We start from the raw sequence: 56,476 nt of genomic DNA, 5'->3' as shown, positions 1-56,476 counted from the left end.
ACATTCCCGCCAACCGCTCGATCCTCGACGTGTTGCGCGACGCGAACGTTCGCGTGCCGAGTTCGTGCGAAAGCGGCACCTGCGGTTCTTGCAAGACTGGTCTGTGCTCAGGCGAGGCCGATCATCGGGATCTCGTGTTGCGCGATGACGAGAAGGAAGCGCACATCATGGTCTGTGTATCGCGCGCGAAATCAGCAGAGTTGGTGCTCGATCTCTGAGCCGGAAGCGAAACCCATCTCTTGCGCCTCATCGCCGGCCGCGATGAGGCGTACCGCTTCGGGCGCGGTCATGTCGATCCAGATCGGGCGCGCGACCGAGCTTTTAGCGTCCCAAAAGCGCACCTCGATAAATCCGAAGGGGCTTGGGATAGACATGGTCAGCTCACCTCGTTCAGGTATGGGGTGACATTGCGCAGCATGCGCTCGATGTATTCTTCCTTTTCGCCCACTGGTGCGACATAGTGCATCGCGCTCCGAGCGGCTTCGAGACCTTCCAGACGGGCGATGACCCAGCAGGCGAGATACTGCGACGCAAGGCAACCACCTGCCGTTGCAATGTTCCCTTTGGCGAAGAAAGGCTGGTTGAGCACATCCACACCCGCCTCCTGCACCCAGGGCTTGGTTATCAGGTCGGTGCAAGCTGGAATGGCCGCAAGCAGTCCTTGCTTGGCCAGCACCAAGGTGCCTGAACACTGAGCCCCCAGCAACTGTCGATGGGGGTCGAGCTTCAGTTGTGCCATCAGCGACGCATCTGCGACCACCTCCCGAGTCTTCATACCACTGCCAACCAGGACTGCATCGGCTTCGACGGCCTCACCAAGAGATATCTGGCTTTGGAGCACGACCCCGTTCATCGACGTTACGCTGGCTGTCGGACAGGCAATGGAGACACGCCAGTCGGGCTTCTTGATGCGATTGAGGATACCCAGCGCAATCAAGGAGTCGAGTTCGTTGAAACCATCAAAGGTCAGGATGGCAATATGCATGTGTCGGTACTCCATCGGGTTGATGCGGTGGGGGCATCGTAGGCAGAATATCCAGCACAATCAAATTTTTGTCATGGATACATTCACGTACGGCCCGAAGTAGCCAAGCAGATCACCGGCAGCCGATACCCAAGCCACGCTCCGAAGATTTCATCCTTGGGGTGATGGGCTTAATTTGGATGCCCTGCTAGCATGCATGGAAAGCAAAACGTGGGAGGGGAATTTGGACGACGATATCGGAAATGGCCGTTCAGTGGCGATCTACTGGGACTTTGAGAATCTCCACGCTGGACTCGTCGAGGCCAAGTATGGGGAAGGTGCCTACGCCAAGCAGGACAACCGTTTCAAGCCACAGGAGCCATTAGTAGATATCCAGGCGCTGGTAGAGCTTGGCTCTTCGTTTGGCCCCGTTGCGATCAATCGGGCGTACTGTAACTGGCAGTTCTTCGGCCGATACCGAGATGCGCTGCTGCAAAGCGCTGTAGAGCTCATCCAGCTCTTCCCTCCTGGCGCCTCTGCCAAGAACGGTGCTGACATTAAGCTCTGTTTGGATGCCACGGAGGACATTAGTCGCTTCAACCATATCGGCACGGTCATCATCGTCGGTGGCGACAGCGATTTCATGCCTGTAGCCCAGAAAATCAAGGCCGCCGGCCGTACCCTCATTGGTATTGGCAATCGCAAGAACACCAATAAGCACTGGGCAAAGAGTTGCCACGAGTTCCGGTACTACGACAGCCTGGTGGAGCCGGTCTCCAGTGAGGAAGCAAGACCCGCGGCAGAGGATGCGTCCTCGCCGCCGAAAGATCCTGCGGCAGACATGCTCCGGCGCGCGATTCGCTTGTTAGCAGAATCGAAGGGTGACGCCTGGGTCCACAAGGCTAACGTCCTACCGATGATCAAGCGTCTGGACCCCACCTTTGATCCCAAGGATCATGGCTATGCGAGCTTCAGCGAGATGCTCAAGGCATTGGATGCCGTCGTCGAAGTCAAGAAGGGAGAGAAGGATCACCTTCTGCGGCTGCACTAATTCACTAACTCGGACCTTGGCCTAACCGCCAAACGCCCCCCTTTAAAAACCCACACGCGCGACAATCGTGCGTCGACACAGAAATAACTCATGCCCCCGTCGACGCCACGGCATTTATAGGCGCAGGAACGGACTAGTAGGTGGGATCACCTCTCAGCTTTCGTCCGGCGTGACCATGCGCATGGGACGAGTGCCGATCTTCGCCCCGGTGACCTCGTCCACGGCGACCGCTCTAATTTCCGTGCCCGTTTCCACGTCGAAGAAACGGATCAGTTGGCCGCCGCCCCGGTGTTGGCGCCCCCACTCGCCAATCATGAACAGCACGGGCAGAAAGTCGCGACCGGCAGCGGTCAACAAATACTCCTCGCGTGGCGGGTGCTCCGAGTAGCGCCGCTTCTCCAGCAGCCCCTCCTCAGTCAGTGCCGCCAGCCGGCGAGTCAGCATCGTCGGCGCAATGCCCAGACTTTTCCGAAATTGGTCAAAGCGGGTAAGGCCGGCATGGGCGTCCCGCAGGATCAATATGCTCCACGCGTCTCCCGCGACGGTCAGGCTGCGCGCAATCGGGCAGGAGTTATTGCAACAATTTTCATCGTCCATACTATTTTAATAGTGACTTAGTCTCAAATTGGTAGTATTGTTACTATCAGTTCGATACTAACACTTTAGGGACTAGCAATCCACCCGGCACGGAGATTTCATTGATGAGCAGGAACAATTCCGGCATCGCTCCGGTAACCGGCGCTTCTCCTGGCATCGGCGCAACCGCGACGGCATGGCACGGCCGATGGGCAACGTGAAATGGAAAGATGTCCCGACCCGCACGATTCACGTTGGCCGGGTGGCTTTCGCCTACCGGGAACTCGGCCCCGTTCCGGGCACGGAAGCGTCTTCCAGCACTACCGGGCTGATGTGCCCACGGTGCTGGGCTTCCTCGCCGGCTGATCTGAACAGATAAAAATGAAATGCCAAGGATGAAGAATCAAACCATGAAAGCACTCACTTTCCAGCGCTATGGCAAATCGCCCGAGATCGGGCTCACCGAGGTACCCCGCCCCACGCTAAAGAGCGATGAACTGCTGGTCCAGGTTCGCGCCGCCGGTCTGAACCCGATCGACAACATGATTCCGACCGGGACGTTCAAACCGGTTCTGCATTTTCAGCTTCCGGCCACACTGGGTAGCGACCTGGCCGGCGTGGTGACTGAGGTTGGCAGCAACGTGACCCGCTTCAAGCCAGGCGACGCCGTCTTCGCCAGCATCTTCGACCTCGGTACAGGGTCGATTGCCGAACTCGCGGTCGTGCCGGAGAGCGCTGCCGCGCCGAAACCGACCAATCTGGACTTCGTGCAAGCCGCGTCGATCCCGATGGTCGGCCTCACCTCGTGGCAAGCGTTGAAGGAACGCGCCAATCTTCAGACCGGCCAGCAGGTATTCATACCTGCTGGATCCGGCGGGATCGGCACATTTGCGATCCAGTTGGCAAAGCACCTTGGCGCCAAGGTGGGCACCACCGTCAGCACGGGCAACATCGAACTGGTGCGTAGCCTGGGCGCAGACGAGGTGGTCGACTACAAGAAACAGGAATTCGAGAACGTGCTGCGCGGCTATGACGCGGTGCTTGGCACCGTCAGGGGTGACGCGATTGAAAAATCCATCTCCATCCTTAAACCGGGAAGCAGGATCGTCTCGCTCATCGGCCCGCTGGACGCTGCATTCGCTCGTGCCAAGCGCTTGAACTTCGTTCTACGGTTCGTATTCGGAATGATGAGCCGCAAAATCATGCGTCTCACGAAAAAGCGGGACGTCACCTACTCGTTTCTCTTCATGCACCCCGACGGCGCTCAACTCACAGAAATCGGCAAGCTTCTCGAAGCTCATCGCATCAAGCCGGTGATCGACAAGGTGTTTCCGTTCGAGCAGGCCAAGCAGGCACTTGAGTACCTCGCCCAAGGACGATCCAAGGGCAAGGTCGTGGTCAAGATGTGACGGCAACTGTGTTTCCCCCCCACCACCAGCACAACTAATGCAAAGGAAGAATCCATGACCACACGTCCGACTGTCTTCATCACCGGTGCCTCCAGCGGCATCGGCGCCACCTACGCCGAGCGCTTCGCCCGCCGTGGCCACGACCTTGTCCTTGTTGCGCGTGACAAGTCGCGCCTGGATGCGCTGGCAATACGCTTGCATGAGGAAAGCAATGTGGCGGTCGAAGTGCTGCAAGCCGACCTTACAAACCGCGCGGAATTGTCTGTGCTTGAAACTCGGCTGCGGAATGACGCGCGTATCGGCGTCTTGATCAACAACGCGGGCATGGCTCAATCGGGGGGCTTCCTGGAGCAATCCGCTGAGGCCATCGAACGCCAGATCACGCTCAACACCACCGCTTTGACGCGGCTCGCTGCTGCGATCGCACCGCGCCTCGCGCAGTCCGGTACGGGTTCAATCGTCAACATTGGCTCGGTGGTTGGTTTCGCGCCCGAGTTCGGCATGTCGATCTACGGAGCGACCAAAGCCTTCGTTCTATTTTTGTCACAGGGTCTGCACCTGGAGCTGTCCCCGAAGGGCGTTTACGTGCAAGCGGTCCTGCCGGCATCGACGCGCACCGAGATTTGGGAGCGTGCCGGCATTGATGTCAACACCCTCCCCGAGGTGATGGAAGTCGGCGAACTGGTCGATGCTGCACTGGTCGGTTTCGACCGTCGCGAGTTGGTCACGATACCTCCGCTTCATGTCGCCGAGCGCTGGGATGCGCTGGATGGTGCGCGTCAAGGGCTGGTGTCGGATATTCGACAGGCCCATGCGGCTGAACGATATCAGCCACAAGCCTGAGCGCCTCATCCAGATAGACTGAACGTGAACCCCACGCCAAGGAAATTTCAATGAACAACATGTTATTCACGCCTACCCAGCTCGGCAGCCTGCCGCTGAAGAACCGAATCGTCATGGCGCCGCTGACGCGCAGCCGGGCAATCGGCAACCTGCCCAATGAACTGATGGCGGAGTACTACCGCCTACGAGCGGACGCCGGACTGATCATTACCGAAGGCACCTCGCCATCGCCCAACGGCCTGGGTTACCCACGCATCCCCGGACTGTTCAACGAAGCGCAGGTACAGGGCTGGCGACCGGTGACTGATGGCGTCCACCAAGCCGGCGGCAGGATTTTTGTTCAATTGATGCACACCGGGCGTGTCAGCCACCCCGCGAACATGCCGGCCGGCGCCGGCGTTTTGGCTCCGTCGCCAATCGCCGTTCCCGGCGAGATGTGGACCGACACCGACGGAATGCAGCCGCATCCCGTACCCCGCGAAATGAGCGAAGCGGATATTGCACAAAGCATCGCCGAATATGCGTCGTCGGCCAAACTGGCCATACAGGCAGGCTTCGATGGCGTCGAGCTGCATGCAGCCAACGGCTACCTGATCGATCAATTCCTCAATACGGCGTCCAATCAGCGCCACGATCGCTGGGGTGGTTCGGTGGAGAACCGCATCCGCTTCGCGGTCGAAGTCGCCAAGGCGACCGTCGCTGCCATTGGTGCCGAGCGCGTTGGCATCCGCATCTCGCCGTACGGTGTCTTCAATGCCCAGACGCCGGATGCCGAGATGGATGACGTGTACCTGCGTCTGATCGACGAGCTGAATGCGCTCGGCCTGCTCTATATCCACATCGTGGATCACAGCGCCATGGGGGCGCCTGAAGTCAGCCCTGAGTTGAAAGCCAGGCTCCGTGCCGCGTTCAACGGGCAATACATTCTCTCCGGTGGCTACGATGCTGCCCGGGCCGATACGGATCTCGACGCAGAGCGTGGCGATCTGGTGGCTTTCGGTCGCCCGTTTATCTCGAATCCGGATCTGGTAGCCAAGCTGAAGTCGGGGCAGGAATGGGTTGCACCTGATTTCGCTACCTTCTACACACCGGGAGAAAAGGGTTACACCGACTATTGAAAATCCGATTCCGGATAAGTTGACCGCTCTGGCCAACCTGCAGCCCATGGAAAGGGGCAATGACAGACGATTGGGCTGAACGTGACGGCAGGGCGGCTTTGGCACTGGTGATCAATCGCCACACGCGAGAACGGCTGGGCGGGCACCTGTCGCGCAGCGGCAGGGCCGCTACGGCTTCGAATGCACTAGAGCAAGCGGTGATCGCTCGTTTCGGCCCTGGTTCGAAGCTACGGCCTGCGCCAGGCGTTCATCATGTCGCATTGCCCTCAGCAAACGATATGGTCGAACGAGTGATTCGCACGCTGAAAAAGCAATGCGTGCACCAGCATCGGTTCGAGACCCTGCAGCACGCATGCCGCGCGATTGCCGACTGGATTCAGTTCCACAACCATCGACGGCCCCACCAGGCGCTGAAGATGAAAACCCCAACTGAGGCGCTCGCGTTAGCCGCCTAACCTGAGCAGGTTCCGCTGGGTCATTACAGGACAGCGTTAACTGCTGCCACGGCCAGCGGCTGTTCCCGACCCAGAGCCGGTCAATTGCTCCCCCGCGACCTGTGTGGCCACTTTTGAAGCTGGAGCGGTCGGTCTCACCCTAAAGTTGATTGATCAAAACCCGTCGACCAGATTCAAAACGATCCATCCCGTTGCGTGAGACCATCTGCCCCCTCAGGCGTGAGCACTTCAACCATCGCTTTATGCCTGCCAGGAATGACTGTTATCGACGGTGCCTGCCTTCTTCGACAAAGCGCTGGCCTTCATCATTTGCTCACCGTCAACCAGCAGGAGCAAAACGATGAGCAACTTCCAAACCTACACGATCGATAACGCACCGGCCGCCTCGAAGGCCAGCCTTGAAGACACGAAGCGCGCGTTTGGTTTCGTCCCCAACCTTCAGGCGCATATGGCGGAATCGCCCGCGCTGCTGGCCGGTTACTCGGCGCTGTGGGATCTGTTCTCAAAGAGCACGCTGACGCCGCACGAACAGCAGGTCGTCTACCTGACCTCGAACTTCGAGAACAACTGCCACTACTGCATGGCCGGTCACAGCACGCTGGCGAAGATGATCAAGATGGACGCAGGCGTGATCGCCGCGCTGCGCGCCGGCACGCCGCTGCCGGATGCAAAGCTCGAAGCGCTGCATCGTTTCACGACGCTCGTGGTGCGTGAGCGTGGCTTTGTTCCCGACTCTGATGTCGACGCCTTTCTCACCGCAGGCTACACCCGTCAGAACGTCCTCGAAGTGATTCTGGGCGTGGCAACCAAGGTGATGAGCAACTACACGAACCACATCGTCCACACCGAACTCGACGGCTTCATGGCCGGTAACGAGTGGACCAAACCGGTCGCTGCCTAAGCCGTCTCGGGGAGCCGCCTCGCGGCTCTCGTCCAACGCCATATCGAAGCTCACCGAGGAAGCGAAATGTCCACGTTCGACCGCTATAAAGACGCATACGCCAACGCCAAACTGACCCGTACGCCAGACGGTGTGCTCGAAGTCCGCTTCCATACCGACGGCGCGAAGCTCGTCTTCAATGGCCATACGCATGAACAGTTCACCGACATGTTCCATCAGATCGGCGAAGACCCGGATAACCGCGTGGTCATCCTGACCGGTAGCGGTGACGCTTTCATGGACGCGATTTCGCCGGAAGGTTTCGATTTCTTTACTCCGCGCGGCTACGACAAGATCTTCCGCGAAGGCCGCAAGATATTGATGAACGTCCTGGACGTCGAAGTCCCGATGATCGCCGCGCTGAACGGCCCGGTCCTGCTGCATTCGGAATACGTCCTGCTGTGCGACATCGTGGTGGCCACACCCGAGACGGTGTTCCAGGACATGCCGCACGCGGCGTTCGGCATCGCCCCCAACGATGGCGTCCATCTGCTGTGGCCGGAAATGATCGGCAGCATTCGCGGCCGGTACTTCGTGCTCACGCAGCAAAAACTCGACGCTGCGGAGGCCAAGTCGCTGGGCGTCGTCAACGAGATCGTACCTGCGGATCAACTGCTCAGTCGTGCGCATGCCATCGCCGCGACTATCGCAAAGCAGCCCCCGCTCACCACCAAATACACCCGCATCGGCCTGACCCAGCGGCTGCGTCGCGTGATCGACGAAGGCATCGGCTACGGCCTGGCGCTCGAAGGTATCACTGCGGCCGAAGTGGCGCGCATTGCGGCAGCGCAGAACGTAGCCTGAATCCACCGGCGCGTTGGTTTCCTCAATTCCTCTATTTCTCTCGACGGAGAACACTCATGTCACTGCAAGACAAACTCGATGCATTCAGGGCCGACTTCAAGGCGGGCAAGCCGCCGTTCAACGCGCCGCCGGAGATTCATCCGGTGATGGAACGCGCCACGGCAGAACTGATTGCGAGCGGTCAGGCGGCCCGAGCCATTAAGGCCGGCGATCGCGCGCCGCACTTCAACCTGAAAGATCAGGATGGCAACGACGTGTCTTCCGCAGCGCTGCTCGTGAAGGGGCCACTGGTCGTGACGTTCTATCGCGGCGTCTGGTGCCCGTACTGCAATATCGAATTGCAGGCGATCAACGAAGTGCTGCCGCAGATTCAGACATATGGCGCGAACGTCGTGGCGATCTCACCGCAGACGCCGGTCAATAGCCGCAAGTCGGTGCGCACCAACGAACTGGGTTTTCCGGTGCTGAGCGACGTGAACGGTCAGACGGGCGCCGACTTCGGATTGCGTTTCGCGCTGCCCCACTATCTGGTCGAGCTTTACAAGAATCTGAAGAACGATCTGCCGACGTTCAACAACGATCCCAGTTGGACCTTGCCGATGCCGGCGCGCTATGTCATCGGACAGGACGGCATCGTGCTGTATTCCGAGGTCAATCCGGACTACACGCGTCGTCCCGACCCGTCTCATATATTCCCGGTTCTGGAAAAGGCGACCGCCAACGCCTGAGCCACACTGCTCAGCGCTTAAGGCTAAACGGTCACTACGCCGCGCCGGAGAACCCGCCGCGGCCTTTCGATTCCTTCCTGTTCTTAAAGGACATTTGATGACACAGCGTACTTTTCTCGTTACCGGCGCGACCAAAGGTATCGGTCTCGCGCTGACAGAGCGCCTGATTGGCGACGGCCACCGTGTCGTTGGCCTCGCGCGTGAAGCAAGCGATTTTCCGGGTGAATTGGTCCGTGTCGATCTCGCCGACCGTGATGCAACCAACGCCGTGCTCCAGGAGCTGGTGCGCCGGCATTCGTTTGACGGCGTGGTGAACAATGTTGCGCTGGTCAGGCCACAACGTCTGGGTGAAGTCGCGCTCGACGATCTCGACGACGTCCTCGCGCTGAACCTCCATCCGGCGGTCCAGACCGTTCAGGCGTTGCTTCCCGGTATGCGGGCCCGGGGCTGGGGACGGGTCGTGAACATTTCCAGCCTGACGATTCTCGGCATGACGCAGCGCACTGCCTATGCAGCGGCGAAGGCGGCGCTGGTGAGTTTTGCACGTTCCTGGGCGCTGGAACTAGCCGGCACGGGCATTACAGTGAATGCCGTCGCGCCCGGTCCGACCGAGACCGAGCTGTTCCGCGCGAACAACCCACCGGGAAGCGAGGGCGAGCAGCGCTATCTGTCCGCAGTGCCCATGGGCCGCTTCGGCAAGCCCGATGAAATTGCCGGGACGATCGCGTTTCTGCTTTCCGACGTAGCCGCCTTCATGACCGGTCAGACGCTGTACGTCGACGGCGGCGCGTCGATCGGCAAGCTAGGGTTCTGAGGGCGTGCCGGCATTGCCGGCAGACGCGACGCCCAGTACCTCCTCCACGAAGGCGACGAAGGCGCGCGCCTTCGCACTCACCAGGCGTCCCGCAGGGAATACCGCCCAAAGGTCGATCGGGGGCAATTCCCAGTCGGTCAGCACCGCCTTGACCGTACCATCGGCAAGTTCCGGAGAAAACATCCATTCCGATGCGATCGCGAGGCCTATGCCGCCGAGCACCGTCGTGCGGATGCCCTCGGCGGCGCTGACACTGACGCGACCTGACACGACCACTGCTACTTCCTTGCCGTGCTGGCTGAACGCCCAGGATTCGCCCCCACCGCGCAACGAATAAACCACGGCCTGGTGCTGGCTCAAATCCGCGGGCGATTTCGGCACACCTGCTTCGGCGAAGTAGCCGGGTGTGCCGACGACCAGCCTCCGGCTCCGCCCAATGCGACGCGCGGTCATGGCCGAATCGTCGAGCGAGCCCATGCGCAATGCAACGTCCACGCCTTTCTCGAGCAGGTCAATGGTATGGTCGTCCAGCACGATGTCAATCTGCAGATTCGGGTGGCGGTTCATAAAGGTCTTGAGCGCCGGCAGGATGTGCAGGCGTGCAAAGGTCACTGCGGCGCTGATGCGTAGCACGCCCGACAGTCCGGTAGACGCGTCGCGCACCACCTGTTCAGCAAGATCCACTTCTTCGATTGCGCGCCGCGCGTGCTCGTAGAACCGCTGACCCGCGTCGGTGGGTGTCAGGCCGCGTGTCGAGCGCAGCAGGAGTCGCACGCCGAGCCGCTCTTCGAGCTGCGCGATCGACTTCGAGACGGCCGGCTGCCCGAGCTTAAGCCGTTTTGCGGCCGCCGAGAATGAACCCGCCTCCACGACACTGACATACGTTTCCATTGCTGCCATCCGGTCCATGCTGGTGCTTTTCCTTGAAGGATCGTGAAGTCCGTATAGTGGCTGAGATGCTTTCAGTCGGAAGTCTATCGCGCCAGAGCCCGGTCGATGAAATTGCCGTTGCCGATCGGTCTCTGTCAACGCAATCCGCAGGAATAACTCGGCCCCGCGGCAGGCGATCCTGCGGCGGGGCCGGTTACGATGCTCGCTCCCGCCTTAGATAACCGGCGCTGCACTATGGAAGGAATAATCGGTGTAACCGCGCGCATCGCCGCCATAGAACGTCGAGCGGTCGTAATGGTTCAATGGCGCCCCGACGCGCAGTCGCTCGGGCAGATCCGGATTGGAGATAAACAGGCGCCCGAACGCGACGAGATCGGCGTCACCTGCTTCAATGATGCGATGCGCGCTATCCGCAGTAAAGCCACCCGCCGCGATGAGTGTGCCTTTGAAGACGCGACGCAAGTCTCTAGCCGAGACCGCCGAGGCCGCCGCGGCGACGTCATCGTTACCGCGCACTCGCGGCTCGACTACATGCAGATACGCGAGCCCATAGGCATCCAGACGACGCGCAACATAGCCGAACGTGGCATGCGGATTGCTATCGGACATCGTGCCGTACGAACTTCCCGGCGAAAGACGCACCGCGATGTGACCGGCATCCCAAACCGAACCGATGGCATCGAGCACCGCGAACAGGAAGCGCGCGCGGTTCTCCAGCGAGCCGCCGTATACATCCGTACGGTAATTCGTGCCGTCCTGCAGAAACTGGTCGGGCAGATAACCATTGGCAGCGTGCAGTTCGACACCATCGAAGCCGGCCTGTTTCGCAAGCGCCGCCGCGCGACGGAATTCTTCGATCACGCCGGGAATTTCTTCGAGCGTGAGGGCGCGCGGAAGTACCTGTTCGACCTCGATAACCTCGCCATTTTCATCGTGGATTGCCGAGTGTTCATAGGCACGCGCGGCGGAAGGCGCGACCGGCACTTCTCCACCGATGTTGGCCGGGTGCGCCTGTCGTCCCGCATGCCACAACTGCAAAAAGATACGTCCACTTTTTGCGTGGACGGCCTCGGTGACACGCCGCCAGCCGTGCGCGTGCGCTTCGGTGTAGATGCCCGGTGCGCCCACATAGGCGAAGCCGAGCGGAGACACCGACGTCGCGTCGGAAATCAGCAAGCCGCCCGACGAGGCGCGTTGCGCATAGTAATCAACCATCAGATCGCCGGGGACGTTGTTTGCATCGGTTCGCATCCGTGTGAGCGGCGCCATGACGACGCGGTGGTTGATCGCATAAGGGCCGACCTGGGTCTGGGTAAAGAGAGTGTTCATTGCACGTTACCTGAGAAAGAGGAGAAGACCTCGGGATCTTCAGGGCAAGCGCAAATCCGCAGAAGACAGCGCCGGGCGATAGCTGTCATTCCTGGGCGGAATAGTCGAAGGGACGCGTCGTCGAGAGTCATTGGTCATTCCTTGCGGGAATAGCGGTTATCACTCCGGCCGGACTTCACCGGATGTCGAATGCCGCGCAAAGTTCGTCTCACGTCAAGCCGATACCCTCTTAAAGGATTACGCGCCATGTACCACGTTTATGCATTCGCTACCCCCAATTCCGTTAAGGTTCCGATCGCGCTTGAAGAACTCGGAATCGACTACACACTGCACCCAGTCAACGTTCGGAAGGGCGAGCAGAAGAGCGATGGATTTCTCGCATTGAATGCCAACGGGAAGGTGCCTGTACTGACCACTGACGACCGCGATTTCACGCTGACTGAGTCTGCGGCAATCCTTGTTTATCTGGCCGAAAAGCACGGCAAGCTTCTCTCGCAAGACCCCGTGCGCCGGGCTCGCACGTTTGAGCAACTCTTTGTACATGCTTCGGGGCTGAGCCCGGCCTTCGGGCAGGCGGGTTATTTCCTTAAATTTGCACCCGAGGTGATGCCGCACGCCATCGAGCGCTTTTCCGCAGAGGCGACCCGCCAACTGAAACTGCTCGACGCTATCCTTGCCGGGCAGTCGTTTGTCGCGGGCGATGAGTATTCCATCGCGGATATCGCGCACTTCGGATGGATATGGCGGCGCGCCTTCCCAGACCTGACGCTGGACGACACGCCGCATGTGCGACGCTGGTACGAAGCGATACTCGAGCGTGCGCCGGTAAGACGGGCCATTGAAAAAGTCGAACACCTGGCCAATGCAATCACGTAGCCCGATTGCGGTCCCTTCGATTCGTGGCCGCAGATACACAGATGTGTTTGCGAGTAATCTGGAGAATTGCCTCTTTCAGCGGACCGCTATCCAGACTGAAGGGGACATTCGGTCTGGGCTCGCAACAGGGATGCGAATGTCGCGTCACGGCCGGTAGTCGCCGCGCGCGATTCGAGCCGCGCCGATCCTCACTTCCGGAAAGCAAGTCGCGTCCAGGTGACTCCCATGTTCCTGTTTGCTTGCTGGGCGGAGCCACTGCAAACGTTGAGCAGAGGATGCAGATGATGACCTTCGGCAAGCCTGATCGTGTCTGCCGCGGAGACGTCAAACATGCGCCGCCCCCTCGGAAACGGCCCATGGCGCAACGACATAATGACCACGCCACCTTCGTCTAACAAAGCAGAGATGGTGTTCATCCCTCGGCGACGCTCGACTTCGTCGAGGTGCATCCATACCGCAGTAACCATGACAACGTTGAAAGTGTTCGCGCTTTCCCGGACGAGGCAGAGTTCCGGAAGGCTGTCGTCGAGCCACACTACGCTTGAAGCCGGATAGAAGTTGATCGCAGCAGCCCGCAGTTCGTCGACGGGCTCAACCGCTACCACCGAGTGCCCCATCGCTGCCAATGCGGCAGCGTCGCGGCCCATGCCGGCTCCCACGTCGAGGATGCGTGAAGGTGTTGTCGGTATCAGGTGTAGAACTGGCTGGTGGTGGTCTCGGAACGAAATCTTGCGCCAATCGTTAGCCAATGCCTCGGCATACTCCGCGTAACCTTCGGTTCCCGGAACAATCGACATCGATGAAAATAGGATCGTCAGATCGGCCGATTGTCGACGATTCAGGCTGAAGTGTCGAATGACTGATTCTGGCTGTGGAGCGGCCCTCGGTGATACTTGAGATGAGCGTCGGTCAGTTCGCGTCCCCAAAAACACCGTCCATCAGAGAATCGCCGAACAAGAAAAAGGCCTTGAATATCAATGACTTTTCTCGTTTCCACCTCGCTACAGCGCTACCATTTTGGCGCGGCTGTAGGTCAGTCGCATCAACTTTGTTGCACGGCAGCAAAACTGTGGCGCCAATCGCACTTACTCTGGCGTAGGGCGCCAGAGTTGATAAGACGCCGCACACGAAAAATCAAAGACTTACGCCGAGTACCGCCACACATTTCTTGTTGAACCCGACGGAGTTGGCGCGACTGGCCTACTTCGGCGCAGAAGTAGTAGCGTTCGGGTAGCCACGCTCGCCAGTTCATGGTGTTGGGGTATGCCACGATAAGGTCCTGAGGCGAAACACCCCAAACACCTCCCGCACCGGCGACGACATCCTCGGACGCCATCGCCGGTCGCCACTCATGCTCACGTCTGAGAGTCGAACACTTCACGTGCGACACGGAAGCTGTCGATCGCCGCAGGCACACCGGCGTAGATCGCGGCTTGTAGGAACACCTCCGTGATTTCCTCCTTCGTCACGCCGTTGGTCAGCGCGCCGCGCACATGCAGCTTCAGTTCGTGCGGACGGTTCATGACCGCGAGCATGCCCAGATTCAGCAAGCTCCGGGTGCGCCGGTCGATACCCGGGCGATTCCAGATCTCGCCCCAGCAGTACTCCGTCACCAGTTCCTGCATCGGGCGGTTGAAAGCATCGGCCGACGCAATCGACTTGTCCACATACTCGCTGCCCAGCACCTCGCGGCGTGTCTTTAGCCCCTTCTCGAACAATTCCGGATTCATTGAACGCCCTCCCTCTTTTTCCCTTGCGGCAATTACTTCGCCTTGGCCGCGGTCGCCACCCACTGATCCATCTGCGCCTTGTTGGCGGCGATCCACTCGTCGGAGAGTTTCGCTATCAGCGCCGGCGAGCCGCCTTCCTTGCTGATGGTGGCCTCCCACTGCGACCACGTCTTGCCTGGGAAACGAATCTGCTCGATGAGCGCCTTCACGGCCGGGTTCGCGGCAATGAACTGCTTGTTTGCGACCGAGCCCCAGTTCCACGACGCCATCGCCATGCGGCACGGATTCGCGCCGCCCGCACACCCTTCTACGTTGTTCACGAGCGCCGAGCCCTTGTTCGGGACGTTCGGCGGCAGCGCGTCCGCCGGCGTCGGCAGCCACACGACATCCACGCCCGGCACGAGCGCGTTCGTCACCCACGACGGGCTCCACGCATAGAAGAATGCCGGCTTGCCCTGTTTGATCTTCGTCACCGCCTCGACCATCAGCGCTTCATACTTGCCGCGCACCGCCTTGACCGTCGGCTTCAGGCCGAACTTGTCGATCTGATAATCGACGACATCGCCACAGCTCCAGCCCGGGTCGCAACTGATCAACTCGGCCTTGCCGTCCCTGCCGAAGAGTCCGGCGATCTTAGGGTCCTTCATCTGCTCAAGACTGGTGATGTGATATTGCAGCGCCGTCTTCTTGTCGATGAGATAGCCGTTGATGCCATCGCCCGAAATCAGGCCGGAGCCAACCACCATGGCCTGCGCCGCCACGGCGCGAAAGCCCGGTTCGCGCTGCGGGAAGTTCACGTCGGTCGCGATATCGATATCGCCCTGTGCTACCGCCTGGAAGAACAGCGTGGTGTTCATCGTGCTGAGCTTGACGTCGTAGCCCAGCCCCTTGAATGCCTTCGAGACGATCTGGGCGACGACGTAATTCCCGCCGAAGCTATCGCTCTGCGCGTAGCGAATCGTCTTTCCCGTGCCCGGAAGCGTCTGCGCGTGCAACGCGCCCGCCGCGACAAGCGAAAGCGTGAACGAGGCAAATGCCTTTACCAATCCTTTCATTGCTGCTCTCCAAGACGTGTTCGATCCGTCGGATCGTCGAGTTATCGGCCCGCCTGACGTGCGCATGCGGGCACGGGTGCCGGTCCCTGACGTCAACACCCCGTCGTCAGGGCCAGCCTTCCATTCGTTGCGAAACCGGGTTTCAGCGGTTCAAAGGGTCAGTGCTCGTGCTCAGAGGGCTTCGCGCGCGTCTGCCTGCGTCGTCGGCCCCACACCGGCGCCGCCTTGCCGCTTCGGCTCCCCGCGAAACAAGCGCCAGATGACGGCACGGAATGTCTGTTGGTCGCGTGGCCGGGTTCTCGCGAGCTTCTGCGTGAAGCGATCGAGCATCATGGCGAGGAGCACGATGGCGATGCCGCCAACGGCCGCACGTCCCACATCGAGACGCCCCAATCCCTGCAGCACCACCAGCCCGAGGCCTTCCGCGCCGATCATCGCCACCACGACCGACATCACCATCGCGGTCAGCACAGTCTGGTTCAGACCGCCGAGAATGGTCGGAATCGCCAGGGGAAATTGCACTTCCCACAGCAGCTGACGCTTGTCCGCACCGAATGCGAGCCCCGCCTCCACGATCTCGTGCTCGACCATGCGAATCCCCAGATGCGTGAAACGGATAAGCGGCGGCATCGCAGCGGTAACCACAGCGACTTCACCCGGCACATTGCCCACGCCGAAGAGCATCACCACCGGCACGAGATACACGAACGTCGGTGTCGTCTGCATGATGTCGAGCACCGGCCGCACCACCAACCAAACGCGTTCGCTACGCGCGCTCCAGATGCCGATCGGAATGCCGATGAGCGCACAGAAAAAAATCGCTGTCATGATGAGCGAGAGCGTCGTCATCGCCTCGTTCCAGACGCCGAGCACGGCGATCGCCACGAACACCACCGCGCTGAACACCGCCACGCTCAGGCTGGCCAATCGCCAGCAAATCAGGAAGGCGATCACGACCAGCACCGGAAACGGTGCGGCGTGGATCACACTGTCGTTGAAGGTCAGCAACTGCTCGACAGGCCATTTGATCAGCAGGAACAGCGGACGCATGTGCATCGCCATCCACTGCACCCCTTCCTGAATCCATTGATCGATAGGGAATACCGCGAGTCGATCGGCATTAAGCATGGTGGTCTCCTGCGCCCGCAGCGGTGCCAATCCGGGCAAGTAGCTGATTTACATCCAGAACGCCGATCAACTTGCCATCGTCGTCGGTAACGCCTACCGGCTCGTCAAACCGCACGCGTGCGGCGACGTCCACCAGACGCATGTCCGATGGCACGCAAACGATTCGCTGATTGGGGTCGCGCGCGGCATCGAGCGGCTTCATGACCGAGCGGGCGTCGAACAGCCGCGCACGGTCGACGTCGCGTGTGAATGCCGCCACGTAGTCGCTCCCCGGCTCCAGCACGATCTGCTGCGGTGTGCCTTCGCGTACGAGGCGGCCGTCGGCCATGATCGCGATGCGCGTGCCGAGCTTGAGCGCTTCCTGAAAGTCGTGGGTGATGAAAAGAATGGTCTTGTTGAGCGCGTGTTGGAGTCGCAGCAACTCGTCCTGCATCTCGGTGCGGATCAGCGGATCAAGCGCGCTGAATGCCTCGTCCATGATCAGCACGTCGGCTTCGGTCGCGAGTGCGCGGGCGAGGCCCACCCGCTGACGCATGCCGCCGCTCAGTTCGTGCGGCATGTGATATGCCCAACGCGCCAGCCCCACCACGCTCAGCACTTCCTCGGCCCGGCGGCGACGCTCGGCCGCCGGCATGCCGCGCAGCTTGAGGCCAAACTCGACGTTTTCGATCACACGACGATTCGGCAGCAGCGCGAAGTGCTGGAACACCATCGAGATGCGACTGCGGCGCACCTCGCGCAGTCCGCGTTCGTCGAGTGCGCAGATGTCTTCACCGTCGAGCAGAATCCGGCCATCGGACGGCTCGTTAAGCCGGTTGATGCAGCGCGCAAGCGTCGATTTCCCCGAGCCCGACAGCCCCATGACCATGTAGATGGCGCCGGACGGCACGGTCAGCGACACGTCGTCCAGGCCAACGACCTGGCCCAGCGTTTCGAGCACGTCGGACTTGCGTTTGCCGTCGCGCAACATGGCCAGCGCACGCGCCGGCTTGTCGGCGAAGACCTTGTACAGGTTTTCGATTCTCAGTCGGTCAGTCACGGCTTGTCTCCCATGATTCCTTTACATCAGTTGCCTGGGGTGCCTGCGGCGTGAACGCCGTGAGCGGGGAAAAATCGGTCGGTATCAGAATGCGGTTCTCTGCCTGTTCAATCAATTCGGACAGACGCGGAATGAACGCCTGCCAGCGCTTGTCCTGCGCGAGCGACGCGCGGCGGCGTGCCCGCTCGTCCAGACTGGGATACGCCCAGAGATGCGTCACCTGACTCAACGGCCCGATATCGGTCGTGAAGTACCCGACGAGATGCCCCAGAATGGGCTGCTGGATGGCCAGCCCCTCAGTACGCACGAGATTCAGGTACTGACTCATGCAGCCGTTCCGGATGCGGTAAATGCGCTCTTCGACAATCATGCTCCGCTCCCGGCTCCTTCGCTGGCGCCCGCGTTCTCGCTGTCACCGGCAAGGAAATCCCGCATCAGATCCGCCACCTGCCCCGACGCCTCGACCAAAATCGAGTGCCGCATGCCGGGCAGGATGGCCAACTGCGAGCCGACGATGCACTCATGCATGAATTGGGCCATGCGCGGGTTCGACCCCTGATCGTCTTCGCCGGTGACGATGAGCGTCGGTATGCGAATCTGATCGATGAACCCGCCGAAATCCGTCTCCGCCAGCACGCGATACGCCGACGCGTAGCAATCCGGGTCGTTCTGGGCGTTGCGCTCTCGCAAGTAGGCGATCCGCGCCGGGTGCTTCACCTGAAAGTCCTCGGTCAGCCAGCGTGAGAGCGATGCGTCGTAATGCGCGCCGCGCTCCCCGCTTTGCAGTGCGGCAAGACGTGCCAGCACACGCTCACGCTCCTCGCGGGTGCGCCCCGACACCGTCGCGAGCAACGCCAGACGGCGCAGCCGTGACGGATGCGACAGCGCAAGCCGCTGGGCAATCAACCCACCCAGCGAGAAGCCCGCCAGATCGAACGTGGTGAAGCCCACGTGATCGGCCAGCGCCAGCGCGTCCGTCAAGAAGTCGTCGATCTCGTAGCGCCCCTTCACCCGCGACGACCGGCCGTGGCCGCGCAGGTCGAAGGTCAGGATGCGGAAATCGTCGGCCAGTGCGGCAGCCACGTCGTCCCACGCTTCCTGATACGAGCCCACGCCGTGAATGCAAACGAGCGCACGAGAGCCACGCCCGAGCAGACGGTAGGCGAGCGTGACGTCGCCCACTTGCAATGTCTGCTCACGCGGGGCGTCGGTAGCTTCAGACGATTCGGAACGTTCAGGACGCTCGGGAGGTTGAGTCATAGCACGCGCGCCCATGGTCAGCGGCCTGCCGAGGCCAACGCCGCCGGGCGCTCGGCGGCGTGCGAATGCGCTGCCTGCGAGGCCTGCGCTTCCTGCGCCTCTTTGGCGCGGCGAGCTTCGCGCGCCGCAAAGTGCGGCATCACCTCATCGATGAACAGGCGCAGCGTCTTCACTTGCAGCTCGAACGGCAGGTTGAACGACAGGCCAAGACAGAACTGGTCGACGCCCTGCGCTTCGTAGACTTCGAGCTTGCGCACGATCTCGTCGGGCGTGCCGAACATCAGGTTTTCGCGGATCGACGCCGGATCGTAGTTGGCACGTCCGACAACGGCCTCATACGGCACCGCCTCCGGGAATCCGTTGGTCACCGAGCCGATGTTCTGCATCAGGTTCTCGAACGTGCGTCCGAAGTCCACGCTGTGACGCACCGCGACTTCCCAGTCCTGCGGACGGTCGTACACACAGGTGCGGCGCAGCATCATGAAGCGCGGACGCGGGCGCTCCGGATGATCGGCCACCGCCTTGCGGAACTTCTCGCCCAGCACGGCGACTTCGGAGACAGGGGCGGCGAGCGGCGTCGACAGAATGTTCGCGCCCACCCCCACGGCCCAGTCGAAGCTGCCCGGGTCACGTGTCGCGACCCAGATCGGCGGATGCGGCTGTTGCAGCGGCTTCGGCACCGACGTCGCCAGCGGGAATTTCCAGTAGTGCCCCTCGTGCGCGTAATCGCCCTCCCACAGCTTCTTCACCGCAGGTACCAGCTCCTTCATATACGCCACGCCCTCTTGCTGCGGAATGCCGCCGGCCATGCGATCGAACTCGTACTGATAGGCCCCACGGGCGATACCGAATTCGAGGCGCCCGCCGGTCAGGTGATCGCACATCGCCGCTTCGCCCGCGAGGCGGATCGGCGACCAGTACGGCGCGACGATGGTGGCCGTGCCCAGACGAATCTGCTCGGTATGCTGCGACAGCCACGTCAGCGTGATGAACGGATTCGGCGAGATGGTGCATTCGATGGTGTGGTGCTCGGCGGTCCACAGCGTCTCGAAGCCGCCTTCGTCGGCGATGCGCGCAAGGTGCAGCATGTTGCGCACGGCGTCGCTCATCGTGTCCTGCGGCGAGAAGCGCTCCATGCTGAGCGAAACGGAGAATTTCATGGGGTGTGTCTCCAGTGAGTGTGGCGTGTAGTGAGATCAGCGCAGACGGATCACGAACGGGTCTTGCATCGCCCCGGAGTAATCGATCACGACGTTCTTCAGGCGCGAGAACTCGCGCATCACTTCGAAGCCGCCGCGACGTCCATAGCCGCTGTGTTTGGTGCCGCCGTTGGCCGACATATAGGCGGCCGAGCGATAGGTGTTGATCCAGACGGTGCCTGCTTCCACGTCGCGCGCGAAGCGCAGCGCACGGTCGATGTCGCGGGTCCAGATACCCGCCGCCAGGCCATATTCCGTGGCGTTGGCGAGCTCGATCAGTTCGGCCTCGTCGGAGAACGGCATCACACCGACGACCGGGCCGAAGATCTCTTCCTGCATGAAGCGCATTTCGTTGCGCGCCTGCGTCATGACGGTCGGCTCGTAGTACCAGCCGCCCGCGAGGTCGTCACGTGCCGGACGCTGACCGCCCGCCGCCACGCGCGCGCCTTCCTGCACGCCGGATGCGACGTATGTCTCCACCTTGTCGAGTTGCGACGCCAACGCCAGCGGGCCGATGTCCGTGTTTTCATGCGTCGGATGCCCCACCCGCACACGGCGCGTGCGCTCGACCAGCGCCTCGACGAAACGGTCGTACACCGACGCCTCGACGAAGCAGCGCGAGCCGGCCACACACGTCTGGCCCGCCGCGGCGAACACGCCGGACACCACGCCGTTGACGGCGCGCTCGATATCCACGTCCCCGAACACCACGTGCGGCGACTTGCCCCCCAGCTCCATCTGGCACGGCACGAGGTTTTGTGCGGCATTGCCCGCGATCTTGCGGCCCGTCACCGTGCTGCCTGTGAAGACGTATTTGGCGATGCCCGGATGACGCGTCAGCGCATCGCCCGTGGTCACACCATCGCCCGTCACTACATTCACCACACCAGGCGGAATCCCGGCTTCGATCACCAGTTCCGCGAGCGCGAGCGTGGACGCCGTCGCGTGTTCGGAGGGCTTGACCACGATGGTGTTGCCGATCGCCAGACAAGGGGCGAGCGTGCCGGTCAGCATCATCAGCGGCGAATTCCACGGGATGATCATGCCCACCACGCCGATCGGCTCACGCGTGTTGAAATTCAACGTGTCGAGCTTGTTGACGGGAATGGTGTCGCCTTGCAGCTTGTCGGCCATGCCCGCGAAATACAGATACGAGTCGGGAATTGCGCGCATCTGTGCACGCATTTCCTTGAGCAGCTTGCCGTTGTCGCGGCATTCGATGGCGGCGAGCGCATCGGCGTTAGCCAGCACCAGTTCGCCGAGCTTGCGCACCAGCTTGCCGCGCTCGGTCTGCGTCATGCGACGCCATGCGGGATTGACGAGCGCGGCCCGCGCGGAGCGCACGGCGCGGTCCACATCGACGGCGTCGGCCTGCGCGAATTCGTACCATTGGCGGCCGGTCGTCGGGTCATAGCTCGGCACGTACTCGGCGCTATGCGGCGCGGTGAACTGCCCGTCAATAAACAACTGCTGGCGAGAGCCCTCCAGCGTTTGAATCGTCGTATGCATCGATAGACTCCAGGGTCAGACTTGGGAGAGTTGGGTCCACGGCTGCGCGTCGCTCACCATCGCGATGCGCCCGCCGTCGTGTGAATCCATGTAGATGCCGAAGTGGCCGCCTGCGGTCTCGCGCACGTACCGGCGCACCATGGAGCGAATCTCGCGCGAAGCGATGTCGTCGAAGGGCAATTGGTCGAACGGGAAGAAACGAAACTGCGGCGGCAACTCGGCCTGCGAGAGCGGCTGCGCGAGACGTGCCCGGTACATCAGGTAGCCGGGATCGTTCTCGGCGGTGTCGAACACCGAGTAGAGGAAGGTGTCGTGCGGCACCAGCGCCAGTTCGCCCCCGCCGGCCAGCGGCAGACGCCCGTTGGTCAGGCGCCGTGGTGCGCTGGGCAGCACCCAGCCGCCCTTGCCGTCCTGCGCGAGGAGCAAGCTGCCGTCGGCATCGATCAGATAGCCGACGATCATGTCGTGTGACGAAAGCCATCCCGGCGGCAGCGGGTCCTTCACGTGGGCATAGCGACCACGGCAGAAGCCGAGCGGTGCGGCCGGGCTCGTGCCGAACGCCTGAATCCGGCCGATCAGGATCGCGTGATCGCCCGCGTCGACGCGGTCATGCACGGTGCAGTCGAACCACGTCAGGCAGTCGGTGAGCACGGGGGCGCCGGTGTGAACCACATCGTGCCCCACGGCGGCAAACTTTTCCGCCGACTTCGATGCGAACAGGTTCGACACGTCGGTCTGCCTGTCATGCAGCAGATTGACCGCAAAGTGCTCAGTGCCCTGAAACACCGGATAGCTCGCCGCCCCTTTGCCGACACACACCAGCAACAACGGCGGATCGAGCGAGACGGACGTGAAGGAGTTCGCCGTCATGCCACGCGGGCGACCCTCGTCGTCGCGCGTCGTGACGATGGTGACACCGGTCACGAACGTGCCAAGTGCGCGGCGCAGCGCGACCGGATCGATCGCGGAAATCGCGCTCGCGGATTGTGCGGACTGAGCGCCCGGGTTGGCCGGAGCGGTAGCGCCGGCGGCGTCTGCCGTCTGGCACTGTTTGGCGACAGCTTGCATGTCGTTCACCTCGAAACGTCATTACGTTGAGGTCAACGATATGCGAGGACTTTTCTGTCAGCTTCCGTCGATTCGCAGGAGAAGTGAAATCATTTACTCTCGATTGCGCGGCAGGGTTTTCATGGATGCCGTGCCGCGCGAGCGCCAGCGCGCGGGGCAGACGCCGAGTCCTTCGATGCCACGGATGCCATCGGTGACGCCCCCCGTGTGAGCGTATGCAAGTGAATCGCAAGCTCCACCGCGAATCGCCGCTCCGGTGTTTCGACGTCGATGTCGAAGAGTTCCTGAATACGTGTGAGCCGATAACGCAGTGTCGTCACGTGAAGCCCCATCGCGTCGGCGCAAGGCTGACTGCGGCAGCCGGAGCGCACATAGGCGGCCAGCGTCTCCAGATAAGGGGATCCGGACTGCTTGTCGTGCTCCACCAGCTTGCCGATGGTGCCATCGACGAAGCCGTGAACGTCGGACGAATCCGCCGCGCCCATGAGCATGGGCAACGGTCCCAGCCCCGGCATATCGAGCGGCCCGCTGCGGCCAAACTTGCGCGCCACGCGAATCATGCGCCAGCAGCGCTCCCACTCGCGCGCCAACGGCTCAAGCCCGTCGCACACGTCGCTCATCACCACGATGGGCTCACGCCCCAGCGAGCGCGCCAATGCCTCGCTCATGCGTCGGGCGAAACGCGTGAGCGCCGCATCGTCCGACGCGCTGTCCTGCGGCACCAGACACACCAGCCCGCCCCCCACCGTCACGACATGCAGGAACACATTCAACTGACGCGCCAGCAATTCCACCGTGCTATGGCTTTCCAGCGACAAATGACCTGCTGCCCGCCCCACCTCGGCTTGCCCGAATTGATCGGGATAGTCGACGACCATCATGCGCAGCGGTGCATCCAGCGCCACGCCGAGACGGCGTGCGCGACCCAGCGCATCGTCCTCGTCGCGCCAGCGGCGCTCGACGATTTCGAAGAACAATTCGGTCAGCGTGCGCGTCTCGAAGCGGAACCGCACGACGCTGCGCATCAATTGGACGCTCAATGCAAAGCGCGCGCTTTCCAACAGCAATTGCTGAAGGTCGCCCGGTGCTTCGTCGCCGAAGGTGAGCAGTGCGCCGACGAGATCGTCGTCGACGCTCAGGGGCTCGATGGCCGCGCTGACGGTGGGTTGGCCTGACTGCCGCCCGAGCGGCACGTCGAGACGCGACTGTCGGTAGCGCTGGAGTGCATCGCGCACGGCGCCGCCGAGTTCTCGTCCCTGCGCGCCGGCAAGCCATCGTGCCCAGGCGGCATCGTCCATTTGCGACGGTACCGGCGAGGCCGAGGCGTGCCATTGATTCGCAAGGAAATCGATCACGAGTACGGGCCGACCGAGCAACTCCCCCAGCGACGACGTCAACTGCTCCAGCGACCCGCCGGCGAGCACGTCGCCAAGGAGCGTGCGTTGCGCTTCGAGCGTGCATTGCAACCGCTCGTGCGCCATGACCTGCGCGCGCTGACGGTGCGCCCGTTCGACAGCGATCGCCCCCAGATGCACGACCGTCGACATGAACGCCAGATCGTCGTCGCCGACGTCGCGCACCTTGCGCGAGGCAACGGTCAGCACCATCGGGCGCCCTTCCGTATCGCGCGACGCCATTGGCAGCACGAGCACCGTGCGATAGCCGCGCTCGTGCGCCTCACGCCGATAGCCGGGGAATTGCGTGCTCTCGAGCGCGTCGCGAATGTAGACCGGCTCGTTCGTCTGCAACGCGATGAGCGACGGACTGGTCGCAAGCTCCCAGCGGTCTTCGACGTGCTGCGGCAGCATGCTCGTCTCGTAGCGCGTAATCACGAGTCCGTGGCCATGCGCGAGATCGATGCTCATGACCGAGCCGAGATCCCAACCGCCTTGTTGCACCGCGCAACGCACGAGATCGCGAAACAGTGCCTCGATGTCTTCGTCGCTGCTGATCTGACTGGCGACGTGGCGCAACGCCATGAGCCGTTGGTGTTGTTCCGGCATTGTCTGTCTCCTTGCCTGCGGAAAATCTACACCAAAGCGTCGGAAGAAAAAAAAGATCTTCCGACGATCCGGGGGAAGACCCCACCCCCGCCGCGCAATAGCATGGGTCTCATCGGCAAGCCTTCGATGTTTGCCGCACGCGCCCCGATCCGTCAGCGCACCTCCCCCGGCACCGCCACGCCGCACTCGTGGCGGGTTTTTGCACCGCACAACAGGAGACACCCGTGAAACAAGAGCTGCGCAAGATCGCCACCTTTGTCGAGACGACCTACCGTGAAGGCGGCAAGGCGGCCGCCGCACCCGTCACGACCGTCGTCGTCGCCGCCGTGATTCGCAATCCGTGGGCAGGTCACGGCTTCGTGGAGAACCTGCGTCCCGAGATCCTTCGTCTGGCGCCCGAGCTTGGCGCACTCATGACGCAACGTCTCGTCGACGTGATGCCCGGCGATCTTGTCCAGGCCTACGGCAAGGCCGCCGTCGTCGGCACCAACGGCGAGATCGAACACGCCTCCGCCATCATCCACACGCTGCGCTTCGGCAATCTGTTCCGCAGCGCGGTGAGCGGCACGGCATTCCTGCCCTTCACCAACACGCGCGTCGGCCCCGGCGCGCTGGTGTCGGTGCCGATGATCCACAAGTCGGAAACCGGCAAACGCTCGCACTTCATCACCGCCACGTTCCAGATGACGGACGCACCGGCCGCCGACGAAATTCTGCTGGCCATCGGTGCGGCAGACGGCGGTCGTGTACACCCGCGCATCGCCGACCGCTTCCAGGACATGGAAGAGATGGCGAACGACGCAGCCGCCACCGCCTGAGCGAGCGCACGATGCCGCCCGTCATTGCCTTCCTGAGCCGGATGTCCGCCGACTATCAGCGTCCCTATCTGGACGCCTTGCGTGCGGCACTGCCGGGCGACATCGTCGCGCCGCTCGCCGAGCTTTCGACCGTCCAGCGCGAACAGGTGTCGGTTGCCATCGTCGCGAATCCGGACCCGGCCGACGTCGCCGATCTCCCCGGCCTTCTGTGGATCCAGAGTCTCTGGGCCGGTGTCGAATCGCTCGTCAGCACGCTACCGGTGGGCAGCCCGCCGATCATGCGGTTAATCGATCCGGAAATGTCTCGCACGATGGCCGAGGCCGTGCTTGCCTGGACCTACTACCTGCAACGCGACATGCCGCGTTACGCGAAGCAGCAGGCACGGCACGAATGGCGGCAGCAAGCGTATCGCAAGCCCTCACAAACGGGCGTCGGCTTACTTGGGCTCGGTGAACTCGGTCAGGCTTCTGCCGCTAGGCTGCGCGATGCCGGGTTTAGCGTTCGCGGCTGGAGCCGCTCGCCCAAGGCGCTCGACGGCATCGAAACCCTTGCTGGGGACGCCGGACTAGAGGCGATGCTCGCCGCGAGCGACATCGTCGTGAGCCTGATCCCGCTGACGGCCCAGACGCGTGGCATGCTCGACGTCCGGCGTCTGAATCTGATGAAGCCGGGTGCCGCGCTCATCAACTTCTCGCGAGGTCCTGTCGTTGTGACCGACGCCCTGATCGCGGCGCTCGACCGGGGGCATCTCTCGCATGCCGTGCTCGATGTCTTCGACGCAGAGCCGCTGCCAGTGACGTCGACGCTATGGGACCACCCGTCGGTCACCGTGTTGCCGCACATCTCCGCCCCGACCGATCACGAAACTGCGGCGGCCGTCATTGCCGCCAATCTCCGGAATTTCCGCGCGACGGGTCGCATTCCCGGCAACGTCGATCTGGCGCGGGGGTACTGAGCGTGCACCGCAATCACGATGCGCACACGCAGCCGCCGCGCGTTTATCCCACCGTCGACTTCCATCGGGACGGCGTTCAGCATGGCTTCCTGAAGGTGCCTCACTCGACCGATGCCAGTGCCTGGGGCACAGTCATGATTCCGATCACCGTGATCCGTCGCGGCGACGGCCCGGTCGCGCTATTCACCGGCGGGAATCATGGCGACGAATACGAAGGTCCGATTGCCTTGTCACGACTGGCAAATGCATTAAAGGCGCCTGACGTGAACGGGACCGTCATCGTCGTGCCGTTCATGAATGCGCCCGCCGTGCTTGCGGGAAAGCGCACGTCGCCGCTCGACGGCGGCAATCTCAATCGTGCGTTCCCGGGGCGCGCCGACGGCACCGTCACCGAACGCATCGCCGATTATTTTTCGCGCTGCCTGCTACCGTTGGCGGACATCGTGGTCGATATTCATTCTGGCGGCCGCACGCTCGATTTCCTGCCGTTCGCGGCGATCCACGAATTGGCCGATGTGGCACAACAGGCACGCGCCGACGCCGCAATGCAGGCATTCGGCGCCCCATACTCCCTGCGCATGCGCGACCCCGATCCGCACGGGCTCTATGACACGGCCGCCGAAGCACAGGGCAAAGTGTTCGTGACGACAGAACTCGGCGGCGGTGGGACGGCCAGCGCGCAAAGTGTTGCGATTGCGCGTCGCGGCGTGTACGGCGTGCTCGTGCAGGCGGGTATCGTGGCTGCCGATGTCGCACGGCGAGACGGCGCTGTCCTAGCCCCCAACACGCCGATCGTCCAGCTATCGATGCCGGACGACGACTGCAATGTGACGTGTGAGCATGGCGGCTTGCTGGAGATGCGTCACGATCTCGGTGCGATGGTGCGGCGAGGCGATGTCGTCGCACACGTTCACGACGTGACACGCACAGGCACCGCCCCGGTCGAGTACCGCGCGGCGCGCGATGGTATGCTGATCGGCCGACATTTCCCGGGTCGCGTCGGCATGGGCGACATGCTTTGTGTTCTGGCCGACGTGCAGGTCTGACGCGTCGCAGGACCCGAAGGTTTGCCTGACCATCCGTCCCTTCCAGCGCTGCGCCTATGGTGAAACTCGACCGCTTTGACATCGCAATTCTTCAGGTGCTGGCCCGTGAGGGTCGCATTACCAAGTCACGTCTGGCCGAACTGATTCACTTGTCGGTATCGCCCACGTGGGAGCGCGTGCAACGACTCGAAGCGGCAGGCGTCATTCGCGGCTATCGCGCCGACGTCGACTGGAGCGGCGTGGTGCGGGTTAGCCGCATCATCGTGGAAATCACGCTCGCGCGACACACCGCGCACGACATGAATCGCTTCGAAGCACACCTTCGCGAAGCCCCCGAAGTCGTGCAATGTCATGCAACGGGCGGCGGCGTCGACTACATCGTGCACGTACTCGCGCGCGACATCGACCATTACCAGCGCTTCATCGACGATCTGCTGATGGCCGACTTCGGCATCGAGCGCTACTTCACGTACATCGTCACGAAGGTCGTCAAGGACGACGGCAACGCCGTTCCCGGCTGGGTCGATCCGGACTGATCCGCTTGCGCCACCGGGTGCGCAAAAATTTTTCTACGTGATGCCGTCAACTCAGAAAAAAGCCGCAGTCCGCACCCACCGATCAGAAAAAACATCGGCCGCGCACCCCCGACAATCTCTGCATGACGAACGAATGCCATGCCAAGAGATTGCCGATGCTGCTAGACCACCCGGTGCTGTTCAAATCGCTGTGCTACATCGACGGCCGTTGGACGCATAGCGAGGACGCCGCGTCCATCGCCGTTGTCGATCCTGCCGATCAAACCACGCTCGGTCACGTGCCGATGCTCACGCGCGACCAGATTCGCGTTGCCGTCGATGCGGCCCAGCAGGCCTTCGCCACGTGGCGCTGGACACCTGCCGCACAACGCTGCGCCGCCCTGCTCCGCTGGCATGCGCTGATCGAACAACATGCCGGCGACCTTGCCATCCTTCTCTCGCGCGAGCAGGGCAAGCCATTGCGCGAGGCGCGCGGCGAAATCGGTTATGGCGCGTCCTTCATCGCGTGGTACGCCCACGAAGCCTGCCGCCTCGATGGCCGCACCATCACCTCGCATGTCGACGGCGCCCAACTGGGCACCGTCCGCGAACCGGTCGGCGTCGCCGCACTCATCACGCCCTGGAATTTCCCCTTCGCGATGATTACGCGCAAGGCGGCAGCGGCATTGGCCGCCGGTTGCGCCGTCGTCGTGAAGCCCGCGCATGAAACGCCATTCAGCGCGCTGGCGCTCGCGCAATTGGCCGATGAAGCCGGGCTGCCGCCGGGCCTGTTCAATGTGGTGCTGGGCGAGCCCGATATGGCCATGCGAACCCTCGTGGGCGACGCCCGCGTGCGCGCCGTGAGCTTTACCGGCTCGACGCGCGTCGGTCAGTTGGTCGCACAGGCTGCCGCTGCCAGTGGCGTGAAGAAGCTCGCGCTCGAACTCGGCGGCAATGCCCCGTTCATCGTGCTCGACGACGTGGATCTCGACGAGGCCGTGCGTATCGCCGTCGCCGCAAAGTTTCAAACGTCCGGACAGGATTGCTGCGCCGCCAACCGCATCTTCGTCGCTCGCGCGCGTTACGGTGCGTTCGTGGATCGCTACACGCAGGCCGTGGCAAACTTGCGCGTCGGCCCCGCCTTCGCGGAAAACGTCGACGTGGGTCCGCTCATGCATCAGGCGGCATTGGACGCGACCGCCAAGCGTGTGGAAGACGCTCGGCGCAAGGGCGCGCAGATCACCGTTGGCGGCGAACCCCATGTGCTGGGTGGCTGGTTCTACAGCCCCACCGTGGTGGCCGATGCCGCCCCCGGTATGCGCATTTACGACGAAGAGAACTTCGGCCCGATTTCGGCCGTATGCGCGTTCGACTCACTCGACGATGTCATCGCGAAGGCCAACAACACCGAGTACGGCCTCGCCGCCTATGTGTGCGGGCGTCGCATCGACGAGATCTTCACGCTGATCCGGCGGCTCGACTTCGCCATGGTCAGCGTGAACGGCGTGAAATTCACCGGCGCGCCGGTGCCGTTCGGCGGGATGAAGGCGTCCGGGCTCGGGCGCGAGGGCGGCGCCGACGGCTTCGAGCCGTTCACCGAGACCAAGTACTTCTGCCTCGGGAATCTCGGCATCCCCGTGCATCACGCGTGACGCCAAGTTCGCTGCCCTCGACGCATTCACGCCCCATCCACCTCATTGCTTCACTTCATCGACATCAAGGATGACGTCCCATGGCCGCTTCGACCGACCAATTGTTTGCGCAGGATCGCGCGCACTTCATGCACCCGTCCACCCACGCGGCCGATCATGCGAGCGGCACGCTGCCGGGCAAGATCATCCGCACCGCACAAGGCATGCACATTGAAGATCACGAGGGCCGCCGCTATCTGGACGCCTTCGCCGGCCTTTACTGCGTGAACATCGGCTACGGCCGCACCGAAGTGGCCGACGCCATCCACAAGCAGGCCACCTCGCTCGCCTACTATCACACGTACGTCGCGCATTCTACCGACGCCATCATCGAGCTGTCCAAACGCATCATCGACTGGTCGCCCGCGGGCATGAAGAAGGTGTATTACGGGCTCTCCGGGTCAGACGCCAACGAGACGCAGATCAAGATCGTCTGGTACTACAACAACGTGCTGGGCCGACCGCAAAAGAAGAAGATCATCTCGCGCGAGCGCGGCTATCACGGCTCCGGCATCGTGACCGGCAGCCTGACGGGTTTGCCGAGTTTCCATCAGCATTTCGATCTGCCGGTCGAGCGCGTGCATCACACCGTGTGCCCTCATTGGTACCGCAAGGCGCCTCAGGGAATGAGCGAGCAGGCATTCGTTGCGCATTGCGTCGAGGAACTCGAAAAACTCATCGCCCGCGAAGGGGCCGACACGATTGCGGCCTTCATCGGCGAGCCGGTGATGGGCACCGGCGGCATCATCACGCCGCCTGCCGGATATTGGGACGCCATCCAGGCCGTGCTGCGCCGTCACGATATTCTGCTCATTGCCGACGAAGTGGTTTGCGGCTTCGGCCGTCTCGGCTCGCCGATGGGCTCGCAACACTACGGCATGACGCCCGATCTCATCACTATTGCCAAGGGTCTCACCAGCGCCTACGCCCCGCTCTCGGGCGTGATCGTCGGTGAACGCGTCTGGGACGTGATCGAGCGCGGTGCCCGCGAACACGGCCCGATGGGACACGGCTGGACCTACTCGGGTCATCCGATCTGCGCTGCCGCCGCACTCGCCAATCTCGATATTCTGACGCGCGAGAACCTTACGCAAAACGCCGCCGACGTCGGCCGATACTTCGGTGAGAAGCTGCACGCCGCGTTCGACGCGCATCCGCTCGTCGGGGAAGTGCGCAACGTCGGCATGCTTGCCGCCGTCGAATTCATGGCCGATGGTGCAGCGCGTCAGCCGTTCGATGCTGCCATGAAGATCGGCCCACGCATCTCGGCCGCCGCGCTCGCACGCGGCATGATCGCGCGTGCCATGCCGCACGGCGACATCCTGGGCTTCGCGCCGCCGCTGATCGCCACGCGGGCGGACGTCGACGAGATGGTGAGTATCGCGCGCGCTGCGGTCGACGATGTGGCAGAGCAGGTGCTGCGCTGAGCACAATCGGCGGGTCGTGTGGATGATTGCCGCCATGGATCATGGATGACGTGCTGCGCGGACAACCGGAACGCTCCGCCGCACGTCGCAATACCGTGCACATCGCAGGACACATCGCGCGCCCTCTCCATCGGTTCGTAGGATGACCTCCCTTTTCGGCACAGCTTTAATGGGATGACACGGTGGCCTGTTCTGGGGGGACTCAGGGGCCACTTCTCCACTCCCATCCTCCCGAGGTGCCGCGCATGTCCATCGAATCGCTGATTGAGGCCGATCGCCAGTTCCTGATCCATCCTGTAGCCGACTACCGCGCGCATGAGGCGCGGGGGGCGACGGTGCTTACCAGCGGCAACGGGGCCTGGCTGCACGATGCCAATGGACACGCGCTGCTCGACGGTTTTGCCGGGCTGTGGTGCGTGAATACCGGCTACGGGCAGGCGTCTATCGTCAAGGCCGCCACCGAGCAGTTGAACCGGCTGCCCTATGCCACGGGCTATTTCGGCTTCGCTTCGGCACCCGCCATCACGCTGGCGCAGAAGCTCGTGGAATTCGCGCCGCCGTCGTTGCAGCACGTGTATTTCACGCTTGGCGGGTCGGACGCCGTCGACGCCGCCGTTCGCTTCATCACCCATTACTACAATGCCATCGGCAAGCCGTCGAAGAAGCATTTCATCGCGCTGGAGCGTGGATATCATGGCTCGTCGTCGACTGGCGCAGGACTCACCGCCCTGCCTGCGTTTCACCACAACTTCGATCTGCCGTTGCCGACACAGCATCACATCGCATCGCCCTATCCCTATCGCAGCGCCACGCCCAACGATCCGCAGGCCATCATTGCCGCGTCGGTCGCCGCGCTCGAAGCCAAGGTCGGCGAGTTGGGGGCCGAGCATGTCGCCGCGTTTTTCTGCGAACCTGTGCAAGGCTCCGGGGGCGTGATCGTGCCGCCCAAGGGCTGGCTGCGCGCCATGCGAGACGCCTGCAAAAAGCTCGACGTTCTGTTCGTCGCCGACGAAGTCATCACCGGATTCGGTCGCACCGGGCCGATGTTCGCCTGCGAAGCGGAAGACGTCTCGCCCGATCTGATGACGCTGGCCAAGGGGCTGACCGCCGGTTATGCGCCGATGGGCGCCGTGCTGATGTCCGACGCCATCTATCAGGCCATAGCCGATGCCGCGCGCGGCACGCCCGTCGGTCATGGACAGACGTACTCGGCTCATCCAGTAAGTGCGGCCATCGGTCTGGCTTGCCTGAAGCTCTATGACGAAGGCGGCTTGCTCGCGAACGGTCAGGCACAGGCAAAGGCATTCGCCGACGGTCTGGATGCCTTCCTCGACCACCCGCTGGTCGGCGACTCCCGTCATCGCGGTCTGCTCGGTGCGCTCGAACTCGTGGCCGACAAGTCGACACGCCAGCGCTTCGACGCGTCGCTAAAGCTCCCCGAGCGGATCGGCGCTGCCGCGTATCGGAACGGTGTGATCTTCCGCGCGTTCGGCGACAACATTCTCGGCTTTGCTCCCGCCCTTTGCTACACGGCGGACGACGTCGCCGAACTCTTCGCCCGCGTGCGCACGACACTCGACGAAGTACTCGACGCCGCCGATGTGCGCGCCGCGTTGCGCGGTTGACGTCCGCTGATGGATCTGCTGATGCGCCACGGCTCCGCCCGATAACTTCTGCCCCGCTTTCCCGGAGATTCGTTCGAATGTCGCTTTCCCTGTCACGCCCCGATTTGATGCGCCGTCAGAACCTGATCAACGGCGAATGGATCGACGCCCGCGATGCCGGTCGCTACGCCGTGCACGAGCCCGCCAGCGATGCGTTGCTGGCAGACGTTGCCGACAGTACGGCCACCGATGCCCGCGCCGCCACTGACGCCGCCTGCCGCGCGTTGCCCACGTGGCGTGACAAGCTGCCGCGCGAACGCGCCGAAGTGCTCAAGCGCTGGCACGCACTCATTCTTGCGAACGCCGACGATCTGGCTCGGATCATCTCGCTCGAACAAGGCAAGCCGCTGGCGGAGGGGCGTGGGGAAGTGGCGTATGGGGCGTCGTACGTCGACTGGTTCGCGGGGGAAGCGACGCGTGTCTATGGCGACCTGATTCCGCAACAACAGCCCGGCAAGCGCATGTCGGCGGTGAAGGAGCCCATTGGCGTCGTCGCCGCCATCACGCCGTGGAATTTCCCGCTCGCGATGATTGCCCGCAAGATTGCCCCGGCGCTGGCCGTGGGCTGCACCGTGGTTGCAAAGCCCGCCGAAGACACGCCACTCACGGCGCTCGCCCTCGCGGCGCTGGCGCTCGAAGCCGGAGTGCCGCCGGGCGTGCTGAACATGATCACGGCGTCGCGCACGCGAGGCATTGACGCCGTGGCGGATTGGCTCGCCGACGAACGCGTGCGCAAGGTGACGTTCACCGGATCGACTGCGGTTGGGGTGCATCTCGCGCGCGAATCGGCGGGCACGCTCAAGAAGCTGTCGCTCGAACTTGGCGGGAATGCGCCGTTCATCGTGTTCGACGATGCCGATCTCGGTGCGGCGGTCACCGGCTTGATGGCGTCGAAGTTCCGCAATGGCGGACAAACGTGCGTGTGCCCGAATCGGGTGTATGTGCAAGCGGGTGTCTACGACCGGTTCGCTGAGTTGCTGTCGCAGCGCGTGAGTGCGCTGCATGTGGCACCGGCCAGCGATGCACAGGCGCAGATCGGCCCGATGATCAATCGTCGGGCAGTGGAGAAGATCAGTCGTCACGTCGAAGATGCGCTCTCGCATGGCGCCCGCACGCTGACCGGTGGCACGACGCTGCCGTCGCTCGGGCCGCACTACTTCGCACCGACCGTGCTGGCCGATGTGAACGACGAGATGCTCGTCAGCCGTGAGGAAACCTTTGGGCCGGTGGTCTCGCTGTTCCGTTTCGACACCGAGGATGAAGTGATTCAACGCGCCAACGACACGCCGTTCGGGTTGGCCGCGTACTTCTACACGCAGAACATGCGCCGTGCCGAGCGAGTGGCACGGCGTCTCGAAGCCGGTGTCATCGGTATGAACGAAGGCGCTGTCTCGAGCGAAGCCGCGCCGTTCGGTGGCGTGAAGTCCTCCGGCTATGGACGTGAGGGCTCGAAGTATGGGCTCGACGACTATCTGTCGATCAAGTACGTCTGCCAGGGCGAGCTGGATTGATGATCGAAGGAGGCCTCGTACCGTGAGGCCTCCGACGCGCTTGCACTCGGCTTGCGTTAGGGATGAATTGCGCCTTCATTGCTGAGTGAAGATTTTACTTTTGCACTGATAGCGCGCCACACGTTGCAATTCCGACGGTCAGTCAGTGCGTCTGCCCGGCGATTCATCGGCAGGATGTCGAGGCTGAGTACAAGGGCATCCATCACTCGTTGCTTCCGGCTCCCTTTGAAGAACCGTCCGCTGACGTCAGTGACGAATTGCGACCACGCGTCGGACTGACTCCCCGCCTTTGCCGCCGCGCCCCAATTCTCGATCAGCGCGACCGTGCGACAGCCGCATCGAACGACCGAAACTGGCCGCTTTGCGACGATCGCGATCGGCCGTAGTCGACCCGAAGCGGACTTCCCGTTACGTGAAAGTACTCAGTGATCCTTGCACGCGTCACTTGCCCCATTTCGTATGCACGAAGTGGGTGAAGGATTTACTGGCCCCGGTTGCCCTTCTCCATTCCTGAGGATGGATATCTGATATCGCCGTCCAGAAGTGGTCGATCCAGAGTTCGGAAACGTTCGGCGCTTCATCCCCTGTTTGGATTGAGTAATAACAGCGTGAGAGCGTTTCTCTAGAGTAAGGCTCATCGGTGAGCAGCGCGATTGCGAACATCCTTGCCAATTCAAGGTTTGTATTCTCACATGCGTCGTTCAGCCAACTGGGTATCCCCATATTTTTCCTCCGCGCTGGTTTGGCCACAGGGGCCTCTCGGATAGGAACGGCCGCCTCTTGAATTCCGACTGCAAACGACCGCTTCTGGCCGATTGCGACCGGTCGTGGGTATCTAGGCCATTGAAGCTATGTCAAAAAGCGAGGACCGTCCGGGAGTCTCGTGGACATCTCTCTCTGCCGCTGCCAGTGTGTATGGAAGTCGAACCGGTAGCGCTGCTGAAACGATATGGTTTCATAGTTCATATGTTCGCTGTACGTTTGCATGAGCGTTAACGCCGTGACGATGTGACCGCGCGCAGCGTAAATATCGATGGCTTCAGCAAGTATCGGATACGCCGCGCTTTCCTTCGTTCCTCCGCTCGGGATCGAGGCCAGAGAAGCTCGGCTTTGCCAGATGGGATCTTGTACAAGGTCAGCAGGTCCTTCGTCCAAATTCGAGAGCCAACTGCAAATGCGCTGTACTTGCTCACCAGAACCAAAACTTGGGGGCGAAATAATTGTCCGAGCCGCCATTCGACAGGCTTCGTCCTTTCTTTTCTGACGCAGGTACTGGGCGGCAAGTAGCGCAAGAGCGCTTGTGTACTCAGGAAGCTTCGCAACAGCTGCTTCAAGCAATGGGACCGCCGCGTCGAAGTTGCGGTTGCGCAACATACGTCGTGCCTCTTCGTAGCACGCGAGTGGCGACAAACAATCGGCTTCGTATGAGGGGAATTCGGGGTGACCGCTTTCGCGCTGTTCGTCAACCTGGGACAGAAATACTTCGAGGCTTGAGAACGCTGGCATCACCGCGCCCTCATCATGGAAAGTTTCTGCCACGATTGGTGGCTGTCCTTCCTGGCCTATGGGCCAATAGAGGCCAAACTGATCGCCGTTACCAAGTTGCTCTTCCGCAAATGCAATGAAGCCGAATGGCATGAATGCGACAGGTCGATCATCCGTGTTCAGCGAGATCGAATTTACGTACTCTGGTAACCGCAATCCCATACCCCCCCCTGTTTGGCGTCCTATTTGTCGATTATTAGTATTACATGGCCGAGAACGGTGCTGGCTTCTGCGCTCACCGACGAACGATGACGACCCAGATGGGACCTTCCACTTTCTCGTTAGCGGACAGTCATGAGGATCAATTCGCGCATTGATTCCGCAGCCTCACGGAGGCGAGTTCAAACCGCCGATAAAGCTGGGGGAGTTGTCAAAAATTTTTCCAGTCCTTAGAGCCATTGAACGCACACCCTTCTTGTTCGTCCATCGTATCTAGAATCGAGGGCCATTCGATGCGGGGGTGGTAGATGTATCGCGGCAGAACTAGGTATCTCGAATGTCTCACGTCTATAACTGCCGTCAGCCTTTGGAATTTCTTTTCCATCCAACTGAAGGCAATGAAGTTCGAGCATTCGGACATTGCGAACATGCAGCCCCACGCATACGAGCGAGGCTCGACGTCCCTTGTTGGCCGAGAGCGGTCCTCGGTAATGCTGGACATACACGTCGGTGAATTCGTGCCCCCCCAACATCTTCCATGAGATAGTCGCCGAAAAAGAAAAAGGCCTTGAATATCAAGGCCTTTCCTCGTTTCCATCCCGCTACAACGCTACTACTTCGGCGCGACGGTAGGTCAGTCGCATTAACTTAGTCGTCCAGTCGCAAAACTGTGGCGCCAGTCGCACATACTCTGTCACCCTACGACCGACAACACCATCAAACATCAATATTCCCAGCCCGCAACGCGTTCGACTCGATAAACGCGCGACGCGGTTCGACATCATCACCCATCAACGTGGTGAAGATCCCATCCGCCGCGATCGCGTCTTCGATCTGCACGCGCAGCAGGCGGCGGACCGTCGGATCCATCGTGGTGTCCCACAGTTGCTCCGCGTTCATCTCGCCCAGCCCCTTATAGCGCTGCTTCGAGACATTGCGCTCCGCATCCGCCATCAGCCACTTCATCGCCGCCTTGAAGTTCGACACCGACTGTGACTTCTCGCCACGTCGAATCGTCGCCCCTTCACCGATCAAGCCCTTGAACGTCTCCGCCGTCGTCTGCAACTGCGCATAGTCCGCCGTTTGCAGGAAGTCCTGGTTGATCACGGTCAGCTTCACGTTGCCATGGTGACGACGCTCCACGCGCAATGCCGCCGCCGGCTCCGCATTCTCGACGTCTTCCATCACCGCCGTAATCGTGATCTCCGGTGCCAACGGGTCGTCGCTCAGCGCCGCCTGCAACGCCTCGGCCGTGCGCTTCGCCGCTTCCTCACTGTCCAGATGAATCTCCACGCCCTCGGTCACCGCCGTCAGCACCGACGCCTCGTAAATCCGGCTAAGACGCTCGATCACCCCATCGGCCAACTGGTAGCTGCGCGTCAACTCGCCCAGCGCATCGCCAGCAATCGGTGCAGCCCCCGTCGACGGCATCAGCTCGGCATTGTTCATCGCCAGCTTCAACATGTACTGCGCCAGCTCGCCTTCGTCCTTGATGTAACGCTCGTCCTTGTTGTGCTTGACCTTGTACAGCGGCGGCTGCGCGATATACACGTAACCCCGCTCGATCAGCTCCGGCACCTGACGGTAAAAGAACGTCAGCAGCAGCGTCCGGATGTGCGCGCCGTCCACGTCAGCATCAGTCATGATGATGATGCGGTGATAACGCAGCTTGTCGATGTTGTAGTCGTCCTTGCCAATGCCGCAACCCAACGCGGTAATCAGCGTCACGATCTGCTCGCTCGAAATCAGCTTGTCGAAACGCGCCTTCTCAACGTTCAACACCTTGCCGCGCAACGGCAAAATCGCCTGGAACTTGCGGTCACGCCCCTGCTTCGCCGATCCGCCTGCCGAGTCGCCCTCGACCACGTAGATCTCGCACAGCGCCGGATCCTTCTCCTGGCAGTCCGCCAGCTTGCCCGGCAGACCCACCCCGTCAAGCACGCCCTTGCGTCGCGTCATCTCCCGTGCCTTGCGCGCCGCATCGCGCGCACGCGCCGCTTCCACGATCTTCGAGCAAATGATCTTCGCGTCGTTCGGCGTCTCCTGCAGGAACTCGTCAAGCGCCTTCGCCACGTACTCTTCCACCGGCGCACGCACTTCCGACGACACCAGCTTGTCCTTCGTCTGCGACGAGAACTTCGGCTCCGGCACCTTCACCGACAATACGCACGTCAACCCCTCGCGCATGTCGTCGCCAGTCGTCTCGACCTTGGCCTTCTTCGCCAGCTCGTTCTCGTCAATGTACTTGTTGATCACGCGCGTCATCGCCGCACGCAAACCCGTCAAGTGCGCGCCGCCGTCACGCTGCGGAATGTTGTTCGTGAAGCACAACACCGTCTCGTTGTAGCTGTCGTTCCACTGCATCGCGACTTCCACGCCAATACCGTCGCGCTCGCCCGTGACGTGGAAGATCGTCGGGTGCAGCACCGACTTCGACTTGTTGATGTACTCGACGAAACCCTTCACACCGCCGCCAAACGCGAAATCGTCTTCCTTGCCCGTGCGCAGATCCGTCAGGCGAATGCGCACACCATTGTTCAGGAAGGACAGCTCACGCATCCGCTTGGCCAGAATGTCGTAGTGGAATTCCACCTTGCCGAAGATCGTTTCGTCCGCGAGGAAGTGCACCTCCGTACCGCGCTTGTCGGTATCCCCCAGAAACTTCAGCGGCGACGTCTCGACGCCGTCGACCACCTCAAGCTCGCGGTTCTGCGGCACGCCCCGATGGAACTCCATGAAGTGCTTCTTGCCATCACGACGCACCGTGAGCTTCAGGTACGTGGACAGTGCGTTCACGCACGACACGCCCACACCGTGCAAACCGCCCGACACCTTGTAGCTGTTCTGGTCGAACTTGCCGCCCGCGTGCAGTTCCGTCATCACGATTTCCGCCGCGCTACGCTTCGGCTCGTGCTTGTCGTCGAACTTGATCCCCGTGGGAATGCCGCGACCGTTGTCCGTCACGGAAATCGAATTGTCCGCGTGAATGATCACGTGAATGTCGTCGCAGTAACCGGCAAGCGCCTCGTCGATCGAGTTGTCCAACACCTCGAAGACCAGGTGATGCAGGCCCGTGCCGTCCGACGTGTCACCAATGTACATGCCGGGACGCTTGCGCACAGCCTCCAGACCTTCAAGGATCTGGATGGAGGCTGCACCATAGCCGCTATCGGCCTGCTTTTGCTGTTCGCTCATGACAATCTTCCGGTTACTGCGTCATTAACTGACGAATTACTGCTTCATGACCTGCCCACTCCGTGCGCCGTTGGCGCCGCGAAGGCGGCTTATCCCGCAAAAGGATAATTCTCTAGAAACGCCAAAGGGGCGCTCGGCCCCTTCGCGCATGTGACGGCGCGTACGGCGGAATATCCGCTCAAATGCGCATCGGCATCACGACATACTTGAATTCGTCGTTGTCCGGCAACGTGATCAGCGCGCTCGAATTGGCATCGCCCAGACTTACCTTCACCTGTTCGACCTTGAGGTTCGACAACACATCGAGCAGGTACGTCACGTTAAAACCGATATCCACCGACTCGCCCGTGAAATCGATCTCGATTTCTTCCTGCGCTTCTTCGTTTTCCGTATTGTTCGCGCTGATCTTCAACAGGTTTTCGCTCACCAGGAAGCGCACACCCTTGAACTTGTCCGATGTCACGATCGCCGCACGCTGCAACGAACGATGCAGCGCTTCACGGCTGATGACGAAGCTCTTGTTATACCCCTTCGGAATCACCCGATTGAAATCGGGGAACTTGCCCTCGACCAACTTCGAGACCAGCTCGACGTTCGCAAAACAGAACTTGACCTGGCTCGGCGCCACGTCGATCTTCACCGGATCGTCGATGTCCTCGAGCAGACGCTGCAACTCGAGAATCGTCTTGCGCGGAATGATCACTTCCTGACGCGCAAACGTTTCGCCCGCAATCGTCGTGTTGCAGTACGCCAGACGGTGACCGTCCGTCGCGACCGCTTCGATCTTCTCACCCTCGACCACGAGCAGCATGCCGTTCAGGTAGTAACGGATGTCCTGCTGCGCCATCGCAAAGTGCACCATGCCCAACAATTGGCGGAACGCACGCTGCGGCAGCGAAAAGCTCGCGGCGTAGTCCTTGGCCTCAGCCACCGTCGGGAAATCTTCCGCCGCCAGCGTCTGCAACTGGAAACGGCTCTTGCCCGCCTGCACCGTCAGACGCTTGTCCGACAGCGACAGCGCCACTTCAGCGTCGGGCATGTTGCGCAAAATGTCGAGCAGCTTGCGTGCCGCCACGGTCGTCGCCACATCCTCGGCGCCGGCACCGCAGTCGGCGGTAGTCGTGATCTGCAACTCAAGGTCGGTCGACAGGAAGGAAATGTCCTGTCCGTGCTTGCGAATGAGCAAATTGGCCAGGATCGGCAACGTATGGCGACGCTCGACGATGCCGCTCACAATTTGCAGCGGCCGCAGCAGATTGTCTCGTTGAGTTTTGACCAATTGCATATTTATCCTTCGTAGTAACTGTTAACGGGTGCCAGTTTCTGCTGAAAACCCGACGATTCCCTTATCGATCAAGTGCTTGCGTAAGGGATAACAGGGCGGAAAACGCTGTGGACGATCAGGGGACGCTTTGTGCGCCGACCCGCTATTGTGCCCGAAAACGCCAGTTCCCCCCAAACCGCCCACCGCTTATCCACAGGGACGCCGGCTACCCCGCCCGCCGCCCCGCACATCCGCCCGGCTTCACCCCTTGAGCGTCTGCTCCAGCACATGCAACTCATGGTTGAGCTGTGCATCCTTGCTGCGCTCTTCCGCAATCTTGCGTACCGCGTGCAGCACCGTCGTATGGTCGCGTCCGCCGAACAGTTCGCCGATTTCCGGCAGACTTTTCTGCGTCAGCTCCTTCGCCAGATACATGGCGATCTGCCGCGGCCGCGCAATATTGGCCGGCCGCTTCTTCGAATACATGTCCGCAACCTTGATATTGTAGAAATCGGCCACGGTCTTTTGAATGTTTTCGACAGAAATCTGACGATTCTGAACCGTCAGCAGATCTTTCAGCGCTTCTTTCGTCAGTTCGATGGTGATCTCGCGACCATGGAACTTCGAGTAGGCGAGGATTTTGCGCAGCGCGCCTTCCAGCTCACGCACGTTCGAGCGCAGATGCTTGCCGACGAAGAACGCCACGTCCTCCGACAACCCCACGCCCTCGACCTGCGCCTTCTTGATCAAAATGGCCACGCGCATTTCCAGCTCGGGCGGCTCGATGGCCACCGTCAAGCCGGAATCGAAGCGCGAAATCAACCGATCGTCAATGCCAGTGATCTCCTTCGGATACGTGTCGCTCGTGATGATCACCTGCGCACGGTTCGCGATGAGCGCCTCGAACGCGTAGAAGAATTCTTCCTGCGTACGGCTCTTGCCCGAGAAGAATTGAATATCGTCGATCAGCAGCAGGTCGAGCGAGTGGTAATAGCGCTTGAACTCATCGAACGCCTTGCGCTGGTAAGCCTTGACTACGTCGGACACATATTGCTCGGCGTGGATGTAGCGGATGCGCGGATTCTGCTTCTCGGCCAGCAACTGGTTCCCGATGGCGTGAATCAAGTGCGTTTTGCCCAGGCCGACGCCGCCGTAGAGAAACAACGGGTTGTACGACGTGCCAGGATTGTTCGCGACCTGGATCGCCGCAGCGCGCGCGAGCTGGTTCGACTTACCCGTGACGAAATTGTCGAAGGTCAGCACGGGATTGAGCTTCGAGCGCTCGTAGATCGACTCGACTTCTCCCAGTTGCACCGGCTCTTGCGGCGTCACCCGCCAATTGCGGCGCACCGCGTCCGCTTCGCTGGCTTCCAGATTGGGCCGTTCGCCATCGAGCGACATGGCGTCGGCACCATGGGCGCCGTTGGTGGCAGCCTGTGTCGCAGCGACGGCCGCATTCGCGCGCGCGCCACCAGCGGCGGGCGCCTGAGCAGGCGCCACGCTCGGCGCAGGCGTTGGGGCCGGGGTGGACGAGGGCACACGCATGCCGGCCTTGGGATCGAGCACGAACGTCACTTCGATCGGCGCATTCCAGAAGTCCGCCGCCATGCTCTGGATTCGCCCGGAGAACTGGCTCTTCACCCAATCCAGCTTGAACCGATTGGGCGCGCCGATCTTGAGCGTGCGCGCCTGTTCGTCGAAGTCGAGCGGCGCCAGCGGTTTGATCCAGGTGCGGAATTGCTGGGGCGTCAGCTCTTGTTCGAGACGTGTCGCGCAGTGTTGCCAGAAGTCGTTCATGCAGGGTGTATCCAAGTGGCGCGGGGCTCGTCCGACACGTTTAGCCGTCGCTCTTGCCGCCCACTATCGGATACCTCAAAGATGGGGGCAGAACGGCATAAACCAAGCCAGTGCGACCGTTCCCGAGCAGCGCTCGGACGGGGACAACCGGCCGGGATCGAGTCAGATCGGCGGCGCATTGCAGGCGCCCGGGAACGCACGAACCATGGCGCTGCGTTCGGGCTTTGCCTCGCGCGTTCGGCCGGTTTCGGCGCGCGCAGACGACAAAACCCGGCGCGCTGTCCACATGGCGGCGTCACCGGTGCTCTGCTGGGAAAAAAAATGATGGGGGATTTTACCGCCAAAGCGTTGGCAAAGCGAGTTATCCACAGGAATGCCCACAGCACCGGGATCTCCGGGCGGACGTACCGCGTTAACCCGCCTGACTTCGCACGAAGCCTGCGCAAATCCCTGGCAACGACGATGATTTGCCGCGACCGCCTGAATATCTTCCTCGTCAGGTGTTTCCCTATTGGCAGAAATCGATGTTTGCGGCGATGGCTGCCATCCCCCGCCGCCGGAAGGCCGCAGACTGGCGGATCCACGCCAATGGCAGCACCGGTCACGCAGCGACGCGTTGCGGGTGATGGCTAACCTATTGACACACAACGGAAAAGCCGATTAAATAGCGGGTTCGTTAGAAAGATAACCGGATTCCTATCCAACTCCCGACGGCTGGACCGAGCGTGAAAGTCCTTGAATTCGCAGGTTTTCACGGTGTCCATGTGGCGTTTCACGATGCTGCTGCGCGGGAATTTTTTCACACAGTGAGTGCATCATGAAACGTACTTTTCAGCCTTCCGTGACGCGCCGCAAGCGCACCCATGGCTTCCTGGTTCGCATGAAGACCCGTGGCGGCCGCAAGGTCATCGCGGCTCGTCGCGCCAAGGGCCGCAAGCGCCTGGCCGTCTAATCGCGGTTCTCGGTCGTACCGCGGTTTGCGCGTCAAATCCGCAAGGCGCGAAGTCCCGGCAATGGGGTTTCCCAAAGCTGCGCGACTTCTCAAAACGGATGAGTTTTCATCCGTTTTTAGTTTGCGTCCTTTGCGTCGCAGCGCGCATTTCGTCTTGTACATGCGCTGGCGCGAAACTGCGCCGGCCGCCCCTGTCGATGCCATGCCTCATGAGGGCCGCATCGGCATTGTTGTCGGTAAGAAGCACGCGCCCCGCGCGGTCACGCGCAACCTGATCAAGCGTCAGGCGCGCGAGATGTTCCGTCAGCGCCGCGCCGCGCTGGCCGGCTGGGACTTCGTGCTCCGGCTGACGCGTCGCTTCGACAAGGGAACGTACACGGCAGCGGCCGCGCCAGTGTTGAACACACTGTGCCAGGCGGAATTCGCGCAGCTCTTCGACGCGGCAGAAAAAGCCGCCCGCAAGCGCCGCACGGCCGACGCCAAGACGGAAGGTAGTGAGTCCTACACGGTAGCGCCCGACCCCGGGCATGCGCCGCCCACCCGGCCACCTCGGCCGGACTGACAGGCGGAATCGAGATGCGAAGCGTGCTGTTGTTGCTCCTGCGCGGTTATAAGCTGGTGATCAGTCCCTGGCTGGGGAACCGTTGCCGCTTCCATCCGAGCTGCTCCGACTACGCGCGCGAGGCCATCGTCGAACACGGTGCCGGTTACGGCACTTATCTCGCGGCCCGGCGTCTATGTCGCTGTCATCCGTTTCACCCCGGCGGTTTCGATCCCGTACCGCCGGCTCGACACGTCTGTCACGCTCCCGATAACACCGTCCAAGGCACCGATACGGCCGCCGGAAACGATGCGTCGCGAGCCAAGCAGACGGTCTCGTCCGGGCCTGCGGCCGCTTCGGCAGTCACGCGCCGCGCGCCGGGCCATTCCTGAGTTTCGTCCACCACGAGTTACCGCATGGACATCAAACGCACCGTACTCTGGGTCATTTTCGCGCTGTCTGTCGTGATGCTTTTCGACAACTGGCAACGCGCCAATGGCCATTCGTCGCTGTTCTTCCCGACGCCCGAGGTCTCCACCCCGGCCGCCAAGGGCGGAAGTCCGACGCCGGCCAACGACCTGCCGCAAGGTGCCAACGCGGCCGCCGCGGCGGGTAGTGCCCCGGGCAACGCACCGGCCGCTGCCGCAGCGCAGAATGTCCGCATCACGACCGACGTCTATGAGGCCGACATCAGCGCGCAAGGCGGCACCGTGTCGTTCCTGGCGCTCAAGCAATGGCCCGACGCCACGGAAGCCGACAAGCATGTGGTGTTGTTCGACAATACGCCGAGCCAGCAGTATTACGCTCGCACGGGTTTGATCGGCGGCGACTTCCCGAACCACAACGACATCTTCACGCAGGTGCCGGGCCCGACCACGATGACGGGCGACACACTGACCGTGAAGTTCGAATCGCCGGTCAAGGGCGGCCTGCAGTTGGTGCGTGCTTACACGTTCCATCGCGGCAGCTACGTGATCGACGTGTCGAACACGATCGTCAACAAGTCCGACGCCGCCATCCAGCCGACGCTGTACATGGAACTGGTGCGCGACGGCCGTGAGATCAGCGGCGCGAAGTTCTCGCACACGTTCACGGGCCCGACGGTCTACAGCAGCGACGAGAAGTTCCAGAAGATCACGTTCAGCGACATCGACAAGGACAAGGCGAAGTACGTCAAGCAGTCGAGCGATGGCTGGATCGGCATGGTGCAGCATTACTTCGCCACGGCCTGGATTCCGAAGGAAGGCGCCAAGCGCGACAACTACATCGGCAAGCTGGACAACGGTCTGTATCGCGTGGGTGTGAAAGAACCGCTCGCGAGCATTCCGGCCGGTGGCAGCGAGACGGTCGATGCGCGTTTGTTCGCCGGTCCGCAGGAAGAGCACATGCTCGAGCAGATTGCGCCCGGCCTGGAGCTGACGAAGGACTACGGTTACTTCACGATCCTCGCCAAGCCGCTGTTCTGGCTGCTCTCGAAGCTGCATGGGCTGATCGGCAACTGGGGTTGGGCGATCATTGCCGTGACCGTGATCATCAAGCTGGTGTTCTTCCCACTGTCGGCCGCGAGCTACAAGTCGATGGCGCGCATGAAGGAAATCACGCCGCGGATGCAGGCACTGCGCGAACGCTACAAGAGCGATCCGCAGAAGATGAACGCGGCCCTGATGGAGCTGTACAAGACCGAGAAGGTCAATCCGTTCGGCGGCTGTATTCCGATCGTGATCCAGATTCCCGTGTTCATCGCCCTGTACTGGGTGCTGCTCTCGTCGGTGGAAATGCGCGGCGCGCCTTGGCTGGGCTGGATTCATGACCTCTCGACGCAGGATCCGTATTACATCCTGCCGGTGCTGATGGCCGTGTCGATGTTCATCCAGACGCGTTTGAACCCGACGCCGCCGGATCCGATGCAGGCCAAGATGATGATGTTCATGCCGCTCATCTTCTCGTTCATGTTCCTCTTCCTGCCCTCGGGCCTGGTGCTGTACTACGTGGTCAACAATTCGTTGTCGATTGCGCAGCAATGGTCGATCAATCGAATGCTCGGCACCAAGAAGGAAAAGAAGGCGGCCTGACGTTTTCGGGTCTGACCGTCTGACTGACACAGCCGCCCGCGAGTCTCTCGCGGGCGGTTTTGTTTGGTGCATGTCAAAATAAGCCTCTGTTTTTCAAAGAAACCGTGCCATGAGCGCCACTGTCTCCGCCGTCCCGATTGCCGCCATTGCCACCGCCCCAGGACGCGGCGGGATCGGCGTGGTGCGGGTGTCCTTCGGCAAGCATCGCGGCGACGCCGTGCAGCGTGTGATCGCGCGTCTGGTCGGGCAGCCGCTCAAGCCGCGTCATGCGTCGTACCTGCCGTTTCTCGATGCCACCGGCGAGGTGCTGGATCGCGGCATCGCGCTGTACTTCCCCGGTCCAAATTCGTACACGGGGGAGGACGTGCTGGAGTTGCAGGGCCACGGCGGACCGATCGTGTTGCAACTGCTGTTGCAGCGATGTCTCGACGAAGGGGGGACGCTGGGCGTGCGCCTGGCGACGCCAGGCGAATTTACGCATCGCGCGTTTCTGAACGACAAGCTCGATCTCGCGCAAGCGGAAGCGGTGGCCGATCTGATCGAAGCGAGTACCGAGGCCGCTGCCCGCTCGGCAAGCCGATCGCTCGACGGGGCGTTTTCGCGCGAAATTCATTCGCTGGTGGATCTGGTGATTCATCTGCGCATGCTGGTCGAGGCGACGCTGGACTTCCCGGAAGAGGAAATCGATTTTCTGGAGGCGGCCGACGCCTTCGGCCAACTCGAGCGGATTCGCACGCAACTGGCGCGCGTGCTGTCGCAAGCGCGACAGGGCGCGTTGCTGCGCGAGGGGATCAATGTGGTGCTGGCGGGGCAGCCGAACGTCGGCAAGTCGTCGTTGCTCAACGCCCTGGCCGGCGCGGAGCTGGCCATTGTCACGCCGATCGCCGGAACCACGCGCGACAAGGTGCAGCAGACGATTCAGATCGACGGCATTCCCCTGCACATCATCGACACGGCGGGCTTGCGCGAAACGGAGGATGAAGTGGAGCGCATCGGCGTTGCGCGTAGCTGGAGCGAGATCGCGAAGGCGGACGCCGTGCTGCATCTGCTCGACACGCGCACCGGCATGACACCGGAAGACGAGGTCATCGCGAAACAGTTGCCAAAGCACGTGCCCATCGTGCGTGTGTACAACAAGACGGATCTGGCGGGTGAGCCGGCGACGGTGTTACCGAAAGAGGGCGCGGCGCCGCTTGGTGTACGCTTATCGGCAAAGGGCGGGCAGGGGGTCGATCTGCTGCGCGCGGAGCTGCTCAAGATTGCCGGTTGGCAGGCGGGCAACGAAGGGGTGTTCCTGGCACGCGAACGACATCTGTCGGCACTGCGCGCCGCACGCGAACATATTGAGATGGCAGACGCGCATGCGCGCCGGAACGCGAGTGCGCTCGATCTCTTTGCCGAGGAGTTGCGCCTCGCGCAGGAGCAACTCAGCACGATCACCGGTGAGTTCACGTCGGACGATCTGCTCGGGGTGATTTTCAGTCGGTTTTGTATTGGGAAGTGATGGACACTGCGCGTTGCGAGAACCGCCAATCTTCGTGCCGTTCCTCAGAAAGCGTAATGCTTTGAAACACTTCTCACAGGCGCTGTAATTGCTCCGCCAGGGGGACAGGCCTAGACTCGAAATCATCGACTCCAGGGCAGCGTTGCGTCTCATCGGGTCACATTTCCCTCGTTGACGACGCGCCTACGCAAGGCGGAATCCACCGCGCCCGGCGTTCGTACTTCGAGGTCAGTGTCGTGAAACGTCTTCCTGTTGTCCTCAGTTTCGTCGCCGTGGCCGCTGTCATGGCCAGCGGCAGCGCCCTCGCCTGGCACGGCGGCGGTGGCGTGCGCGTCTGGGTCGGCCCCGGCTACTACCCCTACGGCTATCCTTACTATCCGCCCACGCAGTACTACGCGCCCCCCGTCGTCGTCGTTCCCAGCCAGCCGCAGCAATACATCGAACAATCGCAACCCGGCGCCCAGGGCGATCAGCCCGGCACCAACAGCGACACCTGGTACTACTGCGACAAGGCGGGCGCCTACTACCCCTACGTGAAAACGTGTCCGGCCGGATGGCGCGAAGTGCCCGCGCAACCGGCATCGAACTGATCGGGAGACGCACCATGTCATTCGAATTGTCCGCCTCCCGAGCACGTCATCCGTCGGCGGCGACGCGTCAATCATCCGAAGTGGCCCCTGCGCCCCCCATCATCGGACACTCGCGTCGCGCGCAACGTCTCACCGCGCCGCTGGCCATCGTCATCGCCGTCGCAGCGCTCGCAGGATGCGCCGTGGTCCCCACCGGCCCGAGCCTCATGGCATTGCCCGGCACAGGCAAATCGTTCGATCAGTTCCGCCGGGACGATTTCAACTGCCGCCAGTACGCCTCCGGCCAGAACGGCGGACTCGATACCGCCACCGCCGCCAACAACAGCGCGATCGGCAGCGCGGTCCTCGGCACGGCCATCGGTGCGGCTGCCGGCGCAGCCATCGGCGGCGGCTCGGGAGCCGCCATCGGTGCCGGGGCGGGCCTGCTCACTGGCAGTGCCGTCGGCATGGGCACCGCGCAATCGTCTGCATACGTCACGCAAAGCCGCTATGATCAGGCCTACGTTCAGTGCATGTATGCGTCCGGCAATCGCGTCCCCGTTCGCGGTGACACGATGATGCCGACCCAACCGGTGCAGCGCTATGCCCCGCCGCCGCCACCGCCGCCGGGCTGGAAGCCGCCGCCCGGCAGCTACTGATTTCACAATAATGACGTGACGCCGACGTCGTTCCCACGAGGTGACGACGTCGGCGACATTGCGTCGCCTCGCCCGAGACACCTGATGACCCACGATTCAACCGCCCGACGTACGCTCGACACGCCCCTGCTGCAAAAATCCCGCTGGACGCTGCCCGCCATCATCGTCACCCTCTGCGCCACGTTCGCGCTGACGCCGCACGCTCACGCACAGAACACCCCCGCAGCAGCCAATCCGGGCAATGCGACGACAGCGACCGGCGCCAATGGCGCAACGGGATCGGGCGCCTTCAATCCGAGCGCCGACATTTCGCGCGCCGTCTCGCACGACACCACCGACACCGCCATCCAGAACAACTGGAACAGCATCATGCATCCGCCGGTGCAGGCCAAACCCGAAGAGAAATCGGCAGAGAATCCCCGCCGCGGCCGTCGCGGCATCACCCCCGCCATCTCGACCAACTGACGCAACGGGCGCCGCGCCCGCGCATCGTGCCATCGCCGTCGAGCGCCCCTCGTCAAAGCGACGGTTGATGCTCGCTTGCGCCCGGCCGACTGGAATTCGCCCGTTGGCCCGTCTACTATGAGAATCATCAGCAGGATCCAACCTGTGGTGTTCTCATGCGACTCTTCCTTGCCCTGTGGCCCGGGCCAGGCGTACGCGCCCAGCTGCACGAGTGGGCCGTTTCGGCTCACGCGGAATGCGGCGGACGCGTGCTGCGCGCCCAAACGCTGCACCTGACGCTAGCCTTTCTCGACGAAGTCGATCCCGCTCGTCTGCCCGTACTGCTCGCGCTCATGCAGCGCACGCCGCTCACCCCGTTCGCCCTCACCTTCGACCATCTGGGCTACTGGGCCGATCGCAAGATCGTCTGGGCGGGCGCGCCCGCGGTTCCCGAGAGCCTCATCGCCACGCGCGACGCCTTTCTCTCGCAATGGTGTGCGACCGGCGCACCTGTCGTGACGCAATCGTTCCGCCCGCATGTGACGCTGCTGCGCCATGCGCGCCGCGCGCCGTCCGACCCGCATCCCCGCTCGCTCGTCTGGCATTGCGACGGGTATGTCCTCGTCCACTCCGTGCGCACGCCGCGTGGCCCGCACTATCGCGTGCTCGCGGAACACCATGGCGGACCGTCCGACGGCTTTTCCGCGACGTCGCCGGAGAAATCGGCGATGCCTGCAACGCAATACGGTATAGTCGGATGACGATGCATTGGCCGACCGGTTGGTGCGTCGGTTTTTCGTCATTCGCAGGAGGCTCAAGTGCAAGTCGGATCGATCGTCAAATCCAATCACATCGCAGTGCCACAGGGTGCCATGGGCATCGTTACCCGCATGCTTGGCGACATGGCGATGGTGTGCTGGTATTCCGGCCAGCCAGGTGCATCGAAGCAACTTAACACCGAACCTTTCTTCATCGTCGACCTGATCGAGACAGGCGACGTCATGCCCGTTGGAGGCAGCCCCATCCTGCACTGATTCGTGTGCCGCGCCGAACGGCGCTCACCCATCAAAACGCCGGCCCGTCTTTCGATGGGTCGGCGTTTCGCGTTTCAGGCGGGTACAACGCCGATATCAGACAGGCCCCGCGTGCTGGCGCACGAGGGCGTCGAGCCGCGCCGCCATGCGCTCGCGCCGCCGACGCGACGTGCGATAGAGCAACACCGCCATCGCCAGCAAGACCACGCAAGCGATCAGGAAGACGCCGTATGGCAGCATGTCGCCATGCAAACGCATACTGATCTGCGCGCGCGGAGAAGACGTGCAGATGATCGTGCCGGCGCGCATGCCCGTGTAATGCATCCCGCAAACCGCCACTGCCATCACCAGCGCGGCCAGCGTGCGTTGCAAAGTCGTCTCCAGATGGAATGCCATCCAGAGCGCCACGCTCGCCGCCACGATCGCGATGACCACCGACAGGGCGACGATCGCCGTGTTCCATTCGAAATACGCCTGTGTGCGCATGGCGTTCATTCCGAGGTAATGCATGCCCGCCACGCCCAGTCCGCCCGCTACGCCACCGATCACGCATGGCACGGCGTTGCGATAGGGCGCACGCGCAACGTACCAGAGCGCCGCACCCGAGACCACCACGGCCAACAGCAGGCTGCCGAGCGTCGGCCACAGGGAATACGACACGGGGAACGGCAGGCGCTGCGCGGCCATGCCAATGAAATGCATGCCCCAGATGCCAACGCCTCCCAAGGCCAAGGCCGACACGACGAGATAGCCAACGCTGATGCGACCGTCGTCGTCACGAATGCGCGACGCCGCCACCAACGCGACGTAGGCCCCCAGCGTCGAGATCACGAAGGAGAGCAGAACCAGAAACTCACTGTACTGAAGGGGAACGACGCTACCTGGCTGCATGGGCTGGTCCTGTGATTTCGCTGTCGCCGGGGTGCCAGTTGCGCTGACGAGCGAACGGTATTTGAGCCTGCACGAAACTACGCCCTGGGGACAGCGACGTGGCGTCGCACACGTCGGGCGTCAGCGGCGATTCAATCTCGACGGCCCGGCGACGTCAAGCGGTAAAAGCATCTCGGGTTCGCCAAACGAAGATCATTTGTCGCGCGGCGATGACGCGTAGCGAGACAGTACCGCCCCAAACCCTTACGCGACGCGTGATTCGCGCAATCGCCTCCGGATGGACCGAGCCACCCACGCCGTCCCCTGCCGATTTAGAGGCTGTGTTCCAAACCTGCGTCGCACGTGATCGCCGTTCTTTGGCACCATCCGGAGATGACATTGGCCCGGGTCGCTGCGACCCGGCCACCCCACCATTTCAGGGAGAGGCTTCGCATGGCAAACGCCGCCGCCGCAAACGCCACCGCTTCGCCGCAAGGTGCGCCGTTGACCGGTGGGCGACTGGCCATTCTCACGATAGGTCTCGCGCTGGGCACTTTCATGGAGGTGCTCGACACGTCGATCGCAAACGTTGCCGTGCCCACCATCGCGGGGAGCGTGGGGGTATCGAACAGCCAGGGCACCTGGGTCATCAGCTCGTACGCCGTGGCGGCGGCCATCGCCGTGCCCCTCACCGGATGGCTGGCCCGCCGCGTCGGCGAGGCGAAGCTCTTCGTGACTTCGGTCGCGGCCTTTACCGTGGCGTCGATGCTGTGCGGCCTCGCGCCCAACATGGAGGCCCTTGTCTTCTTCCGGCTGCTGCAGGGTCTCGTGTCCGGCCCGATGGTGCCGCTCTCGCAAACCATTCTTCTGCGCAGTTTTCCCGAAAAGAAACGCGGCCTCGCGCTCGGCCTCTGGGCCATGACCGTCATCGTGGCGCCGATCTTCGGCCCCGTCGTGGGGGGATGGATCACCGACAACTACACCTGGCCGTGGATCTTCTACATCAATGTGCCGGTCGGGATCTTCTCGGCGGCGTCCTGCTTCGTCCTGCTGCGCGGACACGAGACGAAGACCCAGAAGCTGCCCTTCGACCTGATCGGTCTGGCGCTGCTCGCCATCGGCGTGGGCTCGTTGCAGATGATGCTCGACCTCGGCAAGGACCACGACTGGTTCAACAGCGGCCTGATCGTCACGCTCGCGCTCGCCGCCGCGATCTGCCTGTCGTTCCTGATCGTCTGGGAGCTGACGTCCGACAAGCCCATCGTCGACCTCACGCTGTTCAAGGATCGCAACTTTGCGTTGGGCGTCGTGGTAATTTCATTCGGCTTCATGACGTTCTTCGCCTCGGTGGTCATCTTTCCGCTATGGCTGCAAACCGTGATGGACTACACGGCGGGCAAGGCCGGGTTGGCGACGGCCCCCGTGGGGCTGCTGGCTTTGCTGCTCTCGCCGATCATCGGTCAGAACATGCACCGCTTGAACCTGCGCGCGGTCGCATCGTTCGCGTTCATCGTGTTCGCGGGGGTGTCATTCTGGAATTCGTACTTCGCGTTGAATCTGTCGTTCGCGAAGGTTATCGAGCCTCGGCTCGTCCAGGGCATCGGCATTGCGTGCTTCTTCGTGCCGATGACGACCATCACGCTCTCGAGCATGTCCGACGAGCGCCTCGCGGCCGCCGCGGGCCTGTCGAACTTCTTCCGCACGCTCTCGGGGGCTATCGGCACCGCCGTGAGCACGACGATGTGGGAGGATCGGGCGATCTACCATCACGCGCGGCTTGCCGAGCACATCACACCATACTCGGACACCACGACACACTACCTGGACCAGTTGCGCCAGGGGCTGGGGCTCTCGAACGGCGCCGACTTCGGCATGCTCAACGCCCTCGTCACGCGTCAATCCTTCATGCTCGCCACGAACGACATCTTCCATTTGTCGGGATATGTCTTCCTCGCGATGGCAGTGCTCGTCTGGCTGACCCGGCCGAAAAGTGGCGCCCAGGCTGCGGTCGGACACTGACGGCGACGGCCTCCGCCCCCTGGCCCACACGGACACAAACCGACACAACGCGCCGATCGTTCCAGAAAAGCAACACTTCATCTCCGCTTCGCGGCTTCTGGCGGTGACTGGAGGACGTTAACATGCGGTATTGCGAACATTTGCCGACAGGGACCCCCGCATGCTGTTCGATCTGATCGCCCGCTACGGGCTCTGGCTGGTCTTTCTCAATATCTTCGGACAGGCGTTGGGGCTACCGTTGCCGGCTTATCCCACGCTCATCGTCACGGCGTCGACGGCGCTGTTCCCCGCGCTGTTGGTTGTCGCCATGGCGGTCTTCGCGGCGTTGCTGGGCGATGCCCTCTGGTTTCTCGCGGGACGCCGCTACGGCCACCACATTTTGCGACTGATGTGCCGCCTGTCGATTTCGCCAGATACGTGCGTGAGCCGCACCGAGGGGGCGATGGGCCGTCACGGCGTGCGCGTGCTGATGTTTGCTCGCTTCGTGCCGGGGCTCTCGGCGCTGTCGGTGCCGATGGCTGGCGCGCTCGGGGTGTCGTGGCGCACGTTCCTGATGTACGACGCCATCGGCGCTGTGCTCTGGTCCGGTGTCGCCGTGGCGCTCGGCGTGGGGTTCGCCTCGCACATCGTGGCTGTCCTCGACACCTTCGATACGCTCGGCCGCGGTGTGCTGTGGTTGATCGTGCTCGTCTTCGCGCTGTATCTGCTCAACCGGTGGCTCAACCGCTACCGTCTGTTGCGCTCGCTGCGCATGGCACGCATCGGCGTTCAAACGCTGGAAAGCTGGATGAAGGACGACATCACCCCCGTCGTGATCGACGTGCGCTCGGCCGCGCTGCGGGCGGTCGATCCGTTCACGATTCCCGGCGCCCTTGCCATCGCGCCGACCGAGATCGCGGAGAAGCTGCGAGACGTGCCGCGCGATCGTCGTATCGTGGTGTTTTGCGCGTGTCCGAACGAGGTGACGGCCGCTCGACTGGCCCAGCAACTGCGTCGGCAGGGCTTCGCGGAAGTTCGTCCGCTGCTGGGTGGTCTCGACGCCTGGCGTGATGCCGGTTACACCGTCGACAAGATCGATGGCTTCGAAATGCTCGCCCCGGCCCATTGATCTTCGCCCGACCGCGCAACCCATTGCGCACAATTGAATGACGCGCGCTTGCCCACGGGGCTGCGCGCGTTTTTCTTGGTATCAAGCGTCGTTGAGCGCGTCTCGAAGCTGAAGCAGCAGGGTACGCAAGGTCTTTTGCGCTGCATCGGACTGGCCAGTGAGCGCCTGGATTTGCGCTGGCACCTGGCGCGCCTCGCGACGCAGGCTCACCCCACGGGGCGTGAGATCGATGAACACCTGACGTTCATCCGCTTCGCCTCGCCGACGCGTCAAAAGCCCCATGGATTCCAGTCGTTTCAGCAATGGTGTGAGCGTGCCGGAGTCGAGCCCGAGACGCGCGCCAAGCTGATTGACGGCGATATCGTCCTGCTCCCAGAGCACAACCATCGCCAGGTATTGCGAATACGTCAGACCCAGTCTGTCGAGCACCGGCTTATGAGCCTTTGTCATGACAAGCGATGCCGAGTACAACGCGAAACCCAACTGATCTTCGAGACGCACGGGTGTTTTTTGTGCGGCTTTTTTGTTCACTGCCATTCAGGGATGACTTCTCAATTCCAATTCAATTGCGCGCCATTCTATTTCACCGCGTGGAATGTGACCAGTTGCAATGACGCATGGCTTCGCGGGCAACACAAGGCGTTCCGGCGCAGGGACGTCCCGCCCGGACGCAACGAATGAAGTGGCGACGACGGAGCAAGCCAATCAGGTCGTAAGCGGCAGAACGGGCGGCGCGTCTCACGGCACCGCCATCGGTTGACATCTGCCTCGGTCGCCAAGTGCACCGGGGAAACCGTCACAAAAATCTGCTCAAGTGCGCTTGCGGCCTCGTTATCTGCCTTTATCTGAACGACGCTCAGGAAATCTCTAGGTCCACCATCGCCTCAGACCTCTGGCGCGGTGACAACAAGGGAATCGGCAAATCGATGTCCGCGCCACCGCCGTTCGACTCCCGTGACCAGTCCACCCTCGACGGCGCCAAAAATCGCTTTACATGAGCATTACTCATTTTTGTTGCGTAAACCCTCCGTCCGGCTACGCGCTTTCAAAAATGAGCGTCGCTCGATACCATGAGACCCAATTCCGATCACGACTGTCTTTTATCCGTGTCAGCAGTGTCTGCCTGGGCGAAATCGCCCGTCGTTGTGTGGGTGCGGCGTCAGTTCGCCCCGAACACCCTGCAAATCACGTTGCTGCTGGCCGGCATCGTCGGTCTGCTGGGGGCGTTGGCCACCGTGGCGTTTCGCGAAGCGCTCTCGGGACTGCAATTTCTCCTTGCCGGACACCGCAGCGGCATGGTCGAGCTGGCGCAGGGCCTCAACTGGTGGCAGCGCCTGCTGTTGCCGACCACCGGCGGCCTGATCGCCGGGTTGATCCTGCAATTCGCCACGTTGTGGGTGCCCAAAAAGGGCTCCGACGACTACATGGAAGCCATTGCCATCGGCACCGGCGTGCTGAGCCTGCGCCAGACCCTCGTCAAAAGCCTGTCGTCGCTGTGCTCGGTGGCCTCGGGCGCGTCGATCGGCCGGGAAGGGCCCATGGTGCAACTCGCGGCGATGTTCGCGTCGCTCGTCGGCCGCATGCTCGCGTTCCCGCCAGAGCGATTGCGCCTGCTCGTCGCTTGCGGGGCGACCGCCGGCATCACGTCGGCCTATAACGCGCCGATTGCGGGCGCGCTGTTCATTTCCGAGATCGTCTACGGCTCGATTTCGACCGCGACGCTCGGCCCGCTGGTCGTCGCCTCGGTCATCGCGAATATCGTCATCCGTCAGTTTCTCGGCTACGAAGCGGTCTACCGGATGCCGCGCTTCGACTTCGTGTCCGGCTGGGAAGTCTTTTTCTACGTCGGCCTCGGCATTCTCGCCGGCGTACTCGCGCCCCTGTTCCTGCGTCTGCTCGACACCGCCAAGGAACGCTTCAGTGCGTTGCGCGTGCCGTTGTTCCTGCGCCTGACGCTCGGTGGACTCATCGTAGGCGCGCTGTCGCTGCGGGTCCCGGACGTGTGGGGGAACGGCTATAGCGTGGTCAACTCGATCCTGCACACGCATTGGGCGTGGCAGGCGCTCGCGATGGTGCTGGTGTTCAAGGTGCTGGCGACCGCATCCTCGGCGGGCTCCGGCGCCGTGGGTGGTGTGTTCACGCCGACGCTGTTCGTCGGGGCCGCGCTCGGCAGCCTCTATGGCATTGCGATGAATGCGCTCGCGCCGGCCGCCGCCTCGGTGGCGAGCAGCTACGCCGTGGTCGGCATGGGGGCGTTTCTCGCGGCAACGACCTATGCGCCGCTAATGTCGATTCTGATGATCTTCGAGATGACGCTGAGTTACCAG

55 protein-coding genes and 1 pseudogene (2 of these 56 only partly in view) are annotated in these 56,476 nt (G+C 62.2%); 32 read left to right on the top strand and 24 right to left on the bottom strand.

Features of this window, described 5'->3' with window-relative positions; translation table 11 throughout:
* Positions 1 to 218 carry the final stretch of a PDR/VanB family oxidoreductase gene (locus PTE31013_RS00485; RefSeq protein WP_150610886.1) on the top strand. Its footprint begins 748 nt before the window's first position, so the window shows 218 of its 966 coding nt (coding positions 749–966); its start codon lies beyond the left edge, outside the window; it ends in the stop codon at positions 216 to 218.
* Here the strand turns inward: PTE31013_RS00485 and PTE31013_RS00480 are convergent.
* On the bottom strand, positions 192 to 374 hold the full coding sequence (locus PTE31013_RS00480) for a hypothetical protein (protein WP_150610885.1): 183 nt from the start codon (positions 372 to 374) through the stop codon (positions 192 to 194). The genes PTE31013_RS00485 and PTE31013_RS00480 overlap by 27 nt on opposite strands.
* Positions 375 to 376: 2 nt before the next feature.
* The gene (locus tag PTE31013_RS00475; protein ID WP_150610884.1) at positions 377 to 985 is read right to left on the bottom strand and encodes a DJ-1/PfpI family protein; all 609 of its coding nucleotides are present in this window, start codon (positions 983 to 985) and stop codon (positions 377 to 379) included.
* A 196-nt stretch (positions 986 to 1,181) separates the two neighbouring features.
* Here PTE31013_RS00475 and PTE31013_RS00470 point away from each other — a divergent pair, with 196 nt between their 5' ends.
* Positions 1,182 to 2,015: an NYN domain-containing protein gene (locus PTE31013_RS00470; protein WP_150610883.1), complete on the top strand. Its 834-nt coding sequence runs from the start codon at positions 1,182 to 1,184 to the stop codon at positions 2,013 to 2,015.
* Between the two features lie 153 nt (positions 2,016 to 2,168).
* On the opposite strand, the gene PTE31013_RS00465 is transcribed toward PTE31013_RS00470, so the two are convergent.
* Positions 2,169 to 2,612 (bottom strand): winged helix-turn-helix transcriptional regulator, encoded by a 444-nt coding sequence (locus tag PTE31013_RS00465; protein ID WP_150610882.1) that lies wholly within the window; start codon positions 2,610 to 2,612, stop codon positions 2,169 to 2,171.
* Between the two features lie 389 nt (positions 2,613 to 3,001).
* On the opposite strand from PTE31013_RS00465, the gene PTE31013_RS00455 reads away from it, so the two are divergent.
* The 8 genes from PTE31013_RS00455 to PTE31013_RS00420 all read left to right on the top strand — a co-directional run bounded on the left by PTE31013_RS00455 (position 3,002) and on the right by PTE31013_RS00420 (position 9,702).
* Complete coding sequence (locus PTE31013_RS00455; RefSeq protein ID WP_150610881.1) at positions 3,002 to 4,000, top strand: NADP-dependent oxidoreductase; 999 nt, start codon at positions 3,002 to 3,004, stop codon at positions 3,998 to 4,000.
* Positions 4,001 to 4,054: 54 nt separating this feature from the next.
* The gene (locus PTE31013_RS00450; RefSeq protein ID WP_150610880.1) at positions 4,055 to 4,843 is read left to right on the top strand and encodes an SDR family NAD(P)-dependent oxidoreductase; all 789 of its coding nucleotides are present in this window, start codon (positions 4,055 to 4,057) and stop codon (positions 4,841 to 4,843) included.
* Between the two features lie 59 nt (positions 4,844 to 4,902).
* Positions 4,903 to 5,961, top strand: coding sequence for an alkene reductase (locus PTE31013_RS00445; protein WP_217426215.1), 1,059 nt, complete (start codon positions 4,903 to 4,905; stop codon positions 5,959 to 5,961).
* Between the two features lie 59 nt (positions 5,962 to 6,020).
* On the top strand, positions 6,021 to 6,416 hold the full coding sequence (locus PTE31013_RS00440) for an integrase core domain-containing protein (RefSeq protein WP_174978382.1): 396 nt from the start codon (positions 6,021 to 6,023) through the stop codon (positions 6,414 to 6,416).
* Positions 6,417 to 6,756: 340 nt separating this feature from the next.
* On the top strand, positions 6,757 to 7,317 hold the full coding sequence (locus PTE31013_RS00435) for a carboxymuconolactone decarboxylase family protein (protein WP_150610878.1): 561 nt from the start codon (positions 6,757 to 6,759) through the stop codon (positions 7,315 to 7,317).
* A gap of 66 nt (positions 7,318 to 7,383) precedes the next feature.
* Positions 7,384 to 8,160: an enoyl-CoA hydratase/isomerase family protein gene (locus tag PTE31013_RS00430; RefSeq protein WP_150610877.1), complete on the top strand. Its 777-nt coding sequence runs from the start codon at positions 7,384 to 7,386 to the stop codon at positions 8,158 to 8,160.
* A 56-nt stretch (positions 8,161 to 8,216) separates the two neighbouring features.
* On the top strand, positions 8,217 to 8,888 hold the full coding sequence (locus tag PTE31013_RS00425; protein ID WP_150610876.1) for a peroxiredoxin-like family protein: 672 nt from the start codon (positions 8,217 to 8,219) through the stop codon (positions 8,886 to 8,888).
* A gap of 97 nt (positions 8,889 to 8,985) precedes the next feature.
* Positions 8,986 to 9,702, top strand: coding sequence for an SDR family oxidoreductase (locus PTE31013_RS00420; RefSeq protein WP_150610875.1), 717 nt, complete (start codon positions 8,986 to 8,988; stop codon positions 9,700 to 9,702).
* On the opposite strand, the gene PTE31013_RS00415 is transcribed toward PTE31013_RS00420, so the two are convergent.
* A complete protein-coding gene (locus tag PTE31013_RS00415; RefSeq protein ID WP_150610874.1) occupies positions 9,691 to 10,611 on the bottom strand; it encodes a LysR family transcriptional regulator in 921 nt (306 codons plus the stop codon). The genes PTE31013_RS00420 and PTE31013_RS00415 overlap by 12 nt on opposite strands.
* A gap of 195 nt (positions 10,612 to 10,806) precedes the next feature.
* Entirely contained in the window at positions 10,807 to 11,922 is a 1,116-nt protein-coding gene (locus PTE31013_RS00410) for an alkene reductase (protein WP_150610873.1), read from the bottom strand.
* Between the two features lie 246 nt (positions 11,923 to 12,168).
* Here PTE31013_RS00410 and PTE31013_RS00405 point away from each other — a divergent pair, with 246 nt between their 5' ends.
* Positions 12,169 to 12,798: a glutathione S-transferase family protein gene (locus PTE31013_RS00405; protein ID WP_150610872.1), complete on the top strand. Its 630-nt coding sequence runs from the start codon at positions 12,169 to 12,171 to the stop codon at positions 12,796 to 12,798.
* Positions 12,799 to 12,986: 188 nt separating this feature from the next.
* On the opposite strand, the gene PTE31013_RS00400 is transcribed toward PTE31013_RS00405, so the two are convergent.
* The 11 genes from PTE31013_RS00400 to PTE31013_RS00350 form a co-directional block, all read right to left on the bottom strand.
* Positions 12,987 to 13,595 carry a class I SAM-dependent methyltransferase gene (locus tag PTE31013_RS00400; RefSeq protein WP_150610871.1) on the bottom strand — a complete coding sequence of 203 codons (609 nt, stop codon included), beginning with the start codon at positions 13,593 to 13,595 and terminating at the stop codon, positions 12,987 to 12,989.
* A gap of 558 nt (positions 13,596 to 14,153) precedes the next feature.
* Positions 14,154 to 14,528, bottom strand: coding sequence for a carboxymuconolactone decarboxylase family protein (locus PTE31013_RS00395; protein WP_150610870.1), 375 nt, complete (start codon positions 14,526 to 14,528; stop codon positions 14,154 to 14,156).
* Between the two features lie 32 nt (positions 14,529 to 14,560).
* On the bottom strand, positions 14,561 to 15,583 hold the full coding sequence (gene proX, locus PTE31013_RS00390) for a glycine betaine/L-proline ABC transporter substrate-binding protein ProX (protein WP_150610869.1): 1,023 nt from the start codon (positions 15,581 to 15,583) through the stop codon (positions 14,561 to 14,563).
* Between the two features lie 171 nt (positions 15,584 to 15,754).
* Positions 15,755 to 16,711, bottom strand: a complete 957-nt coding sequence (locus tag PTE31013_RS00385) for an ABC transporter permease (protein ID WP_150610868.1) — start codon at positions 16,709 to 16,711, stop codon at positions 15,755 to 15,757.
* The gene (locus tag PTE31013_RS00380) at positions 16,704 to 17,750 is read right to left on the bottom strand and encodes a quaternary amine ABC transporter ATP-binding protein (RefSeq protein WP_150610867.1); all 1,047 of its coding nucleotides are present in this window, start codon (positions 17,748 to 17,750) and stop codon (positions 16,704 to 16,706) included. Before PTE31013_RS00380 ends, PTE31013_RS00385 begins: the two co-directional genes overlap by 8 nt.
* Complete coding sequence (locus PTE31013_RS00375) at positions 17,743 to 18,120, bottom strand: NIPSNAP family protein (RefSeq protein WP_150577227.1); 378 nt, start codon at positions 18,118 to 18,120, stop codon at positions 17,743 to 17,745. The genes PTE31013_RS00380 and PTE31013_RS00375 overlap by 8 nt, the downstream gene beginning before the upstream one ends.
* Positions 18,117 to 19,010, bottom strand: a complete 894-nt coding sequence (locus tag PTE31013_RS00370) for an alpha/beta fold hydrolase (RefSeq protein WP_150610866.1) — start codon at positions 19,008 to 19,010, stop codon at positions 18,117 to 18,119. The genes PTE31013_RS00375 and PTE31013_RS00370 overlap by 4 nt, the downstream gene beginning before the upstream one ends.
* 17 nt (positions 19,011 to 19,027) lie before the next feature.
* Positions 19,028 to 20,170: an LLM class flavin-dependent oxidoreductase gene (locus PTE31013_RS00365; RefSeq protein ID WP_150610865.1), complete on the bottom strand. Its 1,143-nt coding sequence runs from the start codon at positions 20,168 to 20,170 to the stop codon at positions 19,028 to 19,030.
* A 36-nt stretch (positions 20,171 to 20,206) separates the two neighbouring features.
* Positions 20,207 to 21,718 carry an aldehyde dehydrogenase gene (locus tag PTE31013_RS00360; protein ID WP_150610864.1) on the bottom strand — a complete coding sequence of 504 codons (1,512 nt, stop codon included), beginning with the start codon at positions 21,716 to 21,718 and terminating at the stop codon, positions 20,207 to 20,209.
* 15 nt (positions 21,719 to 21,733) lie between these two features.
* Positions 21,734 to 22,786 (bottom strand): flavin reductase family protein, encoded by a 1,053-nt coding sequence (locus PTE31013_RS00355; protein ID WP_150610863.1) that lies wholly within the window; start codon positions 22,784 to 22,786, stop codon positions 21,734 to 21,736.
* Between the two features lie 119 nt (positions 22,787 to 22,905).
* Positions 22,906 to 24,789: a helix-turn-helix domain-containing protein gene (locus tag PTE31013_RS00350; protein WP_150610862.1), complete on the bottom strand. Its 1,884-nt coding sequence runs from the start codon at positions 24,787 to 24,789 to the stop codon at positions 22,906 to 22,908.
* Between the two features lie 224 nt (positions 24,790 to 25,013).
* Between PTE31013_RS00350 and PTE31013_RS00345 the strand changes: the two genes are divergently transcribed.
* The 8 genes from PTE31013_RS00345 to PTE31013_RS00310 all read left to right on the top strand — a co-directional run bounded on the left by PTE31013_RS00345 (position 25,014) and on the right by PTE31013_RS00310 (position 34,417).
* On the top strand, positions 25,014 to 25,607 hold the full coding sequence (locus PTE31013_RS00345; protein WP_150610861.1) for an amino acid synthesis family protein: 594 nt from the start codon (positions 25,014 to 25,016) through the stop codon (positions 25,605 to 25,607).
* Positions 25,608 to 25,618: 11 nt separating this feature from the next.
* Positions 25,619 to 26,563 (top strand): 2-hydroxyacid dehydrogenase, encoded by a 945-nt coding sequence (locus PTE31013_RS00340; protein WP_150610860.1) that lies wholly within the window; start codon positions 25,619 to 25,621, stop codon positions 26,561 to 26,563.
* Between the two features lie 2 nt (positions 26,564 to 26,565).
* Positions 26,566 to 27,609 carry a N(2)-acetyl-L-2,4-diaminobutanoate deacetylase DoeB gene (doeB, locus tag PTE31013_RS00335; protein ID WP_150610859.1) on the top strand — a complete coding sequence of 348 codons (1,044 nt, stop codon included), beginning with the start codon at positions 26,566 to 26,568 and terminating at the stop codon, positions 27,607 to 27,609.
* A gap of 56 nt (positions 27,610 to 27,665) precedes the next feature.
* On the top strand, positions 27,666 to 28,145 hold the full coding sequence (locus tag PTE31013_RS00330; protein ID WP_150610858.1) for an Lrp/AsnC family transcriptional regulator: 480 nt from the start codon (positions 27,666 to 27,668) through the stop codon (positions 28,143 to 28,145).
* 155 nt (positions 28,146 to 28,300) lie between these two features.
* Complete coding sequence (locus tag PTE31013_RS00325) at positions 28,301 to 29,776, top strand: NAD-dependent succinate-semialdehyde dehydrogenase (RefSeq protein ID WP_150610857.1); 1,476 nt, start codon at positions 28,301 to 28,303, stop codon at positions 29,774 to 29,776.
* A gap of 80 nt (positions 29,777 to 29,856) precedes the next feature.
* Positions 29,857 to 31,242 carry an aspartate aminotransferase family protein gene (locus PTE31013_RS00320; RefSeq protein WP_150610856.1) on the top strand — a complete coding sequence of 462 codons (1,386 nt, stop codon included), beginning with the start codon at positions 29,857 to 29,859 and terminating at the stop codon, positions 31,240 to 31,242.
* A gap of 245 nt (positions 31,243 to 31,487) precedes the next feature.
* Positions 31,488 to 32,867: an aspartate aminotransferase family protein gene (locus PTE31013_RS00315; RefSeq protein ID WP_150610855.1), complete on the top strand. Its 1,380-nt coding sequence runs from the start codon at positions 31,488 to 31,490 to the stop codon at positions 32,865 to 32,867.
* A gap of 77 nt (positions 32,868 to 32,944) precedes the next feature.
* Positions 32,945 to 34,417 (top strand): NAD-dependent succinate-semialdehyde dehydrogenase, encoded by a 1,473-nt coding sequence (locus tag PTE31013_RS00310; protein ID WP_150610854.1) that lies wholly within the window; start codon positions 32,945 to 32,947, stop codon positions 34,415 to 34,417.
* Positions 34,418 to 34,858: 441 nt separating this feature from the next.
* Here PTE31013_RS00310 and PTE31013_RS00305 read toward each other — a convergent pair whose 3' ends face one another.
* The 6 genes from PTE31013_RS00305 to PTE31013_RS24680 form a co-directional block, all read right to left on the bottom strand.
* Positions 34,859 to 35,140 (bottom strand): hypothetical protein, encoded by a 282-nt coding sequence (locus PTE31013_RS00305; protein ID WP_174978381.1) that lies wholly within the window; start codon positions 35,138 to 35,140, stop codon positions 34,859 to 34,861.
* Between the two features lie 126 nt (positions 35,141 to 35,266).
* Positions 35,267 to 36,055 carry a hypothetical protein gene (locus PTE31013_RS00300; protein ID WP_150610852.1) on the bottom strand — a complete coding sequence of 263 codons (789 nt, stop codon included), beginning with the start codon at positions 36,053 to 36,055 and terminating at the stop codon, positions 35,267 to 35,269.
* 783 nt (positions 36,056 to 36,838) lie between these two features.
* Positions 36,839 to 39,316 carry a DNA topoisomerase (ATP-hydrolyzing) subunit B gene (gene gyrB, locus PTE31013_RS00295; protein WP_150610851.1) on the bottom strand — a complete coding sequence of 826 codons (2,478 nt, stop codon included), beginning with the start codon at positions 39,314 to 39,316 and terminating at the stop codon, positions 36,839 to 36,841.
* Positions 39,317 to 39,494: 178 nt separating this feature from the next.
* A complete protein-coding gene (gene dnaN, locus PTE31013_RS00290) occupies positions 39,495 to 40,601 on the bottom strand; it encodes a DNA polymerase III subunit beta (RefSeq protein WP_150610850.1) in 1,107 nt (368 codons plus the stop codon).
* A 240-nt stretch (positions 40,602 to 40,841) separates the two neighbouring features.
* Positions 40,842 to 42,377: a chromosomal replication initiator protein DnaA gene (gene dnaA, locus PTE31013_RS00285; protein ID WP_150610849.1), complete on the bottom strand. Its 1,536-nt coding sequence runs from the start codon at positions 42,375 to 42,377 to the stop codon at positions 40,842 to 40,844.
* Positions 42,378 to 42,539: 162 nt separating this feature from the next.
* Positions 42,540 to 42,758, bottom strand: coding sequence for a hypothetical protein (locus tag PTE31013_RS24680; protein WP_174978380.1), 219 nt, complete (start codon positions 42,756 to 42,758; stop codon positions 42,540 to 42,542).
* Between the two features lie 436 nt (positions 42,759 to 43,194).
* Here PTE31013_RS24680 and rpmH point away from each other — a divergent pair, with 436 nt between their 5' ends.
* The 10 genes and pseudogenes from rpmH to PTE31013_RS00235 all read left to right on the top strand — a co-directional run bounded on the left by rpmH (position 43,195) and on the right by PTE31013_RS00235 (position 50,152).
* Positions 43,195 to 43,329: a 50S ribosomal protein L34 gene (rpmH, locus tag PTE31013_RS00280; protein ID WP_010806664.1), complete on the top strand. Its 135-nt coding sequence runs from the start codon at positions 43,195 to 43,197 to the stop codon at positions 43,327 to 43,329.
* Between the two features lie 61 nt (positions 43,330 to 43,390).
* Entirely contained in the window at positions 43,391 to 43,891 is a 501-nt protein-coding gene (gene rnpA, locus PTE31013_RS00275) for a ribonuclease P protein component (protein WP_150610848.1), read from the top strand.
* Positions 43,892 to 43,905: 14 nt separating this feature from the next.
* A pseudogene (yidD, locus tag PTE31013_RS25330) lies at positions 43,906 to 44,115 on the top strand (membrane protein insertion efficiency factor YidD); the annotation flags it as partial.
* A gap of 171 nt (positions 44,116 to 44,286) precedes the next feature.
* Positions 44,287 to 45,942: a membrane protein insertase YidC gene (yidC, locus tag PTE31013_RS00265; RefSeq protein ID WP_150610846.1), complete on the top strand. Its 1,656-nt coding sequence runs from the start codon at positions 44,287 to 44,289 to the stop codon at positions 45,940 to 45,942.
* 109 nt (positions 45,943 to 46,051) lie between these two features.
* Entirely contained in the window at positions 46,052 to 47,446 is a 1,395-nt protein-coding gene (gene mnmE, locus PTE31013_RS00260; protein WP_150610845.1) for a tRNA uridine-5-carboxymethylaminomethyl(34) synthesis GTPase MnmE, read from the top strand.
* A 236-nt stretch (positions 47,447 to 47,682) separates the two neighbouring features.
* A complete protein-coding gene (locus PTE31013_RS00255) occupies positions 47,683 to 48,036 on the top strand; it encodes a hypothetical protein (protein ID WP_150610844.1) in 354 nt (117 codons plus the stop codon).
* Positions 48,037 to 48,050: 14 nt separating this feature from the next.
* Positions 48,051 to 48,674 (top strand): YMGG-like glycine zipper-containing protein, encoded by a 624-nt coding sequence (locus tag PTE31013_RS00250; protein ID WP_246173841.1) that lies wholly within the window; start codon positions 48,051 to 48,053, stop codon positions 48,672 to 48,674.
* A gap of 84 nt (positions 48,675 to 48,758) precedes the next feature.
* The gene (locus tag PTE31013_RS00245; RefSeq protein ID WP_150610843.1) at positions 48,759 to 49,139 is read left to right on the top strand and encodes a hypothetical protein; all 381 of its coding nucleotides are present in this window, start codon (positions 48,759 to 48,761) and stop codon (positions 49,137 to 49,139) included.
* A gap of 155 nt (positions 49,140 to 49,294) precedes the next feature.
* Positions 49,295 to 49,879, top strand: coding sequence for an RNA 2',3'-cyclic phosphodiesterase (gene thpR / locus PTE31013_RS00240; protein WP_150610842.1), 585 nt, complete (start codon positions 49,295 to 49,297; stop codon positions 49,877 to 49,879).
* Between the two features lie 57 nt (positions 49,880 to 49,936).
* Entirely contained in the window at positions 49,937 to 50,152 is a 216-nt protein-coding gene (locus PTE31013_RS00235; RefSeq protein ID WP_150610841.1) for a hypothetical protein, read from the top strand.
* A 96-nt stretch (positions 50,153 to 50,248) separates the two neighbouring features.
* On the opposite strand, the gene PTE31013_RS00230 is transcribed toward PTE31013_RS00235, so the two are convergent.
* Complete coding sequence (locus tag PTE31013_RS00230) at positions 50,249 to 51,043, bottom strand: MHYT domain-containing protein (RefSeq protein ID WP_150610840.1); 795 nt, start codon at positions 51,041 to 51,043, stop codon at positions 50,249 to 50,251.
* Between the two features lie 432 nt (positions 51,044 to 51,475).
* Between PTE31013_RS00230 and PTE31013_RS00225 the strand changes: the two genes are divergently transcribed.
* Together PTE31013_RS00225 and PTE31013_RS00220 are read left to right on the top strand one after the other, a co-directional pair.
* On the top strand, positions 51,476 to 53,041 hold the full coding sequence (locus tag PTE31013_RS00225) for a DHA2 family efflux MFS transporter permease subunit (RefSeq protein ID WP_150610839.1): 1,566 nt from the start codon (positions 51,476 to 51,478) through the stop codon (positions 53,039 to 53,041).
* Between the two features lie 160 nt (positions 53,042 to 53,201).
* On the top strand, positions 53,202 to 54,149 hold the full coding sequence (locus PTE31013_RS00220; RefSeq protein ID WP_150610838.1) for a DedA family protein/thiosulfate sulfurtransferase GlpE: 948 nt from the start codon (positions 53,202 to 53,204) through the stop codon (positions 54,147 to 54,149).
* An 81-nt stretch (positions 54,150 to 54,230) separates the two neighbouring features.
* Here PTE31013_RS00220 and PTE31013_RS00215 read toward each other — a convergent pair whose 3' ends face one another.
* Positions 54,231 to 54,686, bottom strand: a complete 456-nt coding sequence (locus tag PTE31013_RS00215) for a MarR family winged helix-turn-helix transcriptional regulator (protein WP_150610837.1) — start codon at positions 54,684 to 54,686, stop codon at positions 54,231 to 54,233.
* Between the two features lie 533 nt (positions 54,687 to 55,219).
* Between PTE31013_RS00215 and PTE31013_RS00210 the strand changes: the two genes are divergently transcribed.
* Positions 55,220 to 56,476, top strand: the 5' portion of a protein-coding gene (locus PTE31013_RS00210) for a ClcB-like voltage-gated chloride channel protein (RefSeq protein ID WP_425495519.1). It continues 519 nt past the right edge of the window; only the first 1,257 of its 1,776 coding nucleotides appear in the window; it begins with the start codon at positions 55,220 to 55,222; the stop codon falls past the right edge of the window.

Source organism: Pandoraea terrigena, assembly GCF_902459705.1.
Classification (GTDB): Bacteria; Pseudomonadota; Gammaproteobacteria; order Burkholderiales; family Burkholderiaceae; genus Pandoraea; species Pandoraea terrigena.
This window is presented reverse-complemented; position numbering and strand designations above follow the sequence as displayed.

Bases quoted from the DNA above. Each gene is read 5' to 3' on its own strand.
- PTE31013_RS00320 (WP_150610856.1), top strand. From the start codon at position 29,857: ATGGCCGCTTCGACCGACCAATTGTTTGCGCAGGATCGCGCGCACTTC.
- PTE31013_RS00375 (WP_150577227.1), bottom strand. From the start codon at position 18,120: ATGATTGTCGAAGAGCGCATTTACCGCATCCGGAACGGCTGCATGAGT.
- dnaA (WP_150610849.1), bottom strand. From the start codon at position 42,377: ATGAACGACTTCTGGCAACACTGCGCGACACGTCTCGAACAAGAGCTG.
- proX (WP_150610869.1), bottom strand. From the start codon at position 15,583: ATGAAAGGATTGGTAAAGGCATTTGCCTCGTTCACGCTTTCGCTTGTC.
- PTE31013_RS00330 (WP_150610858.1), top strand. From the start codon at position 27,666: ATGGTGAAACTCGACCGCTTTGACATCGCAATTCTTCAGGTGCTGGCC.
- PTE31013_RS00395 (WP_150610870.1), bottom strand. From the start codon at position 14,528: ATGAATCCGGAATTGTTCGAGAAGGGGCTAAAGACACGCCGCGAGGTG.
- PTE31013_RS00425 (WP_150610876.1), top strand. From the start codon at position 8,217: ATGTCACTGCAAGACAAACTCGATGCATTCAGGGCCGACTTCAAGGCG.
- PTE31013_RS00215 (WP_150610837.1), bottom strand. From the start codon at position 54,686: ATGGCAGTGAACAAAAAAGCCGCACAAAAAACACCCGTGCGTCTCGAA.
- PTE31013_RS00450 (WP_150610880.1), top strand. From the start codon at position 4,055: ATGACCACACGTCCGACTGTCTTCATCACCGGTGCCTCCAGCGGCATC.
- PTE31013_RS00420 (WP_150610875.1), top strand. From the start codon at position 8,986: ATGACACAGCGTACTTTTCTCGTTACCGGCGCGACCAAAGGTATCGGT.
- yidC (WP_150610846.1), top strand. From the start codon at position 44,287: ATGGACATCAAACGCACCGTACTCTGGGTCATTTTCGCGCTGTCTGTC.
- PTE31013_RS00410 (WP_150610873.1), bottom strand. From the start codon at position 11,922: ATGAACACTCTCTTTACCCAGACCCAGGTCGGCCCTTATGCGATCAAC.
- PTE31013_RS00445 (WP_217426215.1), top strand. From the start codon at position 4,903: ATGTTATTCACGCCTACCCAGCTCGGCAGCCTGCCGCTGAAGAACCGA.
- PTE31013_RS00350 (WP_150610862.1), bottom strand. From the start codon at position 24,789: ATGCCGGAACAACACCAACGGCTCATGGCGTTGCGCCACGTCGCCAGT.
- PTE31013_RS00340 (WP_150610860.1), top strand. From the start codon at position 25,619: ATGCCGCCCGTCATTGCCTTCCTGAGCCGGATGTCCGCCGACTATCAG.
- PTE31013_RS00470 (WP_150610883.1), top strand. From the start codon at position 1,182: ATGGAAAGCAAAACGTGGGAGGGGAATTTGGACGACGATATCGGAAAT.
- PTE31013_RS00250 (WP_246173841.1), top strand. From the start codon at position 48,051: ATGTCATTCGAATTGTCCGCCTCCCGAGCACGTCATCCGTCGGCGGCG.
- PTE31013_RS00475 (WP_150610884.1), bottom strand. From the start codon at position 985: ATGCATATTGCCATCCTGACCTTTGATGGTTTCAACGAACTCGACTCC.
- rnpA (WP_150610848.1), top strand. From the start codon at position 43,391: ATGGGGTTTCCCAAAGCTGCGCGACTTCTCAAAACGGATGAGTTTTCA.
- PTE31013_RS00315 (WP_150610855.1), top strand. From the start codon at position 31,488: ATGTCCATCGAATCGCTGATTGAGGCCGATCGCCAGTTCCTGATCCAT.
- dnaN (WP_150610850.1), bottom strand. From the start codon at position 40,601: ATGCAATTGGTCAAAACTCAACGAGACAATCTGCTGCGGCCGCTGCAA.
- thpR (WP_150610842.1), top strand. From the start codon at position 49,295: ATGCGACTCTTCCTTGCCCTGTGGCCCGGGCCAGGCGTACGCGCCCAG.
- PTE31013_RS00300 (WP_150610852.1), bottom strand. From the start codon at position 36,055: ATGCCATTCGGCTTCATTGCATTTGCGGAAGAGCAACTTGGTAACGGC.
- PTE31013_RS00325 (WP_150610857.1), top strand. From the start codon at position 28,301: ATGCTGCTAGACCACCCGGTGCTGTTCAAATCGCTGTGCTACATCGAC.
- PTE31013_RS00415 (WP_150610874.1), bottom strand. From the start codon at position 10,611: ATGGACCGGATGGCAGCAATGGAAACGTATGTCAGTGTCGTGGAGGCG.
- PTE31013_RS00370 (WP_150610866.1), bottom strand. From the start codon at position 19,010: ATGACTCAACCTCCCGAGCGTCCTGAACGTTCCGAATCGTCTGAAGCT.
- PTE31013_RS00355 (WP_150610863.1), bottom strand. From the start codon at position 22,786: ATGCAAGCTGTCGCCAAACAGTGCCAGACGGCAGACGCCGCCGGCGCT.
- PTE31013_RS00365 (WP_150610865.1), bottom strand. From the start codon at position 20,170: ATGAAATTCTCCGTTTCGCTCAGCATGGAGCGCTTCTCGCCGCAGGAC.
- PTE31013_RS00400 (WP_150610871.1), bottom strand. From the start codon at position 13,595: ATGTCGATTGTTCCGGGAACCGAAGGTTACGCGGAGTATGCCGAGGCA.
- PTE31013_RS00385 (WP_150610868.1), bottom strand. From the start codon at position 16,711: ATGCTTAATGCCGATCGACTCGCGGTATTCCCTATCGATCAATGGATT.
- gyrB (WP_150610851.1), bottom strand. From the start codon at position 39,316: ATGAGCGAACAGCAAAAGCAGGCCGATAGCGGCTATGGTGCAGCCTCC.
- PTE31013_RS00220 (WP_150610838.1), top strand. From the start codon at position 53,202: ATGCTGTTCGATCTGATCGCCCGCTACGGGCTCTGGCTGGTCTTTCTC.
- PTE31013_RS00435 (WP_150610878.1), top strand. From the start codon at position 6,757: ATGAGCAACTTCCAAACCTACACGATCGATAACGCACCGGCCGCCTCG.
- PTE31013_RS00440 (WP_174978382.1), top strand. From the start codon at position 6,021: ATGACAGACGATTGGGCTGAACGTGACGGCAGGGCGGCTTTGGCACTG.
- PTE31013_RS00455 (WP_150610881.1), top strand. From the start codon at position 3,002: ATGAAAGCACTCACTTTCCAGCGCTATGGCAAATCGCCCGAGATCGGG.
- PTE31013_RS00305 (WP_174978381.1), bottom strand. From the start codon at position 35,140: ATGGGGATACCCAGTTGGCTGAACGACGCATGTGAGAATACAAACCTT.
- PTE31013_RS00310 (WP_150610854.1), top strand. From the start codon at position 32,945: ATGTCGCTTTCCCTGTCACGCCCCGATTTGATGCGCCGTCAGAACCTG.
- PTE31013_RS00465 (WP_150610882.1), bottom strand. From the start codon at position 2,612: ATGGACGATGAAAATTGTTGCAATAACTCCTGCCCGATTGCGCGCAGC.
- rpmH (WP_010806664.1), top strand. From the start codon at position 43,195: ATGAAACGTACTTTTCAGCCTTCCGTGACGCGCCGCAAGCGCACCCAT.
- PTE31013_RS00360 (WP_150610864.1), bottom strand. From the start codon at position 21,718: ATGCATACGACGATTCAAACGCTGGAGGGCTCTCGCCAGCAGTTGTTT.
- PTE31013_RS00230 (WP_150610840.1), bottom strand. From the start codon at position 51,043: ATGCAGCCAGGTAGCGTCGTTCCCCTTCAGTACAGTGAGTTTCTGGTT.
- PTE31013_RS00430 (WP_150610877.1), top strand. From the start codon at position 7,384: ATGTCCACGTTCGACCGCTATAAAGACGCATACGCCAACGCCAAACTG.
- mnmE (WP_150610845.1), top strand. From the start codon at position 46,052: ATGAGCGCCACTGTCTCCGCCGTCCCGATTGCCGCCATTGCCACCGCC.
- PTE31013_RS00480 (WP_150610885.1), bottom strand. From the start codon at position 374: ATGTCTATCCCAAGCCCCTTCGGATTTATCGAGGTGCGCTTTTGGGAC.
- PTE31013_RS00245 (WP_150610843.1), top strand. From the start codon at position 48,759: ATGACCCACGATTCAACCGCCCGACGTACGCTCGACACGCCCCTGCTG.
- PTE31013_RS00405 (WP_150610872.1), top strand. From the start codon at position 12,169: ATGTACCACGTTTATGCATTCGCTACCCCCAATTCCGTTAAGGTTCCG.
- PTE31013_RS00225 (WP_150610839.1), top strand. From the start codon at position 51,476: ATGGCAAACGCCGCCGCCGCAAACGCCACCGCTTCGCCGCAAGGTGCG.